The organism is Tabrizicola sp., assembly GCF_030373185.1.
GTDB lineage: Bacteria > Pseudomonadota > Alphaproteobacteria > Rhodobacterales > Rhodobacteraceae > Tabrizicola.
Map to the genome: position 1 here is coordinate 221,402 of NZ_JAUCZH010000005.1, position 41,162 is coordinate 262,563.

Sequence of the window (41,162 nt, forward strand, 5' to 3'; positions counted from 1 at the left end):
CCCGGCTGGCGATCCTCGCGGCACGCGGCCAGATCGGCCCGGGCGAGGTCTTGCGGGCCTATTCCCTGATCGGAGGGCAGTTCGAGGGGCGGATCGTCGGGGCCGCGAAGGTCGGCCATCTGGACGCTATCCTGCCCGAGATTTCGGGGCGGGCCTGGATCACCGGGACGCACCAGCACATGCTGGACCCTGCCGATCCCTGGCCGCAAGGCTACCGGCTGTCCGACACCTGGGGCGCGCGGTGACCCTGCTGTCACCGCGGCTCGTCGAGCACTTCGCGCACTCGTCGCACAGACCCCCGACGAAAACACGACGAGCCTGAGGAGGAGCCCTTGGCCCTGACCGACAACCAGCGCGGCGCGCTTTTCATGACGGCCTCGATGGCGGGTTTCGCGGTCGAGGATGTCTTCGTGAAGGCCGCTGCCCGCTCCATGCCGCTGGGGCAGGTGCTGCTTGTCATCGGGCTGGCCGGGGTTGTCACCTTCGCCACCATGGCCCGCCGCAAGGGCGAGGCCGTTCTGCCTGCGGCCTTCCTGTCCGGTCCCATGTTGATCCGGTCCGGCTTCGAGGTGGTGGGCCGGCTGTTCTACGGCCTTGCGATCACCCTGACCGCGCTGTCCACGACCTCGGCACTCCTTCAGGCGACCCCGCTTGTCGTGGTTGCGGGCGCGGCGCTGGTCTTTGGCGAAAAGGTCGGCTTGCAGCGGTGGCTTGCGGTGCTGGTGGGCTTTGCGGGGGTCATGGTGATCCTGCGGCCGGGGGCGGATTTCGCCATGCTCTCGCTTCTGGCCGTGGTCGGTCTTCTCGGCTTTGCCGGGCGCGACCTTGCCACCCGCGCCGCGCCACGCGGACTGTCGAACCGCCAGCTTGGCTGCCTTGGCTTTGCGATGCTGGCGGTTGCCGGGGCCATCCTGCTGGCTGTCAGCGGGGGGGCGGTCCTGCCGGGGCCGGACGGAAGTCTCTATCTGGCCGGCGGCGCGGTCTTCGGCATGCTTGGCTATCATTCCCTGACCTACGCGATGCGCACGGGCGAGGTCTCGGCAGTTACCCCGTTCCGGTATACCCGGCTGGTCTTTGCGATGATCCTTGCCATGGCGCTTTTCGGGGAACGCCCCGATGCCGCGACATGGGTCGGCGCGGGGCTGATCGTCGGGTCGGGGATCTTTGCCCTGACCCGGACGCGCTAGTCGGGCTGCGGCCGGTTGGTCCGCTGTTCAGCCGCAGGCCTTCCAGTCCTTCGCGGCGTTCTTCAGATGCGTCAGGAAAGCCTGAACCTTGCGGGTGCGATGCAGGTCTACATGAGTGACGATCCGAAGCGGCGCCTCCCATTCGATGCGCGACGGCAGGATCTCGACCAGCCCGGGCGCGGCGGCGGCGCGAAAGGCCGACACGAAGCCGATTCCGGCCCCCTGGCGCACGGCCTCTTCCAGCGCGGCCGGTTCGGTTGCCGCATAGGCGATCTGGTCGGCCTGGACGGTCGCCCGAAGCCAGCGGTAGAACGGCGCCCGCGTGGTTTCGCTGTCCGAGCAGATAAAGCGATGCCCCTCGAACTCGGCCTCTGATGCCGGCTTGCCGAAGCGGTCGACATAGGATTGCGCCGCATAAAGCCCGGTCTTGATCCGCGCCAGCGGTTGAACCACGTTGTCGGGTTCCTCGGCCCCGCTTCCGGCCCGGATCGCGACATGCGCCTCGCCATAATCCAGCCGGAACACCCGCATGTCGGTCAGGAACCGCACCCGCACCTCGGGCCATTGTTGCTGAAAGCTGACCATGACTGGCGTCAGAAGATCGGAAATCCCCGCGATCGAGGTGACGACCAACTCGCCCGAGACGGTTTCGCCATGGCCCTTGATCCGGCTGGCAAGGTGGGCGAACTGCTCTTCGGTGGTTTGCGCCACGGCCAGAAGGTCGCGGCCCGCTTCGGTCGCGGTGTAGCCCCGGGCATGGCGCTGGAATAGCTTTGTTCCCAAACGCTTTTCCAGCGCGTCGATATGGCGGATCACCGTCGCGTGGTGCACGCCCAGAACCTCGGCTGCGCCTGAAACGGTTCCCATGCGGGCCACCTGATAGGCGGTGCGGATCTCGTCCCAGTTCTCCATGTCGCCTCCATTGTATGCACCCTGAAGAAACTGCATCACGGTCGGCAGCGCAAGGCGGCACTGGACCACCAGATTGCGTCAGAGGGGCGCGGTGCTTTCGGACGGACGCCCGGTCGTGTGACGGTTCGGTCCCTACCACCGTCGATCCGAACCTGATTTCGGCCGGATCGCTTTGCCGCAAGGGACGTGTATAACTGCAACGAGGCCAGCTTCGGACTATTGCCCAAGGATGCGATTGCGCATGAAGACCATCGTTCTGACAGGCATCGTGTCGTGCTGCACGATCTTGCTGCTCGTTGCAGTCGGTTTGCCACCAAGCAATAGCGGCTCCTTCAACCACGCTTGGACAATCCAGTATTCCGAAGCGCTTTCCTGGACGGAACCCTTTCCCAGAAACCTGCCCGGGCTGTGGGCTGGCTTCGGTGGCCACGATTTCTTCTTCTATGCGCCCTTGCCGTTCTGGTTCGTCGCGGTCTTCGTCGATCCGCTCTGCCCAAGGTGTGGGTCAACCACGGAATTTGCCGTGGGATCATCGATCCTTCTCGTCGCTTCCGGCTTTGCCATGTTCGCCTTCTTGCGACGTTTCTTCGATAGTCGACCTGCGGCTTTCGGTGCGACCTTTTACGTCCTGATGCCATACCATCTTCTGCTGGACTGGTTCTTGAGGCAGGCAGCAGGAGAGTTCGCGGCTTACGCATTCATCCCACTGGTAGCTCTGGGAATTGACCAGATTCGAAAAGGCGAACGCGGCACCGCGGCCCTGACCCTTGGCGTCGCGGGTACAGCGCTTAGCCACCTTCCGACGACACTTCTTGCGGCCCACGTCTTCGGACTGCTCGTCCTTGTGCTGGTGGCGCGGGCGGACGGTGGCTGGATTGGCAAGCTTCGGCTTCTGGCAGGGTTCGCCTGGCCGGCGATGCTTGGATTGGCGCTGGCCAGCTTCTACTGGCTTCCGGCCGTGGTGCTTCTGGACACCGTGTCGCCGCACGTGCTGTTCGACCCGTATTTCGAAGCCTGGCGCTGGCTTTATGCTTACGGCGCAGAGACACCGAACGAGCATTTCGCCCTTACCGTTTCCATAGCCTTTCTCGCGTGCGCTCCTCTGGTTCTCGGATCTTCCCTGTTTGCACGCGGCCCGCTCCTGGTGTGGATACTTGTTCCCACCACGCTCGCCCTGTTTCTGAACACCGCACCAAGCGAGCCGATCTGGCGCAACTGGATCATTTCAAAGGCGCAGTTCCCGTGGCGGATGATGATCTTCGTGGATTTTGCCGCTGGCATCTCGGCTGCCGTTCTATTGAATAGCGCGGCCAGCAGAGTGGGCCGGTTCGTCCTGTCGGCGGCCCTGATCGCGGCGGTCTTGCCCACGGCTTATCTGACCAAACAGGTCAAGCTTTCCATGGATCAAGCCTTGCCAGAGACACAGTACCATGACGGGTTCGCCGCCATCGAATACCTGAGCCCCGAGATGAACGAGGCCTTGCGCCGCCGTCTGGACCTGCCCGAGCTTGACCATTTCGACCAAGGGGCCGTGGCCAGAAGCATCGCGGACATGGCAACGGAATTCGCGCGTACCCATCCAGAGGTAAACATCCTGAGGACCGGGACCAGATCACTGACGGCTGTCGGGCCTCGGGATGCCAAGGTCATGCCGCTTCCCGTCCAGTACTGGTCGCTCTGGACCGCTTCGAATTCCTCTGGAACCGCACTTGAAACCCGGCCCAATCCGGTTTTCGGCACGCTTGACATCATCGCACCGGCAGGAGGTTTTGATCGGGAGCCGGTACACGTCTCGCTCAGGTATCGTCCAAGCGAAGTGATTGGAGCTGTGGTTTCGGTCCTCGCCATGCTCGTCCTGTTGGCGACCTCGATCCGGGCTAGACGCCGGAAGCACTGACGACGGCAAACGGTCGGGGCAAGGTGAATTGCCGGCGTCATTGACTCTCCTGCCCGATCAGCGTATCCGCCCCGCAATTCCCCGGAGGCATCTGCTTCCGGTCCCTTGGGCATTTCCCGGGATCGCCATCCGTCAGCGCGTTGCGCCCACGGGTGCTGTCCGGCTTTGCATCAAGGCTCCGCGCCCCCATATGGGGGCAACCGAAACGAAAGGGTGACGCGATGTTCGAAAGCCTGTCAGAACGCCTTGGTGGCGTGTTCGACCGTCTCACCAAGGCCGGCGCGCTGTCTGAGGCTGACGTCATCACCGCGCTGCGCGAAGTGCGCGTGGCATTGCTGGAGGCGGACGTTTCGCTGCCAGTCGCGCGTGATTTCATCAAGCGGGTGCAGGACAAGGCCACCGGCGCCGCCGTCACCAAGTCGATCACCCCCGGCCAGATGGTCGTCAAGATCGTCCATGACGAGTTGATCCGCGTGCTTGCTGGTGACGGCGACCCCGAAGCGCTGAAGATCGACAATCCGCCCGCGACGATCCTGATGGTGGGTCTGCAAGGGTCGGGCAAGACCACGACGACCGCAAAGCTGGCCAAGCGGCTGAAGGAACGCAACGGCAAGAAGGTTCTTCTGGCCTCCTTGGACACCAACCGCCCCGCCGCGATGGAGCAGTTGGCGATCCTTGGCACCCAGATCGGTGTTGACAGCCTGCCCATCGTCAAGGGCGAAACCGCGGTTCAGATCGCAAAGCGCGCCAAGACCCAGGCCAGCCTTGGCGGCTATGACGTGGTGTTCCTTGATACCGCCGGCCGTCTGCACATCGACGAAGTGCTCATGGACGAGATTCAATCCGTCCGTGACATCGCCCAGCCGCGTGAGACGCTTCTGGTGGTCGATGGCCTGACCGGGCAGGACGCCGTCAACGTTGCCACCGAGTTTGACGGCAAGGTCGGCATTTCCGGCGTCGTCCTGACCCGGATGGACGGCGACGGTCGCGGCGGTGCCGCTCTTTCCATGCGCGCCGTCACCGGCAAGCCGATCCGCTTTGTCGGCCTTGGCGAAAAGATGGACGCGCTGGAAACCTTCGAGGCTGAACGCGTCGCGGGCCGCATCCTTGGCATGGGTGACATCGTTGCCCTTGTCGAAAAGGCGCAGGAAACCTTCGAGGCCGAACAGGCCGAACGCATGGCCAAGCGCTTTGCCAAGGGTCTGTTCAACATGAACGACCTGAAGATGCAGCTGGAACAGATGATCAAGATGGGCGGCATGCAAGGCCTGATGGGCATGATGCCCGGCATGGGCAAGATGCAGGCCCAGGCCGCCGAGGCAGGGCTGAACGACAAGATGCTGTCGCGCCAGATTGCCCTGATCAACTCCATGACCAAGAAGGAACGCGCGAATCCCGATCTTCTGGCCGCCTCTCGCAAGAAGCGTATCGCTGCCGGTGCGGGGCTTGATGTGTCTGACCTCAACCGTCTGCTGAAACAGCACAAGCAGATGGCGGACATGATGAAGAAGATGGGCAAGGGCGGCATGATGAAACAGGCGCTCAAGTCGATGATGGGCAAGGGCGGCATGCCCGACCCGTCGAAGATGACGCCCGAACAGCTGGCCGAAGCCGCCAAGGGCATGCAGCAAGGCATGGGCGGCATGGGCGGCCTGCCCCCCGGCATGGGTGGCATGCCGCGCGGGATGACCCTGCCCGCGGGGCTTTCCGGGCTGATGCGGAAGAAGTGATGCAGCCCGTTGCGCGCCAGATTGCAGATGCCGTTCCGGTCCTGGAGACCGGGCGTCTGCACCTGCGTGCGCCCCGGCTGTCCGACTTTGACGCATGGGCAGATTTCTTTGCCTCTCCTCGTTCGGTCCACGAAGGCGGTCCGAAAGACCGGGTTGCCGCCTGGCAGCATTGGGCCGCCGACGTCGCGCTGTGGACGCTGAAGGGCTACGGGCCTTTTGGCGTCGATGACCGCACGACGGGGAACTATCTGGGCGAGGTCGGCCTTTACCACGGCGAAGGCTACCCCGCTCCCGAGCTTGGCTGGTTCGTTGTGCCGGCTGCCGAAGGCAAGGGCGTTGCGGCCGAGGCTGCCGCCACCGTGCTGGACTGGGTGTCCGCCACCTTCGACTGGCCCCACATCACCAATATCATCGAGCCCGCCAACACCCGGTCCATCGCGCTTGGCCTTCGGCTTGGCGGGGTGATCGATCCCACGCTTCCCGGCATCGACCCCGGCGACGTAGTGATCCGCCATGATCTGCGGAGGCTGGCATGACCTACGCCTTCCCGCTGCCGATCCCGACCCTGACGACCGACCGCCTGATCCTGCGCCCCCCGCATGAGGCGGACTTTACCGCCATGCTGGCCTTCAACGACAGCCCCCGCGCGGGCTTTGTCGGTGGTGGCGGCCCCCGGCAGCAGGTCTGGCGCGGGCTTCTGGCCAATATCGGCCACTGGGCGCTGCGCGGCTACGGGTTCTTCTCGGTCGATAGCAGGGACGGCGACTTCATCGGTCGCGTCGGCGTGATCTATCACGACGGCTGGGACGAACCGGAACTCGCCTGGCACCTCTATGATGGGTTCGAGGGTCGCGGTTTCGCCCATGAGGCCGCCCTTGCCGCCCGCGCCGACTATCACGCACGCATCTCGGCCCAGGCGCCGATCAGCTACATCGACGTGACGAACGCCCGGTCCGAGGCGCTGGTTCAGCAGCTTGGTGCCAGCCGGGAACAGACGCTGACCGATGACAGGGGTACTTATCACATCTACCGCCATCCGGCACCGGAGGCGGCAGCATGATCGACACCGCCCGCCTGACCCTGCGCCGCCCTCAGGATAGCGACTGGCCGGCCTACCGCGCCTATCGCCTGTCGGCCCGCTCGACCTCGACCTCGCCCATGGCCGAAGGCGAAGCCTGGACCCATTTTGCGGCCTTCTTCGGCCATTGGGTCTTGCGCGGCTTCGGTCGCCTTGTTGCCACCCTGCAAGGCCGCGCCATTGGCCATTTCGGCCCCTTCTTCCCCGAAGGCCATCCCGAACACGAACTGACCTGGACGCTGTGGGATCCCGCGCTGGAAGGGCAGGGCTATGCCTTCGAGGCGGCAAAGGCCGCCCGCGACCATGCCTTTTCCGCGCTCGGCTGGGCCACTGCGGTCAGCTACATCGACCCCGCCAACCTGCGCTCGCAAGCCCTTGCGGCCCGGCTGGGCGCGGTGCGCGACCGGGCCGCGCCGAACCCCTACGGCGACGACACGCAGGTCTGGCGCCATGTGCGCGGGGCGATCGCATGATCCGCGCCTGGGAAAACCCCTCCACCGGCCCCGCCGCCGCCTTCGCCGCGTCCCTGCGCGCCGCGCTGCCCAAGCTGCGGACCGACCGCTGCATCCTGCGCGCGCCCGTGCTGGAAGATGCGCCCTTCTGGATCGCCATCATGGTGCCGGACACCGAGGGCCACCTTGGCGGCCCCCATACCGAGGATGAGGCCTATACCGAATTCGCGGCCACCTGCGGGCTGTGGCTTCTGCGCGGGCATGGGCTTTGGACCGTGACCGATCACGCTGGACAGGTTCTGGGCTTCGTCCCGCTTGGCTTCGAGCCCGGCGACCAGGCGCCCGAACTTGGCTGGATGTTCCTGCCCGAAGCGCGCGGCAAGGGCTACGCGCTTGAGGCCGCCACCGCCGCCCGCGCCCATGCGCTTGACACGCTCGCCCTGCCGGAACTGGTCAGCTACATCGACCCGACGAACGCGCCCTCGATCCGGGTGGCGGAACGGCTTGGCGCGGTTCGCGCGGGCGATTTTGACGGCGCCCAGGTCTGGGCGCACCGGGCCGTTGCGCAACATCGCGTCTCTACGCGCGTAGAGACGGATGGAAGACGTGGGCAAGACACCATGAAGACGATGGAATAGGGGGCCTGATGGACGCCGCAACCAAAGCTGCCGCGCTGCTCAAGGAACACCGCGAGTCGATCGACCGGCTCGACGCGATCCTCGTCTACACGCTTGCCGAACGCTTCAAGCAGACGCAGGCGGTGGGGCGGCTCAAGGCCGAACATGACCTGCCGCCGTCAGACCCCGACCGCGAGGCCCGGCAGATGGCGCGGCTGGACCAACTGGCGCAAGAGGCCAACCTTGACCCCGGCCTTGCCAAGAAATTCCTGACCTTCATCATCAGTGAAGTCATCAGGCATCACGAGAAACTGCAAAAATAACCGGGGCTTGCCCGGTTTCAACCAAACCAAGGAGACTACCGATGTCCATGAAAATCCGTCTGGCCCGTGGCGGCTCGAAAAAGCGTCCGTTCTATTCGATCGTTGCCACCGACAGCCGCATGCCGCGTGATGGCCGCTTTCTGGAAAAGCTTGGCACCTATAACCCGCTTCTGGCCAAGGACGATGAAAAGCGCGTCGTCATGAACCTTGAGCGCGTGCAGTACTGGCTTGGCCAGGGCGCGCAGCCCACCGACCGGATCGCCCGCATGCTGGAAGCCGCCGGCGCCCGCCCGAAAACCGCCCGCGCCAACCTGAAGTCCGGCACCCCCGGCAAGGCAATGGCCGAGCGTGCCGCCAAGAAAGCCGCCCGCGCCGCCGAGCCGGCAGCCGAATAATCGCGCCTGCAATGGTGGATCGTTTTGGTCCGGCCTTCCGGTCGGACCTGATCGAATTGATGCGCTGGCGGCGCGACGTGCGCCGGTTCCGCACCGATCCTGTCGAGGCGGCGGTCATTGACCGCTGCCTCGTTGCCTTTTGCCTTGCCCCGTCTGTCGGGTTGAGCGAGCCTTGGCGGATCATCCGCGTGGAAACAGCGAACGCGCGCGGTCTTTGCCTGACCAATTTTCGCACTGCCAACGCGGCTGCCCTTGCCGGTTACGACGGCGACCGTGCGAAGATCTATGCCGATCTGAAACTGTCGGGCATGACCGATGCCCCTGTTCAGCTTGCGGTTTTCTGTGATGAGGCCGGGCCAAAGGGTGCAGGTCTTGGCGCGGCCACCATGCCGGAAACCCGCGCCTATTCTGTTGTGGGGGCGATCACCCATCTCTGGCTTGCCGCGCGGGCCGAGGGGTTGGGTGTGGGCTGGGTGTCGATCCTTGATCCCGATCTGCTTGCACACGACCTTGACGTCCCGCAAGACTGGCGGCTGATCGGCTATCTCTGCATCGGCTGGCCCGAGGCCGAAAGTCTGGTGCCAGAGTTGGAAACCGCCGGTTGGGAAACCCGATCGGCAAACTTGTGGATGGAGAGGCGCTGATGACCGACCGTATCTGCATCGGGGCCATATCTGGCGCTTTTGGCGTGACGGGCGAGGTGCGGCTGAAATCCTTCTGCACCGTGCCGGAAGACATCGCCAGCTATGGCCCGCTTTGGTCGGAAGATGGCAGCCGACAGTTCCGCGTTACACTGACCCGCCCTGTCGCCGGTGGCTTGGGCGCCCGCATTGCCGGGGTCGCCACCAAGGATGAGGCCGACGCCTTGCGCGGCACCAGCCTTTTCGTCGACCGCTCCCGGCTGCCCTCGTTGCCCGACGACGAGTTCTATCATGCCGATCTGATCGGTCTGGATGCCGTCGATACCGGGGGCGAGGTATTGGGAAAAGTGCTGGCAGTCCACAACCACGGGGCCGGGGACATTATCGAAATATCCTCCATCCGTCACAAATCGGCCCTGCTTTTGCCCTTTACCAAGGCAATCGTGCCTAATGTAGATCTTGCGGCGGGTCGTCTGATTGTCGATCTGCCAGAGGAATCCGACTAGATTACTGGCTTTCGCCCCCGGGGTTGCCAGAACGACAAGGGGATAGGGATGCCCACCCGTCTGCGACTTCTCAAGGGGGCCACGGCGCTTCTGTACATCGGCCCGCTCTTTGCCGGGCTCAGCGGGTTGGGGTGGGGTATGGTTGCCCCGTTCGTGCTTGTATTCATGGTCTGGCTGTTCATCCTGCGGCCCGAACAATGGCCCGGAACGCCTTCGGAATGGCTGACTGTTTCGGCCATTGCGGCGGCGGTTACGCAGCTTCTGTCTCAGATCCTGCTGGTAACCCTGTTGCTGGCGCTTGGACGTGGGCTGGGCGCGGTGGCTGGCTTTCTGCCGGTGGTAAACCCGATCTTTCCCTTAGCCGTGTCGTTTCTGGCCATCCCGCTGTGCCGCATGCTTTGGGACGCCCGCGAAGCTGCGGACCGGGGCGTCTTTCTGGACGATGAGGCCGCTGCCGCCCTAGCCCCGCGTGCGCTGGCCGAAGCGGCCTCGGCGATAGTGCCGCTTCTGAACCTGCCCGACGAAGCGCCCGATGCCGACGTTCTGGCCGCAGTATCACGGGTCATGTCAGCGTCTGGCGCCCCGACTGGAGCAGAGCTTCGCCTGACCGCGCTTGCCGCAGCGCTTGCCCATCCCGACCGCAGCCACGCCGCCTTGCGCAGGGCGCTTGTCCTTTGGGCATCCGAGCCGGAAATCGTTGCCCCCGGCCAAGTGCCGACCTCCATGGCAAGCGCCTTTGCCATTGCCAACCGGAATGCCGATCTTCTGTGGTTCTATGTGCCGCGTGCATTGGCGCTGATTGCCGCTTTTCCGAACCGCGCTGGCGGGTTTCCCGCGCCGGCCCAATTGCGGCTGGCCGCCGCTTCCGGACCGGGTGCCGACCCGCAGTCGGATCTGCCCGCCCACCTGCGCGCGGACCTGTGCGACGGGCTGAATGCCTTGGCCCGGGCGGTTGAACAGGCACTTGAGGCACAACCTGAACTGGCGGGACCAATGCGTGACAGGGTTGCCCAGCCTGCTGCCGGCCACGCCTGACCGCGCAGGGCTTTCGCGTCGCGGCGTTTCCGGCTAAGTGCGTCGCATGTCAGACCCCGTCGAACCAGAAAAAAGCCCAGGCAGCCAGAAAAGCCATGGTCGGCTGTCCATCCGGGCCAGCCTGAAGCCGCGCGATCTTCTGGAAGAACCGCGCGTCGTAAGGGGGGCGTGGACGGCCAAGGTCATCACCCTTCTGCCCGAGGCGTTTCCCGGCACACTTGGTCTGTCGCTGACTGGCAAGGCACTGGATTTCGGGCTGTGGCGTCTGGAAACCATTGATCTGAGGCCCTTTGGCATTGGCAAACATCAAAACGTCGATGACACACCCGCCGGGGGTGGCGCGGGCATGGTCCTGCGTCCCGATGTGGTGGGTGCCGCGCTGACCGCAGCCAATGAAGGCACGCCCGCGGACCGCGTCCGCTGGCCCGTCATCTACCTTTCCCCGCGCGGCAAGCCCTTTGATCAGGCCACGGCCCGACGCCTTGCCGCCGCCGATGGCATCACCCTTCTGTGCGGCCGTTTCGAGGGTGTTGACCAGCGTGTGCTTGACCACCATCAGGTCGAAGAGATCAGCCTTGGCGATTTCGTCCTGACCGGCGGAGAGATTGCCGCAACCGCCTTGATTGATGCGACAGTCCGCCTTATACCCCGCGTGCTTGGGAATCAGCAGTCCACCGAGGAGGAATCCTTTTCGGAGGGCCTGTTGGAGTTTCCCCAATACACTCGGCCGACCGACTGGCAAGGCCGCGCGATACCCGAAGTGCTTCAATCGGGCCATCACGCGAATATCGCCACCTGGCGGAAGGCAATGGCCGAAAGGCTGACAAAGGAACGCAGGCCTGATCTCTGGCGGGCTTACTGTGCGGCGCATGGTAGGGACCCGAATGAAGACCAAGAGCTCTAGGGCGGCATCACTTCGCGGAAAAAACCGCGAGCATAGGAGAGACCAGCGATGAACCTTATCGCCCAGATCGAGGCCGAGCAGATTGCTGCGCTTGGCAAGAAAATCCCGGACTTCAAGGCCGGTGATACCATCCGCGTCGGCTACAAAGTGACCGAAGGCACCCGTTCGCGCGTGCAGGCCTATGAAGGCGTCTGCATCGGCCGCAAGGGGGGGGCGACCATCGCCGCCTCGTTCACCGTGCGCAAGATTTCCTTTGGTGAAGGCGTGGAGCGGGTGTTCCCCCTCTATTCGACCAACATCGACAGTATCGAAGTGGTCCGTCGTGGCCGCGTCCGTCGTGCCAAGCTTTACTACCTGCGCACGCGTCGCGGCAAATCGGCCCGGATCGCCGAGGACACCACCTACAAAGCCAAAGCGGTATAAGGAGCGGGACGATGAAAGCCGAGATTCACCCCGAATATCACACCATCACCATCAAGATGACCGATGGCTCCACCTACGAGACGCGGTCGACCTGGGGCAAGGAAGGCGACCAGATGTCGCTGGACATCGACCCGCTGGCGCATCCGGCATGGACCGGCCAGCAGGCAAAGCTGATGGATACCGGTGGCCGCGTGTCGAAGTTCAAGAACAAGTACGCCGGTCTCGGGTTCTGATCCCGACGACCAGACCGAACGGCAAGGGGCATGTGGCGACACATGCCCTTTCTCTTTCGCCTGCCACCTGCGCACGCCGGAATTGCGACAGTCCCGGTGCGCGGCCTGATCGGGCTTCGACGGGATTTCTTCAAAGAAATCGCTTGCCCGCTTCCGTCCCGCGCCGCCTGCGCTTATGAGAGGGCCGGACAGCATCAAAGGGCAGACCATGGCGCGGATCATCGTCGTCGGCAACGAAAAGGGCGGTTCGGGAAAGTCCACCACCTGCATGCATGTGGCGACAGCTTTGGCACGCATGGGCCACCGGGTTGGGGCGCTTGACCTTGACCTGCGGCAGCGGACCTTTGCCCGCTATGTCGAAAACCGCCGGGCCTACATGGCGCAGGCTGGTCTGACCCTGCCGTCACCAGATTACCGTGACCTTCCTGCCGCCGATCCCGCCAACCTTGCTACCGGCGAGAATGCGCAGGACCAGCGCCTGACGCAGGCGATTTCCGAGATGCACGGCGAAAAGGATTTCATCATCATCGACTGTCCCGGCAGCCATACGCGGCTGAGCCAGGTTGCGCATTCGCTGGCAGACACGCTGATCACGCCCCTCAACGACAGCTTCGTCGATTTCGACCTGCTGGCACGGGTCGATCCGATGACCGGTCAGGTGAAGGGGCCGTCGATCTATTCGGAAATGGTCTGGTCTGCCAGACAATTGCGCGCACAGGCGGGACTTGCCCCTATAGATTGGGTCGTGGTTCGCAACCGGCTTGGCGCCCAGCAGATGCACAACAAGAAAAAGGTTGGCGCAGCGCTGGAAGATTTGTCGCGCCGGATCGGTTTCCGCGTGCTTCCAGGGTTTTCCGAGCGGGTGATCTTTCGAGAACTTTTCCCGCGCGGCCTGACCTTGCTTGATCTGCGCGACACCGGGATTGATCAGCTGAACCTGTCCAACATCGCAGCGCGGCAGGAATTGCGCGACCTTGTGGCGGGTCTCAGACTTCCGTCGGTGACTGTCGGTTTCTGAAGACCGGCTTGCCAAGGCCTGCCTGATTGACGACCCGCGCCCGATTTACCATCTTCAGGCGCTTTTCGAACGGGTCAAGGGTTTCGACCTGTTCGGTCGGTTTGGGGCGGGAAAGGCCCATCTTCTGCAACAGGTTCCACTTGTTCTTCATGAGGGCTGTCCCTTTTCTTGTTCGGCTGTTTTCCCGCGCAAGCGAGGCAGGACTGTGGCATTCTCTGTCGTGATTTGTGGAACTCAGGCCTGTCTGAAAAACAGACTGTTTCCGGGTTCGGCAAATCATGTCCGGATCATTGCAGGCCCGCTTGAAGGAATGGTTAATCCGGGCCGGTCGCCAATTCGGTTTCCAGGAACCGCTCGAAGGCGTCCAGATCCAGTGGCTCGAACTGTCCGAACCCCTGCATCCAGATCGAAGCCGCGCGCATCGCGTCAGGCTCCAGGCGGCACCAGATCACCCGACCACGCCGTTCGCGGCTGATCAGCCCGGCATCCGCCAGCACGCCCAGATGCTTGGAGATCGCGGCAAGGCTCATCGAGAAGGGTTCGGCGACGTCGGTGACGGCCATGTCATCTTCCAGCAGCATGCCAAGGATCGCCCGGCGCGTCGGGTCGGCCAGGGCGGCGAAGACTGTGTCGAGGGGGTCGGCCATCCGCTGACTATTCCCCGGAGGTGGAAAATCGTCAACCGTCGGGTTGAATATGCCGCATTGCCGCAAAACCCGGAAACGGCATCCCGCGCTTTGGCCGGTGCGCAAGAAAGCATATGTAAAACAACATCTTATAGAAAATCATCGCTGCTTGACTCTGGCCAACCCTCTCCGTAGGTTCGCGGCGACTGTGAGGGGCTTCGCAATGGCGTCCGAACCCGATCCTGACCGGCTCCGCGCGCTAGAGGCGCGTCTGGCCAAGGTGAAGGTTCAGGTTGATCCGCCGCGAACCAACACGGTCAAGGGTTTCTCGCAGGGCGAGGTGGCTTGGAGGATGGTGATCGAGCTGGTGACCGGCATGTTGCTGGGAATGGGCATCGGTTACGGGCTGGACGTGCTGTTTGGCACGTTGCCGATCTTCCTGATCATCTTTTCGCTCTTCGGCTTTGCAGCGGGCGTCAAGACGATGCTTGGGTCTGCAAGGCAACTGGCACAAAAGGCGGCTGATCAGGCCGCAAAGGGCGAAAGGGACTGACGGATGGCGACGACCGATGAGGCCGCAGGCGGGCTGCAGATCCACCCGATGGATCAGTTCATCGTCAAGCCGCTGTTCGGCGACGGTCCCATCGAATGGTACACCCCGACCAACGTGACGCTGTGGATGGCGATTGCCGTTCTGGCCATGGTCGCGCTTCTGGTCCTTTCGACCCGCCGCCGGGCCATTGTGCCGTCGCGCGGTCAGTCGGTGGCGGAGCTGTTCTACGGCTTCATTCACAAGATGGTGGAAGATGTTGCGGGCCATGAGGGGCTGAAGTTCTTCCCCTATGTGATGACGCTGTTCATGTTCGTCTTCCTGTCGAACATCCTTGGCCTGATCCCGATGTCCTTCACCACCACCTCGCATATCGCGGTCACCGCGACACTGGCGCTTTTGGTGTTCTTCACTGTCACCATCGTGGGCTTTGTCCGCAAGGGGCCGGGGTTTCTGGCGATGTTCTGGGTATCGTCGGCACCGCTGGCGCTGCGCCCGATCCTTGCGATGATCGAGGTCATCTCTTACTTCGTGCGTCCGCTGTCTCACTCCATCCGTCTTGGCGGCAACCTGATGGCCGGTCACGCCGTGATCAAGGTCTTTGCGGGCTTTGCCGGGGCGATGGGGGTGGCGTCTGTCGTGCCAATCGCGGCCATCGTGGCGATCTACGGGCTTGAGCTGCTCGTGGCCTCGGTTCAGGCCTATGTGTTCACCATTCTGACCTGCGTCTACCTTCGGGATGCGGTGGGCGAAGCCCATCACTAAGACCGGAACCTCGGGTCAGCCAATCAACTTCAGCCAATTCCAAAAAGGAGCTACCAAATGGAAGGCGATATCGCAGAAATGGGCAAGTTCATCGGCGCCGGTCTGGCAACGATGGGTCTCGGCGGCGCCGGCATCGGTGTGGGCCACATTGCCGGCAACTTCCTGGCGGGCGCTCTGCGCAACCCGTCGGCGGCACCGGGCCAGATGGCCAACCTCTTCGTCGGCATCGCGTTCGCCGAAGCTCTGGGCATCTTCTCGTTCCTGATCGCCCTTCTCCTGATGTTTGCCGTCTGATCCTTCGGACCTGATATCCGGGCCAGGCCTGCGGTCTGGCCCCGGTTCCCGAGGCATAAGGAAAAGACGACATGGCAACCGAGGCAACAGGCGAGGCCGAAGCCGCTGTGGGCATGCCCCAGCTGGACTTTTCGTCCTGGCCGAACCAGATCTTCTGGCTTCTGGTCACGCTGGTCGTGATCTATCTTGTGCTGTCGCGCATCGCCCTGCCGCGCATCGGCGCGGTGCTGGCTGATCGCAAAAGCACGATTACCAATGACCTTGCCGCAGCGGATGAGCTGAAGCAGAAGGCGGTCGAGGCCGAAAAGGCCTACAACGACGCGCTGGCTTCGGCACGCACCGAAGCTGCCAAGATCGTGGCCGCCGCCAAGGCCGAGATCCAGAAGGATCTTGACGCTGCCACCGCCAAGGCAGATGCGGAAATCTCTGCGAAAGCAGCTGAATCCGAAAAGACCATCGCAGCGATCCGCGATGGTGCCGCTGCCGCAGTAGCCGAAGTTGCCCGTGACACGGCGGCTGAACTGGTTGCGGCACTTGGTGGCTCGGTCGATGCGAAAACCGTGACTGCGGCCGTTTCGGCCCGGCTGAAAGGGTAAAGCGATGAAGCGGCTTTCACTTCTTCTTTCGGTCTTCGCCACGCCCGCGCTTGCGGCGTCGGGGCCGTTCTTCTCGCTCGGCAATACCGATTTCGTGGTGCTTCTGGCCTTTATCGCCTTCGTGGCGCTTCTGGTCTACGTCAAGGTTCCCGGCAAGCTGCTTGGGATGCTTGATGCCCGCGCCGTGGCGATCAAGGCTGATCTCGACGAAGCCCGCGCCCTTCGGGAAGAGGCGAAGTCGATCCTCGCCACTTATGAGCGTCGGCAAAAAGAGGTGCAGGAGCAGGCTGATCGCATCGTCTCGACCGCAAAGGACGAAGCGATGGCTGCCGCGGAACAGGCCAAGGCCGATCTGCAAGCGTCCATTGCCCGCCGTCTGGCCGCTGCCACTGACCAGATCGCCTCTGCCGAGGCCGCTGCCATCCGTCAGGTGCGTGAGCAGGCTGTGTCTGTGGCCATTGCTGCTGCTGGCGACATGCTGGCCAAACAGATGACGGCCGAGGCGGCAACCGCTTCGATCGACGATGCCATCGCGCAAGTCGAAGCCAGGCTGCACTAAGCTTGAGCGGGCATGAACAACAAGACGCGGCGGCCTGAAAGGGCTGCCGCTTTTTCATGCGTTTTGCCCGTGCCGTTCCCCGGGTAGCTGCCGGACCGGCGCAAGACCTCTGATTGAGGATCCGCCTACCTGGTCGCTTCGTGTTCCAACCGCTGCCGGGCGATGGTCTCGTTCTTTTCGGCGCGTATCTGGTCGATGAAGGCCTGTTCCACAAAATTCAGATGGGCCTCTACCGCCGCCCGTGCGCCCACAGGATCGCGCGCCTGAACGGCGTCGTTCATGGCACGGTGCTGGTCCAGCAGTTGATCGCGGGTCATCCGGTTGCGGAACATCACCTGGCGATTGTAGAACACACCCTGTCGCAGCAGGTCGAACATCGACCGCAGCATGTGAAGCATGAGCACGTTATGGCTGGCTTCGATGATCGCCATATGGAATTCGGCGTCCAGTTCAGCTTCGTCCGTGGGGTCGCGCTTCTGATGCGCGGCTTCCATCTTGGCAAAGATCGTGGCGATCAGACGCAGGTCGGTTTCGGACCCAAGCCGCGCGGCGCGTTCGGCGGCCAGACCTTCCATGTCGCGCCGAAAGGCGATGTAGTCGAAGACGGCTTCTTCATGCGTGGCAAACAGCTGGATCAGCGCAGGCGAAAAGGCCGACCCAAGCACCTCGGCCACAAAGACACCAGACCCGGCCCGGCTGGACAGCAGCCCGCGATCCGCCAGATCGGCTATGGCATCGCGCAGGGACGGACGCGACACGCCCAGCTTTTCGGCCATGTCCCGTTCCGACGGCAGGCGTTCCCCGGGCCGCAGGATCCCGCGCAGGATAAGCTGCTCGATCTGGCGCACCACAGAGTGTGACAGCTTTTCGGGCGTGACTTTCAGAAATGGCATGGTTGACCCCGGCTATTGGTCTGAAATTATGACCGGTTTCCGAAAGACACAATGACAAAAGGGCCGGGGAATGCCCCGGCCCTTTCCAATCTGGTTCAGCCCGGATCAGCGGGTCGGACGGATGATGATCTCAACCCGGCGGTTCTGCGCCCGGCCTTGCGCCGTCAGGTTAGAGGCGATGGGCTGGTCCTCGCCGCGACCGAAGGCCGAAATCCGGCCGCTTGGCACGCCGCTGTCACGCAGGACGTTGGCCACCGAAACGGCGCGGCGCTGCGACAGATCCTGATTGTAGGCGGCCGAGCCGGTGTTGTCGGTATGGCCGATCACCTCGATCCGGCTGTTCGGGTATTTCAGCAGGTTGGAGGCCACAGCGCGGATATCCCGCGTCAGGTCCGGGCGCAGCGCTGCGCTGTCGACTGCAAACAGCAGGTCTTGCGGCATGTTCACGATCAGGTAGTCACCGGTGTTCGTGACCGAGATATCGGAGCTCAGGGAACCGCGCAGTTCAGCCGCTTGCCGGTCAAGGTCAGCACCGATAAGCGCGCCGGTGCCAGCACCAAGTGCGCCACCGATGATTGCGCCCTTCAGCCGGTCGCTGTCGGAAGAAACCGCCGCGCCCGCCACGGCACCCGTCAGGCCGCCGATGATCGCGCCAGACCGCTGCCGCGCGTTCGGATCGTCGGGATAGGCGTTCGGATCGACACAGGCCGACAGGGCCAGCGTGCTGGCAACTGCCAGAATTAGGGGGGTCTTCATCATCATTGCTCTCGCCTCGAAAAGGTCTGTCCCGTAGTCCGGGCTCTGCTGACTTTATATCAAGCCAGCGCGGAGGGTGACAGTCCCCGCGTCTTCGTCCGGTTCATGCGCGGGCTTCCGCCCATCACGACCTTGCCTATGACGCTTCGGTCCGCGCGGATTCCCAGGCCAGCATCGCCCGTTTGCGAGACAACCCCCAGTGATACCCGCCAAGCCCGCCATCCCGCCGCAGGGCGCGGTGACAGGGGATCAGAAAGCTGATCGGGTTGCGCCCCACCGCCGTGCCGACAGCCCGATGGGCCGAGGGGTGGCCGATGGCCCCGGCGATGTCGCCATAGGTCGTCACATGGCCGGACGGGATCGCAAGAAGCGCCTCCCAGACCTTGATCTGGAATGGCGCGCCGATCAGGTGAAGCGCCGTTGGAGCCGCGCCAAAAGCCGCCTCCACCATCGGGCGCAGCGGGTCTGCGGCCTCGATGAAGCGGGCCTTGGGCCAGCGGCTGATCATATCGGCCATCGCCGCCGTATCGCCCGGGGTTTCGGCAAAGCCCATCCCGCAGATGCCGCGATCGGTTGCCATCACCAGCGCCGGGCCAAAGGGGCTGTCAAACCAGCCCCAGCGGATCAGCAGACCTTCGCCGCCCCGCGCATAGTCGCCGGGGCTCATCGCCTCCCATGTCAGGAACAGATCATGCAGCCGCCCGGCACCTGACAACCGCAGCGCATGCGCGGCCCCAAGCATGGTATGGCGTTCAGCCAGCAGGGTCCGGGCATGGCCAAGCGTGAGGTATTGCTGATACCGCTTCGGGCTGACGCCAACCCATTGGCTGAACAGGCGTTGAAAATGGGCCGGGCTCATCCGCATCCGCGCGGCAAGGTCGTCCAGCGTCAGCGCGGGGCCGTGTTCGTCAATCACCTCCAGCGCGCGGGTGATCACCTGATAGTGGTAGGCGGGGGAAAGGTCAGTCATGGCAGTCTCCTTGCCGCCACCATAGCCAGCCGCGCCCGCCCCCGCGACCCGGTTCCTGCGGATAGATGCGTTGCGCAACGCCGCCCGCGCTGGCAAGAAGGGCGCATGGTCGCACAACTTTCCTACCCCAAGCTGAAACAGATCTTCGCCCGCTTTGCCGAGGTCGAGCCTGAGCCCAAGGGCGAACTTGAACACCTCAATTCCTTTACCCTTCTGGTGGCGGTCGCCTTGTCGGCGCAGGCCACGGATGTGGGGGTGAACAAGGCGACGCGAAAGCTGTTCCAGATCGCCGACACGCCGGAAAAGATGCTGGCCTTGGGCGAAGAGGCGCTGATCGACCATATCAAGACCATCGGCCTTTACCGCAACAAGGCCAAGAACGTGATCAAGCTGTCGCGCCTTCTGATCGACAATTTCGGCGGTGAGGTGCCAAGCTCCCGTGCTGCGCTGACCACCCTGCCGGGCGTCGGGCGCAAGACGGCGAATGTGGTGCTGTCGATGTGGTTTCACTACCCCGCGCAGGCGGTGGATACCCATATCTTCCGGGTTGGCAACCGCACCGGCATCTGCCCCGGCAAGGATGAAATCACCGTCGAGCGTGCCATCGAAGATAATGTGCCGGTCGAATACCAGCAGCACGCGCACCACTGGCTTATCCTGCATGGCCGGTATATCTGCACCGCGCGCAAACCAAAATGCGGCATTTGCCCGATCCGGGACTGGTGCCAATACCCGGAGAAGACTGCATGAAATCCTATCAGGTCGTGGGCATCGGCAATGCCATCGTCGACGTGTTTTCCACCGCGGACGACAGCTTTCTTGACCTGATGGGTATCCAGAAGGGCATCATGCAACTGGTCGAACGCGAACGGGGCGAACTCCTTTACGGCGCGATGACCAACCGCCAGCAGGCGCCGGGCGGATCGGTTGCCAACACCCTTGCAGGCCTTGGCAACCTTGGCCTGACCACAGGTTTCATCGGCCGCGTGCATGATGACGCGCTTGGCCGCTTTTACGCCCGCACCATGGCAGACGAGGGGACAGATTTCGTCAACCCTCCGGTGCCGGGTGGCGAACTGCCCACCTCACGCTCGATGATCTTCGTTTCACCGGATGGTGAGAGGTCGATGAACACCTACCTTGGCATTTCGTCTGAACTTGGCCCCGATGACGTGTCAGACGCCGTGGCGGGCAAGGCTGAGATCCTGTTCCTCGAAGGCTATCTATATGACAAGCCGAAGGGCAAGCAGGCCTTCGAACGCGCGGTGGATCTGTGCCATGCCGCAGGCGGCAAGGCTGGCATCGCGCTGTCCGATCCGTTCTGCGTTGACCGGCACCGCGACGATTTCCGCCGACTGGTCAGAAGCCTCGACTACGTCATAGGGAATGAACACGAATGGGCCTCGCTTTATCAGACCGACCTTTCCGCCGCGCTGGAACAGGCCGCAGCCGATGCAGGGCTTGTCGTCTGCACCCGGTCAGGCCATGACGTGATCGTCATGCGCGGGGATGAACAGGCCATTGTCCCCGTCACCCGCGTTGTGCCGGTTGATGCCACCGGAGCAGGGGATCAGTTCGCCGCCGGGTTCCTCTACGGGCTTGCAACGGGACAGTCGCTGGCCACCTCTGGCCGCATGGGCTGTGTCGCCGCCGCCGAGGTGATCAGCCATTTCGGCGCAAGGCCCGAAACCGACCTGAAAGCCCTGTTCCGCAAGGAAGGGCTGATTTAGCGCGGCCCGGGCCTCAGACCCGGTGATATGGCGATCTGGCAAGGATCGTGGCGGCGCGGTAAAGCTGCTCGGCCAGCATCACCCGCACCAGCATATGCGGCCAGACCATCCGCCCGAAGCTGAGCTGAAGATCGGCCCGCGCCCGCAAGGCAGGGTCAACCCCATCGGCGCCACCGATCACGAAGGCCGCGTCCTGCCGCCCGGCATCACGCCATGCGGCAAGCTCGGCGGCGAAGTCGGGGCTGGACAGAAGTCTGCCCCGTTCATCCAGTACACAAAGCGCCGCGCCGTCAGGAATGACCTTCCCCAGCAACAATGCCTCGGCCTTCATCCCGCAGCCGCGCTTGTCTTCGACTTCAAGTTCAGTTGTCGGGCCAAGGCCAAGTGGCCGCCCGGTCCGGTCAAGCCGTTGCAGGTAATCATCCACCAAAGCGCGCTCTGGCCCAGCCCGCAGGCGGCCAACGGCGCAAAGGTGCAGCCGCATCAGTCCTGATCGGCTGGGGCCGCAGCCCCCGAAGTGGCCCCGCCCGGAAGCCACATCTTTTCAAGCTGATAAAACTCGCGCACTTCCGGGCGGAAGACATGAACGATCACATCGCCCGCGTCGATCAGCACCCAGTCGCCGGTTTCCTTGCCTTCCATGCGGACGGAAATCCGCATGTCCTGCTTCAGACGATCGGCCAGTTTTTCCGAAATGGAAGCCACCTGCCGCGAAGACCGGCCGGAACAGATGACCATGTAATCGGCCACGTCAGACCGTCCGCGCAGGTCGATCTGCACGATGTCCTCGGCCTTGTCATCGTCGACGGACTTCAACACCAGCGCCAGAAGGGCATCGGAACTTTGGGCATCCGCGCCAGATGCGGCGACATCAACGGGTTTCGGACGCGGGCCGACCGGCAGGCCAGTGGCGGGATCAGAATGCGACAGGTCAGAATGCGACAGGACGGTGTCCTCCAACGAAGACGCGGACGAGAAAGCCCCCGCGCCGGGCTTGCGACCAAGACTAGCACCCGAGCCGGGCAATCTCAACCGAAGGCGCGGCCATAAGCCGTATCACGCGGTGGCGCAAGGCAGGATTGATATTGCACAGGCGCGCATGCGCGCGCGGCTGCAAGTCTTCTTCTCGGCTCTGGCGCAAGCGCCAACCGCCTCGGCGTCGCCTCCGGCGGGAGTATTTGCTGAAAAGGGCAGTTGCATTTGCGCTTTTGACAAATACTCCGGGGAGCTCGAGGGGCTGGCCCCTCGTCTGCGGAGAGGAAAGGCCTGCGCCTTTGGCGCGCACTTGCTGACCCTGTGGCCTTGCCTGCTGTCATCCTCAGGGTCTGTGCTTGATTGCCAGACGGGAAACGCGTATTTCCCCTTGCATGATGCGCTTTTTCGACATGGCCGACCATGACCGCCTGCCTTGGCGGTTCACCGCGCTCAATCGGTCTGTTCTGGCGCGACTTGCCTGACGCCGCACGGTTTTCGCGTCTTTCGCCCCCCTTTCCCTTTTGCCAATCCGAAGAGATGAGCCATGACCGCTCCGCGCACGCTTTATGACAAGATCTGGGACGATCACGTTGTCCACCAGTCCGAAGACGGCACCTGCCTGCTTTATATTGACCGCCACCTTGTGCATGAGGTGACCAGCCCGCAGGCCTTTGAGGGGCTTCGCATGACGGGTCGCACGGTGCGTGCGCCGGAAAAGACCATTGCGGTGCCGGATCACAACGTGCCGACCACGCCGGGCCGGGACAAGCACATCGACAACGAGGAATCGCGGATTCAGGTCGATGCGCTGGACAAGAACGCCAAGGATTTCGGGATCAACTATTACCCCGTGTCGGACATCCGGCAGGGCATTGTCCACATCGTCGGGCCGGAACAGGGCTGGACCCTGCCGGGAATGACCGTGGTCTGCGGTGATTCGCATACGGCCACCCATGGTGCCTTCGGCTCGCTTGCACATGGGATCGGCACGTCCGAGGTAGAGCATGTTCTGGCCACCCAGACGCTGATCCAGAAGAAGTCGAAGAACATGAAGGTCGAGATCACGGGCAGTCTGCGCCCCGGTGTCACGGCCAAGGACATCACGCTGTCGGTCATTGGTGAGACCGGCACGGCGGGCGGCACCGGCTATGTCATCGAGTATTGCGGGCAGGCGATCCGCGAGCTTTCGATGGAAGGCCGGATGACCGTCTGCAACATGGCAATCGAAGGCGGCGCGCGTGCGGGCCTGATTGCGCCGGATGAAAAGACCTTTGCCTATGTCATGGGGCGCCCCCACGCCCCGAAAGGCGCGAAATGGGAGGCCGCACTGGCCTATTGGAAGACGCTTTACACCGATGAAGGCGCGCATTTCGACAAGGTGGTGACGATCAAGGGCGAAGATATCGCCCCCGTCGTGACATGGGGAACATCGCCTGAAGACGTGCTGCCGATTACCGGCACCGTTCCAGCCGCCAGCGATTTCACTGGTGGCAAGGTCGAAGCCGCGCAGCGCAGCCTTGACTACATGGGTCTGACTCCGGGCATGAAGCTGACCGATATCAAGATCGACACGGTCTTCATCGGGTCTTGCACCAATGGCCGGATCGAAGACCTTCGGGCCGCTGCGGCGATCCTGAAGGGCAAGAAGATCAAGGACGGTCTGCGGGCCATGGTCGTTCCCGGCTCGGGTCTGGTGCGGGCGCAGGCCGAGGAAGAGGGGCTGGCGCAGATCTTCATCGATGCAGGCTTCGAATGGCGCCTTGCAGGGTGTTCGATGTGTCTGGCGATGAACCCCGACCAGCTTTCCCCGGGCGAGCGCTGTGCCGCGACCTCGAACCGCAACTTCGAGGGCCGTCAGGGCCGGGGTGGGCGCACCCACCTCTTGTCCCCGGCGATGGCGGCGGCGGCGGCGATCACCGGGCATCTGACGGATGTGCGGGAGATGATGGGCGAGACGGTCTGATCCTTCTGGCCTGATCCGTTCAGCGGGCCGGGGGCAACCCCGGCCCGATTGCATTCTGGACTACGCCTACAGAAAGACCCGCTCGAACGTCCACCAGGCGCCGATACCGGCGATCAGGCATGAGGCGGGGATGGCGATGGCCGACCGATACCAGCCTTGCCGCCCGAACGGCAGCGCAAGCAGCAGGAACGCAAGGCCGATAACCGCCAGTTGCCCCAGTTCGACACCGATGTTGAACCCGATCAGGCTGATGGCAAAGCGCCCTTCCGGCAGGCCCACATCGCTTAGCACCGATGCGAAGCCAAGGCCGTGCAACAGGCCAAAGCCGAACACAACGGCGATGCGGATTGGCCCGATCCTGTTGGCCCCGCCCCCTGACCCAAAGATGTTTTCCACTGCGACATAAACGATAGAGGCCGCGATCAGCGGCTCAACGATGCTGGCGGGAATCGTCACGATTTGCAGGCTGGCCAACGCAAGGGTGATGGTATGGGCCAGCGTGAATGCCGTCACCTGACCCAAGAGCGGCCACATCCGCAGGGAAAAGAAGAACAGGCCAAGGACAAACAGGATATGGTCAAGGCCCTTTGGGATGATGTGTTCAAAGCCCGACACGATGAACCGCGCAAAGACCGGCAGCACGCCTTCGGTGGCGTAGCCCTCCCGTGGGAGGGCGATGCTGAGCGTTCCGCCCGCAAGGATGGCGGTATAGGCATCCGCACCGCCGCCCATCTGGCGCACCACGACGGACCCGAAGCTGGGATCCCAACCGATCTGCACCGGCGTGCCATCGGCGGGCAGGGTGGCGGTGATCGCAAGCTCACTGTCGCGCGGCAGGCTGATGTCACCGACTTCCGGCACGGTCACCGAGGCTATTTGCGGGTCCAGCCGGGTATCGTCCGCCAGAAGCGTGATCCGTGCGGCGATCCCCGGCCAGGCGCGGCGCAAGGCGGCCTCCAGTGCGGCGGGGTCTTCGGCACGCAGGGCATCGTAGCGGTCAGAGAGCGGGGAAAGATTGGTATCCTCAAGGCCCGCAAGGTCCATCCCCGCGATCAGCGGCTCCAGGGGCGCGCGCAGGATGATCTCGACCGTTTCGGGGCCGACGGTCACATCGGTGATGGCCGGGCGCACCTCATGCGCGGCGGCGGGCAGGGTCATACCCATTGACAGCAGGGCGCAAAGGGCCAGCTTGCGAAGGGACAAGAAAACGAAGGTCGGCATGATGAAACTTCCGGTAATTCTGGCGGCGCTTTTCATGGCACTTAGCACGACAGGGGCGAAGGCGCATGAATTCTGGCTGTCGCCGGAGGATTACACCCTTGCTCCCGAAGATGTGATGCAGGTGCGGCTGCGGATCGGGTCCGAGATGAAGGGGCTTGTCATGTCCTATCTGCCGCAGGACATCGCCCGGTTCGAGGTGGTGCAGGGTGATGCGGTGCGCCCGGTCGAAGGCCGGATGGGTGACAATCCGGCATTGGTGATGGACGCCGGGGCGGACGGGCTGGCGGTTGTGGTGCATGAGACGACGGACGCGCGGTTGACCTATGATGACTTCGGGGTGTTTCAGCGCTTTGTCGAACACAAGGACGCCCGTTCTGCCTTGGCCGATCATGCGGCGCGCAGCCTGCCTGAAACTGGGTTCAAGGAAACCTACCGTCGCCATGCCAAAAGCCTGATCGCGGTCGGGTCGGGTGCGGGGGCGGACCGGGCGATGGGCCTGAAGATCGAGATCGTGGCCCTTGCCAACCCCTATACCGACGATCTGACCGGCGGGATGCCGCTTCTGGTGCTGCTTGATGGCACCCCGCGGCCCGATGCTCAGCTTGAACTGTTTCAGGCCGCGCCGGATGGGACAGTGACCATTACCCTGCACCGCACCGACGCGGATGGCCGGGTGGTGGTGCCTGTGCTGCCGGGCATGGAGTATCTGGCAGACAGTGTTGATCTGCGGGCCTTGCCGAATGACGATGCGGCCGTGGGGCCGGTCTGGCATTCCGACTGGGCCTCGTTGACCTTTCGGACGCCCGACGTTTCCAACCCCTGACGGATGGTTGCCCCTGCGGCGGGGATGGATTATTCCACCCCCAAAGACAGGAGACCCAGATGGACCCCTTCACCACCCTGACCGGCATCGCGGCCCCCATGCCGCTGGTCAATATCGACACCGACATGATCATCCCCAAGCAGTTCCTGAAGACCATTGCCCGCACCGGTCTTGGCAAGAACCTGTTCGACGAGATGCGCTATACGCAGGACGGCAAGGAGATCCCCGATTTCGTGCTGAACCAGCCGGCCTATCGCAAGGCCGAGATCATCATCGCCGGTGACAACTTCGGTTGCGGCTCCAGCCGGGAACATGCCCCTTGGGCGTTGCTGGATTTCGGCATCCGCTGCGTGATCTCGACCAGCTTTGCCGACATCTTCTTCAGCAACTGTTTCAAGAACGGCATCCTGCCAGTGGTTCTGCCGCCCGAAGCTGTGGCGCATCTGATGGATGACGCGCGCAAAGGCGAAAACGCCCGCATCACCGTGGACCTTGAAAGCCAGACCGTCACCGCTTCCGATGGCACCAGGTTTGCCTTCGAGGTCGACGCCTTCAAGAAGCATTGCCTGCTGAACGGTCTGGATGACATCGGCCTGACGTTGGAAAAGGTGGCCTCGATCGACGCCTATGAGACAAAGACCGCCGCGACCCGCCCCTGGGCCTGACGGGTTGTCCCGCGCAGTCGGCCTGCCGGCATGCGCGGGAATCCGCACAACCATGCGGCGATTGCGCTGCTTTCTGCTCAACGCCATCTGATCCCCACAGACTGACCCTGAAATGGCCACAAAGCCTCGGCTTTATGGGTATAGAGACGCAGACGACCAATGCGGCAGGGCGGATTTGGGCAGGATTGAGGCAATTCGTAGCAACATGCGTGATCTTGTCGGCGGCAGATTTCAAGTGCGGGTCGTGTCGTCGATTGACGGGGCCGCGCGCACCTGGCTGAACCGGGCGACCGGGGCTGCGGTGCGGGCTTTCCTTGTCATGGTGCTGATCGTTCTGCCGTCGGTGATCCTTCCGGGTATCGGCACTGACACCCGTCAGATTGTCGCCCTGATGGCACTGTTCGCCGGGACGCTGGTCTTTGCCGAATACAGTGCCGTTTACCCAAGCCTGCTTGAGTTTCGCGATGGCGCGCCGTTCAACCGGATCCGCTATCTGATGCTTCTTGCGATTGTCCTGTTCCTGTCGGTCATCATCGCCGACCGGGAAGATCCGACAACCGTATCCCGTCTGTTCCGGGCGGTTGGCTTCGTGATTGGCGAGGCTCTGGATTTTCCCTATTCGCCGGTGCGGCTGACCACGTTCATGCTGGCCGATACCGCGACGGCCGCACAGGTCGTGGATGTCCGAACAGCGGCGGGGACGGCCTATCTTGTATCGCTGATCTCGCTGGCGGTCTTCGTGATCGTGCTGAAGATGGCGGGCTGGCCCAATACCAAGAACGCTTTCAACGTCTGGGTGAATCTGCCCACGTTCGAGCCGACCGCTGGCGGCGATGTGGTTGACCGTCTGGAACGTGATTCGCGGGCGAACCTTGCCGTCGGGTTCCTTTTGCCTTTCATTGTTCCGGCCCTGATTGCCCTGGTGACTGCGGGTCTTCCGCCCGCCACCGTGACCTCGCCCCAGACGCTGATCTGGACAATGGCCGCATGGGCCTTTCTGCCTGCAAGCCTCTTGATGCGCGGTGTGGCGATGGCGCGTGTGGCCGACATGATCCGGATGAAGCGTGACCTCAAATTCGCCGCAGAAGAGGCCGAGGCTGCTGACGACCGCCGTCGCCGCAACGGCGACGACGAGGGCGACCTCTGAACCGCTTTGGTCTGGCCCTTCTTCTGGCCTTGATGCCTGGGTCGGGAACGGCCGAAACCCTCCGAATTGCCACCTGGAACGTCGGGCTGGACCGGAATGGCCCTGGTCTTCTCGTGCAGGATCTGATGCGGGGCGATACACCGCAGATTGCGGCGATTGTCCGGGTGTTGTCGGTGCTGGACGCAGATGTGGTCTTGCTGACAGCAGTGGACTTCGACCTTGGCGGGGTGGCGCTGCGGATGTTGGCAGACGAGTTGGCGGCGGCGGGCGCGGCCTATCCGCATCACTTCGCCTTGCGACCGAATACGGGCATGCAGACCGGGTTTGACGTTGACGGGAATGGCCGGTTGGGTGACGCGCGGGATGCGCAGGGCTTTGGTCTGTTCTCGGGCCATGCCGGAATGGCGGTGCTGTCACGCCTGCCGATAGATTCAGACGGCGCGCATGACCATTCTGCGTTCCTCTGGCGTGACCTTCCCGGCGCGTTGATCCCTGACGGCATGGATCCGGGCCTTTTGCAGGTTCAGCGGCTGGCGACGACCGGTTTTTGGGATGTGCCGATCCGGGCAGACGCAGGCCCGCTGCATCTTCTGGCATGGCACGCCACACCGCCGGTCTTTGATGGCCCTGAAGACCGCAACGGCAAGCGCAACCATGATGAGGCGGCCTTCTGGCGGCTTTATCTTGATGGCGCCCTGCCGATAGCGCCACCTGCTGCCCCCTTTGTGCTGCTTGGCGACGGCAACCTTGATCCCGCCGATGGCGACGGCCTGCGCGATGGGGTCGGTGCGCTTCTTTCCCACCCGGCACTGCAAGACCCCGCCCCCCGTGGCGGCCACGGTCGGGACGAGCCGGGGCATCAAGGTGACCCGGCGCTGGATACCGTTCTGTATGCCGATATCGGGGGCTTGCGGCTGGATTATGTGCTGCCTTCAGCCGCGCTTGTCGTCACGGGTGCGGGGGTCTTGTGGCCCGGTCCTGATGACCCACTGGCCGCCGACCTTGCCGCCGCCTCGCGGCATTTCCCGGTCTGGGTGGATGTGGTGCTGCCCTAGACTGGCTTTCGTGCCGTTTGTGGCCCTGGCGGGCTGTTGTGCCGCATGGCGACGCCGGTCCGTTGCTGGAAAGGCCGACCCTGCCGATCTGGCGGACGGCGGCCCTTGAACCACGCCAGCCTTCATGCCTTCGCCTGGCCTGGGACATGCTGGCAATCGCCTTCACCGCTTGACCCTTGCGGGCCAAGGGGCTAGGCGAACACCGTCATATTTGCAGGAAGCAGCGCCATGGCCAACCCATCCCTCCTTATCCTCGCCGGCGACGGCATCGGCCCCGAAGTCATGGCCGAGGTCAAACGGATCATCGGCTGGATGGGCGCGAAACGCGACATCCACTTTGACGTGAGCGAAGATCTTGTGGGCGGTGCCGCCTATGACGTCCACGGCGTGCCGCTGTCAGATGCCACCATGGCCAAGGCGCAGGCGGCCGACGCGGTGCTGTTGGGCGCAGTTGGCGGGCCGAAATACGACAAGCTGGATTTCAGCGTGAAGCCGGAACGTGGTCTTCTGCGCCTGCGCAAGGAGATGGACCTTTTCTCCAACCTGCGCCCGGCCCAGTGCTTTGACGCCCTTGCCGATTTTTCCAGCCTGAAACGCGATGTGGTGGCGGGCCTTGATATCGTCATCGTCCGCGAGTTGACCAGCGGCGTCTACTTTGGCGAGCCGCGCGGCATCTTCAAGGAAGGTAACGAGCGCGTGGGCATCAACACCCAGCGCTACACGGAATCCGAGATTGCCCGCGTGGCGAAATCGGCCTTCGAACTGGCGCGCAAGCGCGGCAACAAGGTCTGCTCGATGGAGAAGGCCAATGTGATGGAATCGGGTATCCTGTGGCGCGACGTTGTGCAGGAAGTCCATGATCGCGATTACCCGGATGTGGAACTGTCGCACATGTATGCCGACAACGGTGCGATGCAGTTGGTGCGCTGGCCCAAGCAGTTTGACGTGATCGTCACCGACAACCTGTTCGGCGATGTGCTGTCCGATTGTGCCGCCATGCTGACGGGGTCGCTTGGCATGCTGCCCTCGGCCTCGCTTGGTGCGCCGATGGCCAATGGCCGCCCGAAGGCACTTTATGAGCCGGTGCATGGTTCTGCCCCCGACATCGCGGGCTCTGGCAAGGCCAACCCGATCGCCTGCATCCTGAGCTTTGCGATGGCGCTGCGCTACAGCTTTGATCTGGGCGACGAAGCCACCCGGGTGGAAAAAGCCGTGGAAAAGGTGCTGGCCGACGGTGTCCGCACGGCGGATCTGATGGGTGCCGAAGGTGGCACCCCGGTATCAACCAGCCAGATGGGCGACGCGGTGCTTGCGGCCCTTGACGCCAGCCTCTGATCAGGCGGGGGCCAGGCCCGGCCCCTCGGCAATCCGGCGGTAATGGGCGATGCGCTCGGCGTGTTCGGACACCCGGTCAAGCCACCGCAACGCGTCGGTTTCCCGAAAGACATCGGCGATGTCGATCATGCCAGCGTGTTCGCGCAGCATCGCTCCCCGGCGATGGCGTCGGGCAAAGCCCTGCACCCGGTCGGCCAGTCGCTCTGCCCGTGCCGGGTCGCGCGGCTTGACCAAGGCGGCAACGACGGCGCGCGCGGGCCGTGACAGGCGGGGGCTGTCGGCCAGATGGGCGATCCGGTTCATCTCGCCCGCCCGCGCAGCAAGCCGTGACAGGTGGTCGGTCAGGTGCATGAGCGCGGTCATCCGCTCCATCTCGGCGCTGCGGTCGGTCGGGATGCGGATCTGCGCCAGCCAGTTTTCCAGCGCCTCGCGCGCAGGCTCGACCTGCCCGGCAAGCGCCGCCAGCCGTCGAAGGTCGCGTCGGTCGGCGGGGGCAAGGGCTGACTGCAGCGCGCTTCCTGTCGCCTCGATGATGGCTGCCACGGTGCGCGCGGCGGCATCCAGCGCTGATCCGGTGTCTGACAGAAGCTGCGGCTCCAGTGCTGCGGCAAGGGTGGCGGGACGGTCCGGGACAAGCCGTTCGACCAGCCCCGCGAAGGCGCGGGTCAGGGGCAGGAAGACCACCGCACCAAGCAGGTTGAACCCGGTGTGAAACAAGACCAGCGCTGTCTGGTCATCCGCGCCCAAGGCCGTGCCATGCAGCACCGGCGCAACGATATCCAGCAGCGGAAAGGCCAGAACCGCCGTGCCTGCGTTGAACAGAAGGTTCGCCACTGCCGTCCGCCGCATGCCGACCCCACCGCCAATAGAGGCAAGAAGCCCGGTCAGCGTGGTGCCAAGGTTCATGCCGATCACCATGGCCGCTGCCTGTGCAAAGCTGATCGTGCCGGACCCCAGCAGCACAAGGGCCAGCGCCACCCCGGCCGATGAGCTTTGCATCAGCGCCGACACCGCAAGCCCAAGCCCGACCAGAAGAATGCGCCCGGCCCAGCCATCGCCGGGCAGTTGATCGGGCGTGATGATCCCCTCCATCCCCTTCATCGCGGCTTGCATCATGTCGAGCCCGATGAACAACAGCGACAGGCCCGCCAGCATACGGCCCATCCGAGCCAGACGTCCTTCGCCAAAGATGCCCGCCAGCGCAGCGACAAACAACAAGGGCAGCGCGACCGCGCCGATCTGAAGCTTCATGCCGACCATCGCGATGATCCAGCCGGTTGCGGTGGTGCCGATGTTGGCGCCGTAAAGCACCCCCAGCGCCTGTGCAAAGCCCAGAAGCCCCGCGCCGACAAAGCCGATGGTCATCACCGTGACCGCGCTGGAAGATTGCACCAGTGCCGTGATGGCGGCCCCGGTCACCACGCCGCGCAGCGGTGTCTGTGTCATGCGCAACAGCCAGCGCCGCAGGCCTTCGCCCGCGATTTCGCGCAAGGCGGCCGTCATCGTCTCCATCCCGAAAAGGAAGAGCCCGATGCCGCCCAGAAATCCCAATATTCCCCCGGTCATGCCGCCAAGGTGGCTGAAGCCGGTCCTGCCTGCAAGTCATCCGGGCTTGAGCCTTTGCAGGGATTCTGCGACAAGGCCGTTAGCGCGAACAGGGCGGGTTGCCCGGCGCGGCAAAAGCGGTAGATCCGGGATGGTTGACAATCTGAGGGGCGCGGTCCTGTCGTTGGCCGCTTTCGGGGCCTATGCGACCCACGACGTTGTGGTCAAACTTCTTGGCGAGACGTTCAGCTCGTTCCAGATCATGTTCTTTTCCGGACTGATGGGCTTTCCGCTGGTCACGATGATGCTCATGGGCGACCGGCGTGACGGAACGCTGATCCCGGCGCATCCATGGTGGTCCGGGCTGCGGTCGGTTGCTGCGGTTTCGACCGGGGTAATGGGCTTTTTCGCCTTTTCACAGCTGCCACTTGCCACCTGCTATGCAATCTTTTTTGCAATGCCGCTGCTGATCACGTTGCTGGCGATTCCCATGCTTGGGGAAAAGGTCGGAATCAGGCGGGGTGTGGCGGTTGTTGTCGGGCTTCTGGGGGTGCTGATCGTCTTGCGACCGGGTGGCGGCGAGGGATTTTCCATTGGCCATCTGGCGGCGCTTGGGGCAGCGGTAACGGGGGCGATGACCAGCGTGATCGTGCGCAAGATCGGGCAGGCAGAACGTTCGGTAGTGCTGATGCTCTATCCGATGGTGCTGACCTTCTTTGCCATGGGCGCGATGATGCCCTTTGTCTATGTCGAGATGACGGTAACCGATCTGGGGCTGACGGCGGTGATGGCCTTTCTTGGCATGCTGGGCGCGCTGGGGATCATCGCGGCCTATCGTTCGGCGCCAGCGGTGATCGTGGCCCCGATGCAATATTCCCAGATCATCTGGGCGGCGCTTTATGGTTGGCTGTTCTTCGATGAAAGCGTGGATTTCTATACTGGCGTAGGGTCGGCTGTGATCATCGCGTCCGGCATCTATATCGTGCTGCGCGAAGGCACGCCTTTGGTCAGCCAGAACCGACCGGTGCTGGAAAACCGGTCCCGGATGGACATCGGAACCCAGCCGCGAATCTCCAGCTGGTTGAAGCGGTTCGACAGGGGTAGTGATCAGGCCTGAGACCGCCGTTTCGCCCCTTGCCAAAGCCAATCGGACGGTTTAACCCGCCTCCCACGGTCGGAGCGTAGCGCAGTCTGGTAGCGCACCTGCTTCGGGAGCAGGGGGTCGGAGGTTCGAATCCTCTCGCTCCGACCAGATATCCCGACATCAGCGGTTATCGAATTGGGCGCGCAAGCGCGCAAGGCTTTTGGCTCGCCCGCGCGGCAAGGCCGCGCAGGCTCAGACGCGCCTCCGGCGGGAGTATTCTTGAAAAGAGCAGATCAGGCGCGGTTGGCCCAGGCCCCGGCGATATAGGTTGCGGTCATCAGATCCAGATGTGCGCCGCCGCCGTTCTTGGCGATGGTGATTTCGTCGCCAGAGCGGCGGGTGAACAGCGCGGGATCATCGTAAAAGTCCGCAATGACATCCGCTTCGGTGATTGCGCCCGAGGCTATGGGGGACATCAGTTCGCCGATGTGGTGCAGCGTGGTGGCACGGGCATCGACGAAGACGCGGGCGCGGGACATGGCGGTATCGTCGACCTCGCGCATGGCAGGGGTATAGGCGCCGATCAGGTCAAGGTGCTGGCCGGGCTGCAACCAGTCGCCCTTGATCAGCGGGTCCGTGGCAAGGGTGGCGGTGCAGATCACGTCGGCTGCCTTCACAGCAGCTTCCAGATCGTCGGCCACCGGCAGGCCCATGCTTTCGGCAGTGGCGCGGCTGCGGCTCCAGATCGTGAACTGCGCGTCAGGCCAGACCGAGCGGTAGGCTTCGACCATCGAGCGCGCGACAGTCCCGGCACCGACAAGCAGGAACTTGCGGCTGTCTTTCCGGGCCAGACGGCTGGCGGACAAGAGGCTGTCGCCGGCTGTCTTCCATTTGGTCACAAGGTGAAAGTCCAACAGCGCTTTCAACTCTCCGGTCGTGTCATCGAAGAGGTTGACGATCCCGTTGACCGTAGGCTTGCCGCGGCCCGTGTTGCCCGGCACGATCGTGCCGACCTTGACCAAAGACCCCAGCCCGTCGATCCATGCGGCCCGGTCCAGCAGGGTATCCGGCCCGCGATAAAGCAAAAGGTCTGCAATCTCGGCTGCTGGCAACCGATGCCCGGCCTCCAGCGCCGCTGTGAGGCCTGCCCAGGTCAACAGCCCTTCTGCGTCCTTGCTGATCGTGTCCACGTTCATAGCCCTGCCTCCTGCTTGCTGAGAAGTTCTTCTGCCACCAGTCGTGCGGCCCAGCCTTCCCAGCTTTCAAACTGATGGGTCCGCCAGCCGCGCCGGGCTGCTGCGGTGATGTTGTCGGCCTTGTCGTCGGTGAACAAGAGCCGTTCAGGCGTAATGCCGCAATCGGCCTCGACCATTGCAAAGATGCCAGGATCCGGCTTTGTGATCCCCATCCGGCCAGAGACATATTCCCGATCGAACTCGGACAGGAAATCCAGTTTGTCGCGAGCTTCCTCATAGGAGTGGCTGCCGAAGTTGGTCAGGTTGAACACTGGCACGCCTTTGGCCTTCAGCGCCCTCAGCAAGGCGATGGAGCCCTCGATCCGCGGGCTGGCAAGTTCGATCCAGCGGTCATACCACATGCGGATTTCCGGCGCCCAGCCGGGGTGAGCTTCGGCCCAGTCGTAGATCGTTTCGCGAAAAAGGCCGCCTGCATCGACAATTTCGTTCATGCCATGCAGGTCAACCTCGGCGAACAGGCGCTGGCGCCGATCCGCGCCGATCACCCGGTCATAGAAGGCCTCGGGCTGCCAGCGGGTCAGCACGTTTCCGATGTCGAAGATAACCGCCTCAGGCCGCATCCGTCCCCCGCTTCCGCACAGTCTCGCGCCAGATCGTATAGAGGCCTGATCCGCAGATAAGCGCAATCCCTGCCCATGCCGTAAGGTCGGGGAAGGTGGCGAAAACCACTGCGCCCCAAATGATTGCGGCGGGCATGCCGACATACTCAAAGGGTGCGACAAGCCCCGCTTCGGTGGTCCGATAGGCTTGTGTGACCATCATCCCACCGACGCTGACCGCAAAGCCGGTGGCCAGAAAGATCGGCCAGTCGGTGATCGGCGGCCAGATCCACGGCCGGAACAGAAAGCCCCACAGGGGGTCGTCGCTGGCCAGATGCCCGTCGCCAGCCCATAGCCCCATCGCGCTGCTGACGACGATGAACCCGAAGGCCACGTAGAATGAAAGCGTCATCGTGCTTTCCGTCCCGCCCATCTGCCGGGACAGAAGGTTGCCGGCGGCGTAAAGGACCGCCGAGATCAGCACCAGCACCGCCGCAGGCTGGATCACCCCCGCCCCCGGGCGCAGCATGATGATGACGCCCACCATGCCCAGCGTCACCGCCATCCAGCGCCGTGGCCCGACGGTCTCGCGCAGGAAGACGACAGACAGCAGGGTAACGGCAATCGGACTGATGAAGGCCACCGCCACAGCGTCGGCCAAGGGCATGGCGGCCAGACCCACAAAAAAGGTGACGTTGGACACCATCACGATTCCCACCCGCAAAAGATGGGTGCGGGGGCGCCGAGTGATCAGCTGGCGAAAGCCGGTGCCGGAAAGGGCGATGAAGGTCAGGATGAAGACCATCGCCACGAAGGCCCGGATCAGGATTACCTGATGCAGCGCATAGCCACCCGACAGGAATTTGATCGCAACGTCATTGACCGAAAAGATCAGCGTGCCGCCGATGGCGAAAAGGATGCCCGTCAGGGCCGGATTGTGTGCCATGGCGGCAGATGATCCGGCGCTGGCCGTTGCGTCTGTCCTGCCTGCGACATCGCATGGCGCGGGCGCGCTTCCGGCCTCAGATCCGGCGCAGCACCCGGTCAAGCACGTCGAGGAAGCGGCTGCGGTCGGCCTTGCCGAACATCTTTCCGCCGCCCTGACGGAACGGATCGGCTGACCGCAGGTCCGCCATCAGATCCCGCGTTGCCAGTGCCATGCCCACATTTGCGGCAGTCAGCTCGTCGCCATTGTGCTTGACGACCCATGCCCCGGCGGCCACACATTTTGCCGCCAGCGGGATATCACCGGTCACGACCACGTCGCCCGGTCCGCATGCCTCGGCGATCCACTTGTCGGCCTCGTCGGGACCGGCGGCCACGAACACGCTTTCGACCAGCGGGTTTTGCGATGGCCGAATGCCGCCGTTGGACACCAGCACCATCCTGACCCCATGGCGTGTGGCAACCCGTTCTGCTTCTGCCTTCACGGGGCAGGCGTCGGCATCAATAAAGATCCGCCGGCTCATGGAGAGGCGAAGACCTGCACCCAATAGTAATAGAACGGCTTGCTGTTGCCCATCATCGGCTTGTCGCTGGCCTGATAGGCCACCGCGACCCCGGTGTCCTTCAGCTTGCAGTTCAGGATGTTGCGGCGGTGGCCGGCGCTGCCCAGCCAGTCATTGGCCACCTGTCTTGCGGTCGCCTGCCCGGCAGCGATGTTCTCGGCGACCATGCGATACTTGTAGCCCTGACGCTTGACACGGTTGGAAAACTTGCTGCCGTCCTTGTTCGCATGGCCGAAGAAATCCTTCTGAGCCATGTTGGTCGCATGCGTCTTGGCTGCCGACATCAACTTCGAATTGATCTTGAGCGGTCCGCATCCGGCCTTGGCACGGGCCGCGTTCAGGATTCCAAGCACTTCTTTCGCCGTTACCATGGCTGACGGACTAGCCGCCGAAGCAGAGCTTGCTTCAAGGATCACATCCGTTGCATTGGCCAGCGCCGGGGCGGCGGGGTCATAGCCGAACATCCCCGCCAGCACGACCGCAAGCGGCTTAAGCCATGAAGGCTTCGGCATGGAACGCGACATGGTCTTCCATGAAGGTCGAAACAAAGAAATAGCTGTGATCATAGCCCTTCTGCATCCTGAATGTTCCACCCTGACGAGTGGCGACCAAAGCCTCGGCAAGCGCTTCGGGACGCAGCTTTTCCAGAAACTGGTCAGCTGTACCCTGATCCACCAGCAGAGGACCATCGAAACCACGCTTTCGCGTCAGAAGTGTGGCATCATGTTGGCCCCAAGTGGACTCGTCTTCGCCCAGATAGGCGGAGAACTGCACTCGGCCCCAATCGCTTGCAACCGGGTTGCAGATCGGGGCGAAGGCCGAAACCGATCGGAAACGTCCCGGAAAGCTCATCGCGATGGTCAGTGCGCCATGTCCGCCCATCGAATGACCGGTGATGCCCTGAACATCCTCGGCCAGCGGGAAGGAGTTGAACAAGAGGCGCGGCAGTTCGTCGGTCACATAATCCCACATCCGGAAATGTGTGGCCCAAGGCTGTTGCGTGGCGTTGACATAGAAGCCCGCGCCCTGCCCAAGGGCATAGTCCGGGTCATTCGCCACGCCGTCGCCGCGCGGCGAGGTGTCGGGGAAGACCAGCGCGATTCCGGCCTCGGCGGCCCAACGTTGCGCCCCGGCCTTTGCCATGGCGTTTTCATGCGTGCAGGTCAGGCCCGAAAGGAACCACAACAGCGGAACCGGCCCTTCTTCCGCCTGTGCGGGCAGGAACAGACCGAAGGTCATGTCGCAGGCGCAGGCGGTCGAGCGGTGCGAATAAACCCCTTGCACGCCGCCGAAAGCGCGGTTTTCCGAGATGGTTTTCATGTCCAGCCCCCTTGACTGATCAGCGCGATCACGCCGGTCACGGTCAGCACCGAAGCCGCCGTGGACAGAAGGATCGCCGTGGAAACCCGTTGTGGCGCAACCTTGTAGTGCTGCGCCAGAATGAAGACGTTGCCCGCAACCGGCAGCGCCGATGCCGCGATCATGACGCCCGCCTCGAAGCCGGTGACGCCAAACAGCCAGCAGGCCGCAGCGACCGCGGCAGGATGCAGAAACAGCTTGGAGAATGACAGCCAGCCCGCCACCTCCAGTCGTTCGGCGCTCCGACCGGCCAGAGAGGCGCCAATGGCAAAAAGCGCGCAAGGCGTGGCCGCGGCACCAAGGAGTGTCAGAAACTCGTTCACCGGTCCCGGCAGGCTGAAGCCGGTGGCCCCCCAAAGAATACCCAGGACGACCGAGACGATCATCGGATTCTTCGCCAGCCCCGCGCCAAGGATACTGAAGGTCGCAAGGCTGACCCGCCCGGCGCGCAGCCCAGTGATCAGCATCGTCAGGATCGACGAGAAGACGATCAGATCGACCGCAAGCACCAGAAGCACCGGCCCCACCGCCTGTGGCCCAAGCAACAGCGCCAGCATCGGAATGCCAAGGAAGCCGACATTGCCGATCACGCCGGTATGGGCCTCGAACACGGCCTCTTCCCCGTTCGTGCCGCGCACAAGCGCGACCCCGGCGACGACCAGCCAGATGACCGAGGTGCCAAGCAGATACGCAAAGACAAAGGGCCAGTTGAAGATCTGCGCCACGTCAAGATTCGCGGCAAAACCAAACAACATGGCTGACAGCGCGAAGTAGAAGACGAAACGGGTCAGATAGGCCGTTGCCTCTTCGGAAAAGAACCGAGCCCGGCCGGACAAGTAGCCCAGGCCGATCACAGCGAAGAATGGCAGGGTTTTCAGCAAGATTTCCAGCATCGGACCGTGGTGTCACGAGGCTGCGAAAAGGGCAAGACCGGGGGAAAGAGAATCGGGCGCAGGTCGGGCAACCAGGAGTGTTGTCAGGCACCTGCCCTGTTTTTGGGTGGCGGGCATGTTGTGGCAAAAGATTGGCAGGGATCAAAGTTGAAGACTGTTGCCTAACCTGCCAGAAACGCCGGGTTTTTACCGGATAGTCACAGTTAACGTTTGAAATGCGGCTTTCTGGCAGCAGGTGTCAAGAGGGTGGTGCAACGTCCTGCGGGGCGGAATTGTGGCGAAAATCAAGCGAAATGGCATCACGATTTGGCCCATTTCCCCAGCTATACCTTCTGGCTAGCCGTCTCGGCCTTGGGGGCAAGGTCTGGGTGCGGAATTGGGGTTGGTCATGTCGTCCGCTGCATTGAAAATGGAAGAAGTCGCGATTGAATCTTTCGCAGACGAACTCAAGCCCGGGGCAAATTTGCTGCGCGGGCAGTTCACGATCGAGTCATTCCTGAATGCAGGCGGTTTCGGGATTACCTATCTGGCACAGGATTCACTGCGCCGCCGGGTGGTCTTGAAAGAATGCTTCCCAAGCTCTTTCTGCCGGCGCAACGATACGATCGTGACCCCCAATTCGCGCCAGCGTCAGGCTGACTTCCGGTCGATCGTGGAACTGTTCCTGCAAGAAGCCCTCAATCTTGCGAAGCTGGACCACCCGAACATCGTCAAGGTCCATCAGGTCTTTCAGGACAACGAAACCGCCTACATGGCGATGGACCATATCCATGGCCCCGATCTTCTGGAGACGATCGAGGGAACCGCGCCAAAGCTGACCCGGGACGAGATCATCATCACCCTGCACAAGATCCTTGACGCCCTGGGCTATGTGCATGCGCAAGGCTTCCTGCATCGCGACATCTCGCCCGACAACATCCTTCTGGACCGCACGACCGGCGAGCCGGTGCTGATAGACTTTGGTGCCGCGCGCAAGGATGTGACCCGGAAAAGCCGGGCGGTTTCGGGGTTGCGGGTGGTCAAGGACGGCTACTCGCCGCAGGAATTCTACATCAGCGGCAGCAAGCAGGCCCCCTACAGCGATCTTTACGCGCTTGCGGCAACTTTTTGCCATCTCGTCTCGGGTGAGGTGCCAAAGACCTCGCAAGAGCGTTTGTCGTCCATTGCCAACCGCGAGGGCGACCCGCAGCGCCCGCTCGTCGGTCGCGTCAAGGGCTATCCCAAGCCCTTTCTCGCGGCGATCGACAAGGCGATGTCGATCTTCCCGAAAGACCGGCTTCAGTCGGCCGCGGAATGGCAGGCCATGTTGCGTGATGTTCCGGTGCCGAAGGTGGTTTCCGCCCCGGCGCTGGTTTCCCCCGACCCATCGAACGCGACACCAGCCTTGGTGCGGCGCGGCCCGCGGGATTGGCTGGTGTCAACGGCGGCTACGGTCCTGCTGATTGCCGGGCTTTCATCCCTTGCAGACGATCTGTCGGACCGATTCGGTTCTGCGTCAATTGCCGGAAAAGCGGTGGCCGGAGCCTCGGCGCAGGCTGGTGGGCAAGGGGCGGCGCTATCCGCCCTGCCGTTGGGCCAGTTCCGTTCCGTCCAGATGCCGTTTGTTGCCGACCCGTCCGAACCCAACCGGGTGGCCGGACTTCTGCCCTGGTCGCCCGAATGGATGCAGCCCGCGCAATTGATCGTCGAAGTGAACGGCGCTCCGGTGCAGGATGGCAACCTGATTCCGGCGATGATGGGCGCGGGGTCCGATCTGGACCAACTGGACCAGCTCAAAGTCATCTTCGGGTATCAGGCGGAACCGGGTGCCGAGATCCTGCGCAGGATGGAAACGCTTGCGGTTGTCGACCGCCTTGCGCTGGAGGGCGGTCTGGTCTTCGAAATGCATGATACGCCCACAGGAACCCGGACCGTCGTGGTCGCGCTTCCGGCAAGTGGCGGGACAGACCTGCGTCCGGGCGATGTGCTGCTGGCCTATTCCAAGACGGGCGAGACCCTGGGGACGGCAACTGCCTTGGCAGATATACTGGCGCGGGAAAAAGAGAATCGCGTTGCAACTTACGGTTTTGCGGTTCAACGTGGGTCCGGAATGGCGGTCGGATCGTTTCAATTGCCCGATGCAAGCTAAGCGCCGGGTGGATCAAAAACTACAGGATGTGGAGAGAGAGACGTGAAGTTCCTTCGCTCAATCTTTGGCAAGACCGATGAAGAACCGGTAAACACCGTTGCCCCTGTCGAAGTGGGGCCTGACCCGGTCATGGCGGCCCTGGCCGAACTTGAAGTGAAACGCCTGCGTGAGGCGCTTGCTGCGGTGACCCCGCCGCCGACCGTGGACCCTGAACCGGATACGGGCCTGCTTGCCGCCCGTCCCAGCAGGGTTGTCAAAAGCAAGGTTCCGCTGCCGGAAGGCGCCAGTGGGCCGGCGGTGAACATCTGGGATCTGGACGACGCGGACGAGATTCCGGCTCGCCCGGCTGCCGCGGTCCCGGCAGCAGACCCCGTACGCCGCCGTCCGACGCGGACCAAGACCCGCATTCTTGGCTTCGAGGCCGAATCCAAAGCGGTGGTGTCGCTGTTTGAAGAACCGGAGACTCCGATCATCCCGGTTGCCCCCCCCGCGCCCGGTCAAGGACATGTGATGTTCCCGGCTGGCTGGCTGGTGGTCAAGACCGGCCCAGGGCAGGGGGCAGCCTTTTCGCTATCG

Annotated in this window: 49 protein-coding genes, 1 tRNA gene and 1 pseudogene (1 of these 51 cut by a window edge); 34 read left to right on the forward strand and 17 right to left on the reverse strand. The window is 63.3% G+C overall.

Going from position 1 to position 41,162, the window contains the following annotated elements; translation table 11 throughout:
• Together QUV21_RS12115 and QUV21_RS12120 are read left to right on the forward strand one after the other, a co-directional pair.
• Positions 1-245, forward strand: partial view of a proline racemase family protein gene (locus tag QUV21_RS12115; RefSeq protein ID WP_300855222.1) — the end only. 784 nt of this gene lie to the left of the window's left edge; the window shows 245 of its 1,029 coding nt (coding positions 785-1,029); its start codon lies beyond the left edge, outside the window; its stop codon occupies positions 243-245.
• An 87-nt stretch (positions 246-332) separates the two neighbouring features.
• Positions 333-1,187 (forward strand): DMT family transporter, encoded by an 855-nt coding sequence (locus QUV21_RS12120; protein WP_300855225.1) that lies wholly within the window; start codon positions 333-335, stop codon positions 1,185-1,187.
• A gap of 27 nt (positions 1,188-1,214) precedes the next feature.
• Here QUV21_RS12120 and QUV21_RS12125 read toward each other — a convergent pair whose 3' ends face one another.
• A complete protein-coding gene (locus QUV21_RS12125; RefSeq protein ID WP_300855226.1) occupies positions 1,215-2,099 on the reverse strand; it encodes a LysR family transcriptional regulator in 885 nt (294 codons plus the stop codon).
• A 241-nt stretch (positions 2,100-2,340) separates the two neighbouring features.
• On the opposite strand from QUV21_RS12125, the gene QUV21_RS12130 reads away from it, so the two are divergent.
• The 15 genes from QUV21_RS12130 to QUV21_RS12200 all read left to right on the forward strand — a co-directional run bounded on the left by QUV21_RS12130 (position 2,341) and on the right by QUV21_RS12200 (position 13,351).
• The gene (locus tag QUV21_RS12130; RefSeq protein WP_300855227.1) at positions 2,341-3,996 is read left to right on the forward strand and encodes a hypothetical protein; all 1,656 of its coding nucleotides are present in this window, start codon (positions 2,341-2,343) and stop codon (positions 3,994-3,996) included.
• Between the two features lie 221 nt (positions 3,997-4,217).
• Positions 4,218-5,726 (forward strand): signal recognition particle protein, encoded by a 1,509-nt coding sequence (ffh, locus tag QUV21_RS12135; protein ID WP_300855228.1) that lies wholly within the window; start codon positions 4,218-4,220, stop codon positions 5,724-5,726.
• A complete protein-coding gene (locus tag QUV21_RS12140; RefSeq protein WP_300855229.1) occupies positions 5,726-6,262 on the forward strand; it encodes a GNAT family N-acetyltransferase in 537 nt (178 codons plus the stop codon). The genes ffh and QUV21_RS12140 overlap by 1 nt, the downstream gene beginning before the upstream one ends.
• The gene (locus QUV21_RS12145; protein WP_300855231.1) at positions 6,259-6,786 is read left to right on the forward strand and encodes a GNAT family N-acetyltransferase; all 528 of its coding nucleotides are present in this window, start codon (positions 6,259-6,261) and stop codon (positions 6,784-6,786) included. The genes QUV21_RS12140 and QUV21_RS12145 overlap by 4 nt, the downstream gene beginning before the upstream one ends.
• Positions 6,783-7,277, forward strand: a complete 495-nt coding sequence (locus QUV21_RS12150) for a GNAT family N-acetyltransferase (RefSeq protein WP_300855232.1) — start codon at positions 6,783-6,785, stop codon at positions 7,275-7,277. Before QUV21_RS12145 ends, QUV21_RS12150 begins: the two co-directional genes overlap by 4 nt.
• On the forward strand, positions 7,274-7,894 hold the full coding sequence (locus QUV21_RS12155) for a GNAT family N-acetyltransferase (protein WP_300855234.1): 621 nt from the start codon (positions 7,274-7,276) through the stop codon (positions 7,892-7,894). The genes QUV21_RS12150 and QUV21_RS12155 overlap by 4 nt, the downstream gene beginning before the upstream one ends.
• Positions 7,895-7,899: 5 nt before the next feature.
• A complete protein-coding gene (locus QUV21_RS12160; RefSeq protein ID WP_300855312.1) occupies positions 7,900-8,196 on the forward strand; it encodes a chorismate mutase in 297 nt (98 codons plus the stop codon).
• 41 nt (positions 8,197-8,237) lie between these two features.
• A complete protein-coding gene (gene rpsP, locus QUV21_RS12165; RefSeq protein ID WP_300855235.1) occupies positions 8,238-8,591 on the forward strand; it encodes a 30S ribosomal protein S16 in 354 nt (117 codons plus the stop codon).
• A gap of 11 nt (positions 8,592-8,602) precedes the next feature.
• Positions 8,603-9,235, forward strand: coding sequence for a 5,6-dimethylbenzimidazole synthase (bluB, locus tag QUV21_RS12170; RefSeq protein WP_300855236.1), 633 nt, complete (start codon positions 8,603-8,605; stop codon positions 9,233-9,235).
• On the forward strand, positions 9,235-9,738 hold the full coding sequence (rimM, locus tag QUV21_RS12175) for a ribosome maturation factor RimM (protein ID WP_300855239.1): 504 nt from the start codon (positions 9,235-9,237) through the stop codon (positions 9,736-9,738). The genes bluB and rimM overlap by 1 nt, the downstream gene beginning before the upstream one ends.
• A 48-nt stretch (positions 9,739-9,786) precedes the next feature.
• On the forward strand, positions 9,787-10,773 hold the full coding sequence (locus tag QUV21_RS12180) for a hypothetical protein (protein WP_300855240.1): 987 nt from the start codon (positions 9,787-9,789) through the stop codon (positions 10,771-10,773).
• Between the two features lie 46 nt (positions 10,774-10,819).
• The gene (trmD, locus tag QUV21_RS12185; protein ID WP_300855241.1) at positions 10,820-11,677 is read left to right on the forward strand and encodes a tRNA (guanosine(37)-N1)-methyltransferase TrmD; all 858 of its coding nucleotides are present in this window, start codon (positions 10,820-10,822) and stop codon (positions 11,675-11,677) included.
• A 48-nt stretch (positions 11,678-11,725) separates the two neighbouring features.
• Positions 11,726-12,100: a 50S ribosomal protein L19 gene (rplS, locus tag QUV21_RS12190; protein ID WP_300855242.1), complete on the forward strand. Its 375-nt coding sequence runs from the start codon at positions 11,726-11,728 to the stop codon at positions 12,098-12,100.
• A gap of 11 nt (positions 12,101-12,111) precedes the next feature.
• Positions 12,112-12,333: a 50S ribosomal protein L31 gene (gene rpmE / locus QUV21_RS12195; RefSeq protein ID WP_125325850.1), complete on the forward strand. Its 222-nt coding sequence runs from the start codon at positions 12,112-12,114 to the stop codon at positions 12,331-12,333.
• Between the two features lie 208 nt (positions 12,334-12,541).
• Positions 12,542-13,351, forward strand: a complete 810-nt coding sequence (locus tag QUV21_RS12200; RefSeq protein WP_300855243.1) for a division plane positioning ATPase MipZ — start codon at positions 12,542-12,544, stop codon at positions 13,349-13,351.
• On the opposite strand, the gene QUV21_RS12205 is transcribed toward QUV21_RS12200, so the two are convergent.
• Together QUV21_RS12205 and QUV21_RS12210 are read right to left on the reverse strand one after the other, a co-directional pair.
• Positions 13,320-13,502 carry a hypothetical protein gene (locus tag QUV21_RS12205; protein ID WP_300855245.1) on the reverse strand — a complete coding sequence of 61 codons (183 nt, stop codon included), beginning with the start codon at positions 13,500-13,502 and terminating at the stop codon, positions 13,320-13,322. The two genes, QUV21_RS12200 and QUV21_RS12205, sit on opposite strands and share 32 nt — an antisense overlap.
• A 163-nt stretch (positions 13,503-13,665) precedes the next feature.
• The gene (locus QUV21_RS12210; RefSeq protein ID WP_300855246.1) at positions 13,666-13,998 is read right to left on the reverse strand and encodes a metalloregulator ArsR/SmtB family transcription factor; all 333 of its coding nucleotides are present in this window, start codon (positions 13,996-13,998) and stop codon (positions 13,666-13,668) included.
• A 202-nt stretch (positions 13,999-14,200) separates the two neighbouring features.
• Between QUV21_RS12210 and QUV21_RS12215 the strand changes: the two genes are divergently transcribed.
• The 5 genes from QUV21_RS12215 to QUV21_RS12235 all read left to right on the forward strand — a co-directional run bounded on the left by QUV21_RS12215 (position 14,201) and on the right by QUV21_RS12235 (position 16,741).
• Positions 14,201-14,530: an AtpZ/AtpI family protein gene (locus tag QUV21_RS12215; protein ID WP_300855247.1), complete on the forward strand. Its 330-nt coding sequence runs from the start codon at positions 14,201-14,203 to the stop codon at positions 14,528-14,530.
• Between the two features lie 3 nt (positions 14,531-14,533).
• A complete protein-coding gene (locus QUV21_RS12220; RefSeq protein ID WP_300855250.1) occupies positions 14,534-15,292 on the forward strand; it encodes a F0F1 ATP synthase subunit A in 759 nt (252 codons plus the stop codon).
• A gap of 57 nt (positions 15,293-15,349) precedes the next feature.
• Positions 15,350-15,586, forward strand: a complete 237-nt coding sequence (locus QUV21_RS12225; protein ID WP_125325857.1) for a F0F1 ATP synthase subunit C — start codon at positions 15,350-15,352, stop codon at positions 15,584-15,586.
• Positions 15,587-15,657: 71 nt separating this feature from the next.
• Positions 15,658-16,182 (forward strand): F0F1 ATP synthase subunit B', encoded by a 525-nt coding sequence (locus QUV21_RS12230; protein WP_300855252.1) that lies wholly within the window; start codon positions 15,658-15,660, stop codon positions 16,180-16,182.
• Positions 16,183-16,186: 4 nt separating this feature from the next.
• The gene (locus QUV21_RS12235; protein WP_300855253.1) at positions 16,187-16,741 is read left to right on the forward strand and encodes a F0F1 ATP synthase subunit B; all 555 of its coding nucleotides are present in this window, start codon (positions 16,187-16,189) and stop codon (positions 16,739-16,741) included.
• Positions 16,742-16,866: 125 nt separating this feature from the next.
• On the opposite strand, the gene QUV21_RS12240 is transcribed toward QUV21_RS12235, so the two are convergent.
• From QUV21_RS12240 to QUV21_RS12250, 3 genes are all read right to left on the reverse strand, one after another.
• Positions 16,867-17,634: an FCD domain-containing protein gene (locus QUV21_RS12240; protein WP_300855254.1), complete on the reverse strand. Its 768-nt coding sequence runs from the start codon at positions 17,632-17,634 to the stop codon at positions 16,867-16,869.
• A gap of 105 nt (positions 17,635-17,739) precedes the next feature.
• Entirely contained in the window at positions 17,740-18,396 is a 657-nt protein-coding gene (locus QUV21_RS12245; RefSeq protein ID WP_300855255.1) for an OmpA family protein, read from the reverse strand.
• A 130-nt stretch (positions 18,397-18,526) separates the two neighbouring features.
• Positions 18,527-19,360 (reverse strand): bifunctional helix-turn-helix domain-containing protein/methylated-DNA--[protein]-cysteine S-methyltransferase, encoded by an 834-nt coding sequence (locus QUV21_RS12250; protein WP_300855258.1) that lies wholly within the window; start codon positions 19,358-19,360, stop codon positions 18,527-18,529.
• A gap of 105 nt (positions 19,361-19,465) precedes the next feature.
• Between QUV21_RS12250 and nth the strand changes: the two genes are divergently transcribed.
• A complete protein-coding gene (nth, locus tag QUV21_RS12255) occupies positions 19,466-20,110 on the forward strand; it encodes an endonuclease III (RefSeq protein WP_300855259.1) in 645 nt (214 codons plus the stop codon).
• Entirely contained in the window at positions 20,107-21,090 is a 984-nt protein-coding gene (locus tag QUV21_RS12260) for an adenosine kinase (protein ID WP_300855260.1), read from the forward strand. Before nth ends, QUV21_RS12260 begins: the two co-directional genes overlap by 4 nt.
• Before the next feature lie 13 nt (positions 21,091-21,103).
• Here QUV21_RS12260 and rlmH read toward each other — a convergent pair whose 3' ends face one another.
• Together rlmH and rsfS are read right to left on the reverse strand one after the other, a co-directional pair.
• Positions 21,104-21,574: a 23S rRNA (pseudouridine(1915)-N(3))-methyltransferase RlmH gene (gene rlmH, locus QUV21_RS12265; RefSeq protein ID WP_300855261.1), complete on the reverse strand. Its 471-nt coding sequence runs from the start codon at positions 21,572-21,574 to the stop codon at positions 21,104-21,106.
• On the reverse strand, positions 21,574-22,050 hold the full coding sequence (gene rsfS, locus QUV21_RS12270) for a ribosome silencing factor (RefSeq protein ID WP_300855262.1): 477 nt from the start codon (positions 22,048-22,050) through the stop codon (positions 21,574-21,576). The genes rlmH and rsfS overlap by 1 nt, the downstream gene beginning before the upstream one ends.
• Positions 22,051-22,609: 559 nt before the next feature.
• On the opposite strand from rsfS, the gene leuC reads away from it, so the two are divergent.
• Positions 22,610-24,028, forward strand: a complete 1,419-nt coding sequence (gene leuC / locus QUV21_RS12275; protein WP_300855264.1) for a 3-isopropylmalate dehydratase large subunit — start codon at positions 22,610-22,612, stop codon at positions 24,026-24,028.
• A 66-nt stretch (positions 24,029-24,094) separates the two neighbouring features.
• Here leuC and QUV21_RS12280 read toward each other — a convergent pair whose 3' ends face one another.
• The gene (locus tag QUV21_RS12280; protein WP_300855269.1) at positions 24,095-25,249 is read right to left on the reverse strand and encodes a HupE/UreJ family protein; all 1,155 of its coding nucleotides are present in this window, start codon (positions 25,247-25,249) and stop codon (positions 24,095-24,097) included.
• On the opposite strand from QUV21_RS12280, the gene QUV21_RS12285 reads away from it, so the two are divergent.
• The 5 genes from QUV21_RS12285 (at position 25,248) to leuB (ending at position 30,274) form a co-directional block, all read left to right on the forward strand.
• Positions 25,248-26,072: a DUF4198 domain-containing protein gene (locus tag QUV21_RS12285; RefSeq protein WP_300855270.1), complete on the forward strand. Its 825-nt coding sequence runs from the start codon at positions 25,248-25,250 to the stop codon at positions 26,070-26,072. The genes QUV21_RS12280 and QUV21_RS12285 overlap by 2 nt on opposite strands.
• A 59-nt stretch (positions 26,073-26,131) precedes the next feature.
• Positions 26,132-26,737, forward strand: a complete 606-nt coding sequence (gene leuD, locus QUV21_RS12290) for a 3-isopropylmalate dehydratase small subunit (RefSeq protein WP_300855272.1) — start codon at positions 26,132-26,134, stop codon at positions 26,735-26,737.
• Between the two features lie 205 nt (positions 26,738-26,942).
• Complete coding sequence (locus tag QUV21_RS12295) at positions 26,943-27,884, forward strand: hypothetical protein (RefSeq protein ID WP_366907972.1); 942 nt, start codon at positions 26,943-26,945, stop codon at positions 27,882-27,884.
• Between the two features lie 32 nt (positions 27,885-27,916).
• Complete coding sequence (locus QUV21_RS12300; protein WP_300855274.1) at positions 27,917-28,939, forward strand: endonuclease/exonuclease/phosphatase family protein; 1,023 nt, start codon at positions 27,917-27,919, stop codon at positions 28,937-28,939.
• Between the two features lie 228 nt (positions 28,940-29,167).
• A complete protein-coding gene (gene leuB / locus QUV21_RS12305; RefSeq protein ID WP_300855275.1) occupies positions 29,168-30,274 on the forward strand; it encodes a 3-isopropylmalate dehydrogenase in 1,107 nt (368 codons plus the stop codon).
• Here leuB and QUV21_RS12310 read toward each other — a convergent pair whose 3' ends face one another.
• Entirely contained in the window at positions 30,275-31,840 is a 1,566-nt protein-coding gene (locus QUV21_RS12310; protein WP_300855277.1) for a Na/Pi symporter, read from the reverse strand.
• A gap of 130 nt (positions 31,841-31,970) precedes the next feature.
• On the opposite strand from QUV21_RS12310, the gene QUV21_RS12315 reads away from it, so the two are divergent.
• Positions 31,971-32,936 carry a DMT family transporter gene (locus tag QUV21_RS12315; RefSeq protein ID WP_300855278.1) on the forward strand — a complete coding sequence of 322 codons (966 nt, stop codon included), beginning with the start codon at positions 31,971-31,973 and terminating at the stop codon, positions 32,934-32,936.
• A gap of 58 nt (positions 32,937-32,994) precedes the next feature.
• Positions 32,995-33,071 (forward strand) — tRNA-Pro (locus tag QUV21_RS12320).
• Positions 33,072-33,196: 125 nt separating this feature from the next.
• Here the strand turns inward: QUV21_RS12320 and QUV21_RS12325 are convergent.
• The 7 genes from QUV21_RS12325 to QUV21_RS12355 form a co-directional block, all read right to left on the reverse strand.
• Entirely contained in the window at positions 33,197-34,099 is a 903-nt protein-coding gene (locus QUV21_RS12325) for an ornithine cyclodeaminase (RefSeq protein ID WP_300855279.1), read from the reverse strand.
• On the reverse strand, positions 34,096-34,719 hold the full coding sequence (locus QUV21_RS12330) for an HAD-IA family hydrolase (protein ID WP_300855280.1): 624 nt from the start codon (positions 34,717-34,719) through the stop codon (positions 34,096-34,098). Before QUV21_RS12330 ends, QUV21_RS12325 begins: the two co-directional genes overlap by 4 nt.
• Positions 34,709-35,644, reverse strand: a complete 936-nt coding sequence (locus tag QUV21_RS12335; protein WP_300855281.1) for a DMT family transporter — start codon at positions 35,642-35,644, stop codon at positions 34,709-34,711. Before QUV21_RS12335 ends, QUV21_RS12330 begins: the two co-directional genes overlap by 11 nt.
• A 76-nt stretch (positions 35,645-35,720) precedes the next feature.
• Positions 35,721-36,167, reverse strand: coding sequence for a YaiI/YqxD family protein (locus QUV21_RS12340; protein ID WP_300855282.1), 447 nt, complete (start codon positions 36,165-36,167; stop codon positions 35,721-35,723).
• Complete coding sequence (locus QUV21_RS12345; RefSeq protein ID WP_300855283.1) at positions 36,164-36,730, reverse strand: CAP domain-containing protein; 567 nt, start codon at positions 36,728-36,730, stop codon at positions 36,164-36,166. Before QUV21_RS12345 ends, QUV21_RS12340 begins: the two co-directional genes overlap by 4 nt.
• Entirely contained in the window at positions 36,696-37,526 is an 831-nt protein-coding gene (gene fghA, locus QUV21_RS12350) for an S-formylglutathione hydrolase (protein ID WP_300855294.1), read from the reverse strand. The genes QUV21_RS12345 and fghA overlap by 35 nt, the downstream gene beginning before the upstream one ends.
• Positions 37,523-38,458 carry an AEC family transporter gene (locus tag QUV21_RS12355; protein ID WP_300855295.1) on the reverse strand — a complete coding sequence of 312 codons (936 nt, stop codon included), beginning with the start codon at positions 38,456-38,458 and terminating at the stop codon, positions 37,523-37,525. Before QUV21_RS12355 ends, fghA begins: the two co-directional genes overlap by 4 nt.
• A gap of 607 nt (positions 38,459-39,065) precedes the next feature.
• Here QUV21_RS12355 and QUV21_RS12360 point away from each other — a divergent pair.
• Both QUV21_RS12360 and QUV21_RS12365 read left to right on the forward strand, forming a co-directional pair.
• On the forward strand, positions 39,066-40,586 hold the full coding sequence (locus QUV21_RS12360; RefSeq protein WP_300855296.1) for a serine/threonine-protein kinase: 1,521 nt from the start codon (positions 39,066-39,068) through the stop codon (positions 40,584-40,586).
• A 42-nt stretch (positions 40,587-40,628) separates the two neighbouring features.
• Positions 40,629-41,162, forward strand: a pseudogene (locus QUV21_RS12365) (hypothetical protein); the annotation flags it as partial.

Bases quoted from the DNA above. Each gene is read 5' to 3' on its own strand.
- QUV21_RS12200 (WP_300855243.1), top strand. From the start codon at position 12,542: ATGGCGCGGATCATCGTCGTCGGCAACGAAAAGGGCGGTTCGGGAAAG.
- QUV21_RS12335 (WP_300855281.1), bottom strand. From the start codon at position 35,644: ATGGCACACAATCCGGCCCTGACGGGCATCCTTTTCGCCATCGGCGGC.
- QUV21_RS12245 (WP_300855255.1), bottom strand. From the start codon at position 18,396: ATGATGATGAAGACCCCCCTAATTCTGGCAGTTGCCAGCACGCTGGCC.
- QUV21_RS12315 (WP_300855278.1), top strand. From the start codon at position 31,971: ATGGTTGACAATCTGAGGGGCGCGGTCCTGTCGTTGGCCGCTTTCGGG.
- trmD (WP_300855241.1), top strand. From the start codon at position 10,820: ATGTCAGACCCCGTCGAACCAGAAAAAAGCCCAGGCAGCCAGAAAAGC.
- QUV21_RS12130 (WP_300855227.1), top strand. From the start codon at position 2,341: ATGAAGACCATCGTTCTGACAGGCATCGTGTCGTGCTGCACGATCTTG.
- ffh (WP_300855228.1), top strand. From the start codon at position 4,218: ATGTTCGAAAGCCTGTCAGAACGCCTTGGTGGCGTGTTCGACCGTCTC.
- QUV21_RS12140 (WP_300855229.1), top strand. From the start codon at position 5,726: ATGCAGCCCGTTGCGCGCCAGATTGCAGATGCCGTTCCGGTCCTGGAG.
- QUV21_RS12300 (WP_300855274.1), top strand. From the start codon at position 27,917: ATGCCTGGGTCGGGAACGGCCGAAACCCTCCGAATTGCCACCTGGAAC.
- QUV21_RS12250 (WP_300855258.1), bottom strand. From the start codon at position 19,360: ATGACTGACCTTTCCCCCGCCTACCACTATCAGGTGATCACCCGCGCG.
- leuD (WP_300855272.1), top strand. From the start codon at position 26,132: ATGGACCCCTTCACCACCCTGACCGGCATCGCGGCCCCCATGCCGCTG.
- QUV21_RS12145 (WP_300855231.1), top strand. From the start codon at position 6,259: ATGACCTACGCCTTCCCGCTGCCGATCCCGACCCTGACGACCGACCGC.
- QUV21_RS12125 (WP_300855226.1), bottom strand. From the start codon at position 2,099: ATGGAGAACTGGGACGAGATCCGCACCGCCTATCAGGTGGCCCGCATG.
- QUV21_RS12295 (WP_366907972.1), top strand. From the start codon at position 26,943: ATGCGTGATCTTGTCGGCGGCAGATTTCAAGTGCGGGTCGTGTCGTCG.
- QUV21_RS12345 (WP_300855283.1), bottom strand. From the start codon at position 36,730: ATGTCGCGTTCCATGCCGAAGCCTTCATGGCTTAAGCCGCTTGCGGTC.
- QUV21_RS12260 (WP_300855260.1), top strand. From the start codon at position 20,107: ATGAAATCCTATCAGGTCGTGGGCATCGGCAATGCCATCGTCGACGTG.
- QUV21_RS12325 (WP_300855279.1), bottom strand. From the start codon at position 34,099: ATGAACGTGGACACGATCAGCAAGGACGCAGAAGGGCTGTTGACCTGG.
- rpmE (WP_125325850.1), top strand. From the start codon at position 12,112: ATGAAAGCCGAGATTCACCCCGAATATCACACCATCACCATCAAGATG.
- bluB (WP_300855236.1), top strand. From the start codon at position 8,603: ATGGTGGATCGTTTTGGTCCGGCCTTCCGGTCGGACCTGATCGAATTG.
- rimM (WP_300855239.1), top strand. From the start codon at position 9,235: ATGACCGACCGTATCTGCATCGGGGCCATATCTGGCGCTTTTGGCGTG.
- QUV21_RS12210 (WP_300855246.1), bottom strand. From the start codon at position 13,998: ATGGCCGACCCCCTCGACACAGTCTTCGCCGCCCTGGCCGACCCGACG.
- nth (WP_300855259.1), top strand. From the start codon at position 19,466: ATGGTCGCACAACTTTCCTACCCCAAGCTGAAACAGATCTTCGCCCGC.
- QUV21_RS12235 (WP_300855253.1), top strand. From the start codon at position 16,187: ATGAAGCGGCTTTCACTTCTTCTTTCGGTCTTCGCCACGCCCGCGCTT.
- QUV21_RS12240 (WP_300855254.1), bottom strand. From the start codon at position 17,634: ATGCCATTTCTGAAAGTCACGCCCGAAAAGCTGTCACACTCTGTGGTG.
- QUV21_RS12205 (WP_300855245.1), bottom strand. From the start codon at position 13,502: ATGAAGAACAAGTGGAACCTGTTGCAGAAGATGGGCCTTTCCCGCCCC.
- QUV21_RS12225 (WP_125325857.1), top strand. From the start codon at position 15,350: ATGGAAGGCGATATCGCAGAAATGGGCAAGTTCATCGGCGCCGGTCTG.
- QUV21_RS12150 (WP_300855232.1), top strand. From the start codon at position 6,783: ATGATCGACACCGCCCGCCTGACCCTGCGCCGCCCTCAGGATAGCGAC.
- rpsP (WP_300855235.1), top strand. From the start codon at position 8,238: ATGTCCATGAAAATCCGTCTGGCCCGTGGCGGCTCGAAAAAGCGTCCG.
- rlmH (WP_300855261.1), bottom strand. From the start codon at position 21,574: ATGCGGCTGCACCTTTGCGCCGTTGGCCGCCTGCGGGCTGGGCCAGAG.
- leuC (WP_300855264.1), top strand. From the start codon at position 22,610: ATGACCGCTCCGCGCACGCTTTATGACAAGATCTGGGACGATCACGTT.
- rplS (WP_300855242.1), top strand. From the start codon at position 11,726: ATGAACCTTATCGCCCAGATCGAGGCCGAGCAGATTGCTGCGCTTGGC.
- QUV21_RS12355 (WP_300855295.1), bottom strand. From the start codon at position 38,458: ATGCTGGAAATCTTGCTGAAAACCCTGCCATTCTTCGCTGTGATCGGC.
- fghA (WP_300855294.1), bottom strand. From the start codon at position 37,526: ATGAAAACCATCTCGGAAAACCGCGCTTTCGGCGGCGTGCAAGGGGTT.
- QUV21_RS12330 (WP_300855280.1), bottom strand. From the start codon at position 34,719: ATGCGGCCTGAGGCGGTTATCTTCGACATCGGAAACGTGCTGACCCGC.
- QUV21_RS12285 (WP_300855270.1), top strand. From the start codon at position 25,248: ATGATGAAACTTCCGGTAATTCTGGCGGCGCTTTTCATGGCACTTAGC.
- QUV21_RS12180 (WP_300855240.1), top strand. From the start codon at position 9,787: ATGCCCACCCGTCTGCGACTTCTCAAGGGGGCCACGGCGCTTCTGTAC.
- leuB (WP_300855275.1), top strand. From the start codon at position 29,168: ATGGCCAACCCATCCCTCCTTATCCTCGCCGGCGACGGCATCGGCCCC.
- QUV21_RS12280 (WP_300855269.1), bottom strand. From the start codon at position 25,249: ATGCCGACCTTCGTTTTCTTGTCCCTTCGCAAGCTGGCCCTTTGCGCC.
- QUV21_RS12230 (WP_300855252.1), top strand. From the start codon at position 15,658: ATGGCAACCGAGGCAACAGGCGAGGCCGAAGCCGCTGTGGGCATGCCC.
- QUV21_RS12215 (WP_300855247.1), top strand. From the start codon at position 14,201: ATGGCGTCCGAACCCGATCCTGACCGGCTCCGCGCGCTAGAGGCGCGT.
- QUV21_RS12220 (WP_300855250.1), top strand. From the start codon at position 14,534: ATGGCGACGACCGATGAGGCCGCAGGCGGGCTGCAGATCCACCCGATG.
- QUV21_RS12155 (WP_300855234.1), top strand. From the start codon at position 7,274: ATGATCCGCGCCTGGGAAAACCCCTCCACCGGCCCCGCCGCCGCCTTC.
- QUV21_RS12310 (WP_300855277.1), bottom strand. From the start codon at position 31,840: ATGACCGGGGGAATATTGGGATTTCTGGGCGGCATCGGGCTCTTCCTT.
- QUV21_RS12340 (WP_300855282.1), bottom strand. From the start codon at position 36,167: ATGAGCCGGCGGATCTTTATTGATGCCGACGCCTGCCCCGTGAAGGCA.